Here is a 56209-nt window from a genome sequence, read left to right as displayed (position 1 = left end):
GAAGCGCCCGACCACCCGGCGCAGGCCCTCGGTGTCGGCGAGGTCCGGGACGAAACAGGCCCGCGTCCACTCGTGCTTGCGGGACTTGACGTAGTCCTTGACGATCGCCGGGCCCCGGCCGCCGAGCTCCTCGGCGGCCCGTTCCAGCTCCGTGTCGCCCGGCATGCCGCCGCCGGGGATCCAGGCGCTGTGCGGGGTCACGGCGGCGAAGGTCGCGTACCAGCCGGGCAGTTCGTGGGCGCGCCGGTAGGCGGCCGGTGGGGTGAGCAGGGTCCGGCCGCGGGCGGCGAGGGCGGCTTGCAGTGCCGTGTACGCCGTCGGCGGCAGCATCCAGCCCCGGTACCACAGCGGTCCGCCGTCCGCCGGCACCCGGCGGACGGCCTCCCGGGCGTGTCCGGCGAGCAGCGCGTCGTGGTCGACGACGGCGTGGGTGGCGCCGAGTTCGCCGGCACGGCGCGCTTCGGCCGCGTAGTGCGGGTCGGGCCGGTGCGGTCGGAGCGGGTCGGAGGGGAACAGCAGGGCGGGAGACGGCATGCGGTGCACGGTAGTCGACGGGGGCGGGACGGCGCGGCGGCCGGGGACGGCCGCGTGGATCCACTCGTTTCGGCGGTTTGGCCGAACTGTGCGTAGACCGGATAGATGCCTGAGGCATGTAGTGGGGACGGCACCACCGCCGAAACCGATGCCCAGCCGTCTGCGAGGTCCAGACATGACCGAAGCCGTGGCCTTTCCCCAGGACCGGACCTGCCCCTACCACCCGCCGGCCGCCTACGACTCCCTGCGCGGGCAACGCCCGTTGTCGCGCGTCACCCTCTGGGACGGACGCCAGGTGTGGTTCGTCACCGGACACCGGGCCGCCCGGGCCCTCCTCGCGGACCAGCGGCTGTCCACCGACTCCACCCGGGACGACTTCCCGCTGCCGACCGAACGGATCGCGAGCGTGCGCCGGCGCCGGGCCGCGCTGCTGGGCTGGGACGACCCCGAACACAACGCACAGCGGAGGCCGCTGATCCCGGGCTTCTCGCTGCGGCGCACGGAGAACCTGCGGCCGCGGATCCAGGCGACCGTCGACCGGCTCCTCGACGCGATCGAGGAGAAGGGGCCGCCGGCCGAGCTGGTCGGCGCGTTCGCCCTGCCGGTGCCGTCGATCGTCATCTGCGACCTGCTCGGCGTGCCGTACGAGGACCACGACTTCTTCGAGGAGCAGTCCCGCCGGCTGCTGCGCGGCCCCACCGGCGCGGACACCGAGGACGCCCTCGAACGCCTGGAGGGATACCTGGGTGACCTGATCGACCGCAAGAGGGCCGAACCCGGCGAGGGGGTGCTCGACGACCTGGTGGCGCGGGGCCGCGAGGACGGCGGGCCCGACCGCCGGGAGCTGGTGGAGCTGGCGACCATCCTGCTGGTCGCGGGGCACGAGACCACGGCCAACATGATCTCCCTGGGAACGTACACGCTGCTGCGCCATCCCGAGCGCCTCGCGGAGCTGCGGGCCGATCCGGCCCTGCTGCCCACGGCGGTGGAGGAGCTGCTGCGCTTCCTGTCGATCGCGGACGGCATGCTGAGGGTGGCGCGCGAGGACGTCGAGGTCGGTGATGTGGTGATCCGGGCGGGCGAGGGCGTCGTCTTCGCCACGTCCGTCATCAACCGGGACGACGAGGTCTACGCCGATCCGGACACGCTCGACTGGGCGCGGCCCGCGCGGCACCACGTGGCGTTCGGCTTCGGGATCCACCAGTGCCTGGGGCAGAACCTGGCGCGCGCGGAGCTGGAGATCGCGCTGGGGACGCTGCTGCGCAGGCTGCCCGGGCTGCGACTCGCCGCGCCCGCGGAGGACATCCCCTTCAAGCCCGGGGACACGATCCAGGGCATGCTCGAACTCCCCGTCACCTGGTGAGAGGAAACCGGCCGATGCGCATCTCCCTCGACACGGACGTCTGTATCGGCGCCGGGCAGTGCGCCCTGGTCGCGCCCGACGTCTTCGCGCAGGACGACGACGGCTTCGGCACCGTCCTCCCCGGCCGCGAAGACGGCGGGAGCGGAACGCTCGTCCGCGAGGCGGCCCGCGCCTGCCCCGTCCAGGCGATCACGCTGGACGCGTAGGCGTTGCCCGGCGCCGCGCGCCGGGGCACGATCGGGGCGTGTTCGAGGTGCTGCCCGGGGTGGGGCTCGTGCTGCCGCGCGGTGCGGGCCTGCTGCGGTTCGGCATGCCGGAGCGCGGCGCCCAGTGGGCCGTCGCGACGCTTGCGGACGTCCGCCGGACCTGGGTCTGCGGAACCGGGTGGTCCTTCTCGGCCTCGTACGAGGGCCTGGACCTGCTGGTGTGCGGGGACACGGCCGACCGCTGGGGCCGGGCCGAGCACACGGTGGACGGGCTGGCGCTCGTCCACCTCACCCGGTGCGGCGGCGACGCGGCGGCGAGAGGGCCTGCCGCCGTGCCGGTGGTGCTCGGGGACGTGGACGTGTTCGGCTACCCGGCGGGCGAGGTCCTGGACGCCCTGACGGCCTCCCCGCAGCCCAACGTGATCCTTCCGGCCGCGCCCTCACCGGCCGGCTGCCTGACGGGGATTCTGCTCTCTCCGACGGAGACGCGGCTCTCGGCCGGCTGAGGGCCGCGTTCCGGGTCGCCTTGTGTGGACCACCCCCTGACAGCTATCTTGCATTGCATGGTTCCTGGTGACGCAATGAACGAGGCGGGGGGCAGGGTTCCCAGCCAGCTCCGCAAGGGAGTGCTGGAGCACTGCGTTCTCGCGCTGCTCAGGGACGGGCCGAGATACGGCGTCGAGCTGCTCTCCGAGCTCTCCGCGGTCAGCGTGATGACCACCAGCCAGGGCACGATCTACCCCCTGCTGTCGCGACTGCGCCGCGAAGGGCTCGTCGACACCGAGCTCCGCGAATCGCCGAGCGGCCCGCCCCGCCGCTACTACACGCTCACCGCCATGGGCCGGGCGGCGCTCGCCGACTTCACCCGGGCATGGCCGCAGTTCCGGGACGCCGTCGACCACTTCCTCAACGACCCGCAGGGGGACCGCTCATGAACACCACCGACCACCCGCTCGTCACCGCGTATCTCGACGCCGTGGCGCGGGAGACCGCGCAGCTGCCCGCCGAGCGCCGCGCCGAGCTCCTCGCCGACCTCCGGGAGCACGTCGAGGTCAGCGGAGCCGTGAGCGAGCAGGAGCTCCGCACGGTCCTGGCCGATCTCGGCGAGCCCCGTACGGTGGCGGCCTCCGCACTCGCCGAGGAGCCGCTCGCCGGCAGGGCGCCCGCGGCCACCGCCCCCGACCGGCCGGCGCGCACCCGGCTGACCGTGACCCTGCTCGGCTGCGCCGGCCTGGTCTTCCTCTTCAGCGCGGTCGCCGGCTCCGTCGCCCTCGTCGCGGGCCTGGTCCTGCTGTGGGGCTCCCCGCACTGGAAGACCCGCGAGAAGGTCATCGGCACGGCCACCTCGGCCGCCGTCCCCGTCCTCCTCCTCGGCGGCGCCCTCCTTCTGGCGGCCCCGCGGATCGGCCCGATGGAGCTGCTGCTCCTCGGCCTGTTCTCGCTCGTCGTGCCGGTGCTCGGCGCCGTGGCCCTGCTGCGTGCCCTGCGACGGTGACGCGGTGACGGACGCCCGGCCCCGCGCGCGGGCGAACGACTACGACGGCTTCGCCGAGGCGTACGCGGCGCACACCGAGAACAACCTCGTCAACGCCCACTACGAGCGGCCCGCGATGCTGGCCCTCGCCGGGGACGTGGCAGGGCGCCGCGTCCTGGACGCCGGCTGCGGCGCGGGCCCGCTGTCCGCGGCGCTGCGCGAGCGCGGCGCGGTCGTCACGGGCATCGACGCCAGCGCCGCGATGGTGGCGCTGGCCAGGCGGCGGCTCGGTGCGGACGCGGACCTGCACGTGGGCGATCTGGCCGAGCCGCTGCCGTTCGCCGACGGCGCGTTCGACGACGTGGTCGCATCGCTGGTGCTGCACTACCTGGAGGACTGGGGCCCGGCGCTGGGCGAGCTGCGGCGCGTGCTCCGGCCCGGCGGCCGCCTGATCGCGTCGGTGGAGCACCCCTTCGTGGCCTACACCTTCCAGGATCCCCGGCCCGACTACTTCGCGACCACCCACTACGGCTTCGACTGGGACTTCGGCGGGCGGTCCGCCCCGATGAGGTTCTGGCGCATGCCGCTGCACGCGATGACGGACGCCTTCGCCGACGCCGGGTTCCGTCTTGCGGTCATCAGCGAGCCCCGGCCCGACCCGGCCGCCCGGGAGCTGTTCCCCGACGGGTTCCGGGACCTCGCGACCCGGCCCTGCTTCCTGTTCTTCGTCCTCGACGTACCGCGGGAGGCCCCGGCCGCGGACGCGTAGGCGCCGACCGTACGCGCCGACCGTACGCGCCGAGCCCCCGGGAGTCTTCTCCCGGGGGCTCGGCGTGCGTCGGGCGGGCGGCCCGTGAGGCGGTCTAGAAGGTCAGGTTCCAGGCGTCGACGCGGCCCGTGTCCTGGGAGGCGATGTCCTGGACGCGGAGCTTCCAGGTGCCGTTCGCCGTCTCGGCGGAGGCGTTGACCGCGTAGGTCTTGGCGACGTCGTCGGCGCTGTCGCTGTTGGCGAAGTCCTCCAGCGGGTAGACCGTGCCGTCCGGGGCGACGAGGGAGATCACCAGGTCACCGCGGTAGGTGTGCTTGATGTCGACGCCGACCTTGAGCGTCGCGGGGGCGTTGCCGGCGACGCCGGAGACGGTGATGGGGCTCTCGACCGTCGCGTTGTCGACGATGGTGACGTCCGCGAGGTTCTCGAAGTACGGGCCGGTGGGCGGCGGGGTCGCGCCGCCGACCGCCTTGAGCGCGTCGACCTGGCCCTCGCCGAAGAAGCCGTTCTTGGCCGTGGTGCCCGTGCAGCGGCTGTCGGAGGGGCAGGCCCTGTCGGTGGCCTGCGTCGCCAGGGCGTTGCGGATGTCGGCCGGCGTGTAGGACGGGTTCACGCTCGCGAGGAGGGCGGCGACACCGGCGACGTGCGGGGAGGCCATCGACGTACCGCTCATGGAGCCGTACTTGCCGCCCGGCAGGGTCGAGTAGACGCCGCTGGCGCCGTCGCCGCCCGGGGCGGTGATGTCGATGATGCCGTTGCCGAAGTTGGAGTACGAGGCCTTCGCGCCGCCGTTGGCCTGCGCGGAGACCGTCACCACGCCCGGCAGCTCGGTCGGGATGTCGATGCAGGCGTTGGTGAGGGTGCGGGTGACCGGGGTCGAGTCGTTGGGGCTCTCGGTGTCGGTCGTCTTGTTGGCCAGGTCGTAGTTGGCGTTGCCGGCCGCGGCGACCTGGAGCGAGCCCTTGGACTCGGCGTAGGCCTGGGCCCGGCGGACGCCCTCGATGATGGCGGCCTGGTCGACGTTGTCCGGGCAGTTGAACTGCCAGGGGTCGGTGTAATAGCTGTTGTTGGTGACCTTGAAGCCGTGGTCACCCGCCCACATGAACCCGCAGATGGTGTTCTCCGCGAAGAACAGGCTGGTGGTGGGCTCGGCGATGCGCACGGAGGAGATCTTCACTCCGGGAGCGACGCCGATGACGCCCTTGCCGTTCTTCGCGGCGGCGATGGTGCCGGCGACGTGGGTGCCGTGGGTGCCGACGTCGCGCCAGGCGCCGGCGCGCGTGTCGGCCTTGCCGTAGGCGCAGGAGACGGAGTCCGCGGCGTTGAAGTTGGGGGCGATGTCCTGGTGCCGGTCGTCGACGCCGGTGTCCAGGACGCCGACCTTGACCGCGGCGGAGCCGGTGGTGACGGCCCATGCCTGGTCGGCCTTGATCTGGGTCATGTCCCAGCGGTTGGTCTCGTTCAGCGTCGTCGTGGACTGCGACGGGTTCGCCGGCAGCGCCGGGTTGTACGCGTCGGCCGGGACGTCGGAGGTGCGGGTCGCGCCGACCTGCTGCACCCCGGCGACGCCGCGCATGGTGGCGGCGAAGGAGGCGGAGGTCGAGTGGGCGACGACGACGCCGATGGCGTCGTAGGCGGCGAAGACGGTGCCGCCGTTGGAGGTGACGGCCGTGCGGACGGCCGTGGTGTCACCGGGCGTCGTGATGACCAGGTACGCGCGCGTACCGGCGGCCCAGGCGGCCGTGGCGGCCTGCGCGCCGGCCGCGGACTTCGCCGGCGCCTGCGCGGCCGGGGCGGTGCGGGCCTCCTTGGCCGCCTTCTCCACGGGCAGGACCTGCGCCTGCGCGGGGGCGGTGAGGGCGACGGTGGCGCCGACGACGACGGCGGCCGCGACCGGCAGTCTCAGCCGGCTCGATATGTGGGAAAACAATGCGTCCTCCGATGGCCCGGAGGAGCTGGTGGCACCGGCCGGGCCCTGTGATGTGTGGGGTGGACGCAAGATCCCAGGACGCCGCTACCGGAGGGAAGGATTCTGCCCGCCATATCCCTTTCCGTTACCCATTGTTGATCTGACGGCACGCCACGTCGGGGACGAACGAGGTCAGGCGGGACATTCCCCTGCCACGGCCTTGACGGGCCGTCAGGTCGGCGTCGGCGCGTCCCTCCTCCGGCGGGAGCGGATGAGGGGACGGCGATGAGGAGCGCCCCCGCGGCGGCGAGCAGGAGGCGTCGGGACCAGGGGCAACACCCGGCCGTCGGCCTCCTGCCCCGTACCGCCACCGCACCGCACCGCACCGCACAGCACCGCACCCGCCGAGTGCGCCGCCACGGCGGGCCGCGGCCCGCCGCGCGCCGGTCAGCCGGCCGTCGACTCGGTCGCCGACGCGGCCTGCGACTCGGCCTCGGCCAGTTCCCTCAGTGCCGCCGCCACCGCCTCCTCGGAGGCCGGGAGCAGCGGGAGCCGTACGTCCGGGGTGGGAATGCGGCCCCGGGCGTGCAGGACTCCCTTGACGACGGCCGGGTTGGGTTCGGCGAACAGGCGCGTCGAGAGGCGGGCGAGGCGGTGTCCGAGGGCGCGGGCGCGGGAGGTGTCGCCCGCGCGCCAGGCGTCGGCGAGCGCGGCGAAGCGGTCGGTGGCCAGGTGCGCGGAGGCGAGGATGCCGCCGGAGGCGCCGAGGGCGAGCAGCGGCGAGACGAAGGCGTCGTCGCCCGCCATGTCGTCGGTGCTCGTGGTGTGCGGTTCGGCCCCGCTGGAGCGGCTCGCCGCGGCCCGGCTGAGCCGGACGGGCATGGTGCGGGCCGGACTCGTCCTCGTCTCCGGCGCGTTCGGGGCGACGGCGGTGCTGCGGGAGCTGCCGGGTGTCGCGGCGGCCGCGGTCTTCACGGTGCTGCTCACGCTCGGCCAGATGCTGGTGCTGCCGGCGACCCGGGCGCTGCTGCCGAACCTCGTCGACGAGCGTCGCCTCGGCCTCTTCACCGGCGCCCTGGCCTCCCTGTCCGGCCTCGCGGTCCTCGCGGCCGGCGCACCGGTCGGAGCGTTGCTCGACCTCGGCGGTGCGGTGCCGTGGCTGGTCCTCGGGGCGGTGCCGCTGCTCGCGCTGGGGTGCGTCCCGCGCGGAGGGGAACGAGGAGAGCGTGGTGCTGGGAGTGGTGCCGCTGCTGCCGCCGGCGTTCGTTCCGCACCGAGCAGGACGAACGGAGCGGAGCGGGGGAGGCACGGCGGCCGGGGTCAGGGCGCATGACCGAGACGTCAGGCACCCCCCGCCTCTGCCACCACTTCCTCCTCCGGCTCCGGCTCCGGCTCGGAGCGGGTCGCGGACCGCTTCGTCCGACGCCGCCGTCGACGCGTGGCGGGCCGGGCAGCAGGCCCCGTGGGGACGACTGCGGTACACCGTCGCCGAGGCCGATCTGGCCCGGCACCTCGGCGGGGCGGGAACCGGCTCCCTGCGGGTCCTCGACCTCGGCGGCGGGGACGGCGGTGACGCGGCCGGGCAGGCTTTCCGTACGCGCCCTAGAGAAGATCCGGTGCGGTGAAGAGTTCCCGGATCCAGTGGGCGCTCGCCTCGTGGCAGTCCGTGGCCGGGGTGCCGGGGAAGAGGCGGAACCAGGAGACCGCGCGGCCGACGGCGGCCAGGCGGACGGCGAGGGTCGCGGCGCGGCGGAGTTCCGGGAGGGTGGGGCCCAGGTCGTTCCAGGGCTCCAGGTACGCGTCGCGGACGCGGATCATGGTGTCGGGGCCGTAGCGGTCGCGGACGGCGCGGGCGGGGACGAGGAGGCTCGCGAAGGGGTGGGCGACGGCGGCGTCGCCCCAGTCGAAGAAGGTGAAGCGGCCGGGGCCCGAGGCGAGGAGCTGGGCGTCGTGCAGGTCGCAGTGGTCGAGCGAGTCGGGGACGCCGACGGCGTCGAGTTCCGCGCACCAGTCGAGCAGGCGGGGGCGGTGCGCGCGCAGGGAGCGGCGGTCGGCCGGGTCCAGGGTGGGGTTGCTCTCGACGAGGTCGTCGAAGATGCCCGGCAGGTGTCCGGTGCGGGCACTGGGGACGCCGAGGGCCGTCATGCGGTCCGTGTACGGGGTGAGGGCGCGCTGCATGCGCGCGTACTGGCCGACCGCCGCCGGCCAGTTGGCCGGTCCGGCGTCGCCGGTGTCGAGGACGTGCCGGAACAGCGGTCCGCCGTCGGGGAGCAGGGACCAGCCGCGGTCGGCGTCGACCGCCAGCGGGGTCAGGACGTGCTCGGGAACCCATCGCGCGAGTGCGTGTCCGAGGCCCGCCTCGAAGGCGTTGCTCGGCGCGCCGGCCTTGAACCAGGCTGCGTCGCGCTCGCCCGGGCCGGTCGGGAAGCGGATGATGACCGACCAGGGGCGCACCCGTACCTCTCGGACGCCGGTGGCGCGCAGGCCGTGGCGGGCGAGCTGCCGCTCGGCCCAGTCGAGGGCGGCCTCGCGCCAGGCGGCTTCCTCCCAGGGGGTGACCGCGTGGGCGAACCGCCCCCGGTCGACCGTCGTCGTCGGTGTGTCGCTTCCCATCCGGCGATTCCACCACCGGGGGCGGAGACGCCGCATCCGAAATAGTTCCGGTGCGGAGAAGTCCGGCGGGGACCCTCCCCTCCGGGAGGATCCCCGCCGGGGGATGCGACCTCTACGGATCAGTCGCGGTCGGCGGCCTTCGCGGCCTCCTCCGCGCGCTTCTCCTTGATGCGGGCGGCCTCCTTGCGGACCTCGGCCTGGGTGGCGCGCTCCTTCTGCAGCCACTCCGGGTTCTCGTCCTTGAGGGCTTCGATCTGCTCGGTGGTCAGGGCCTCCGTGACGCCGCCGCGGGCGAGTCCGGAGATGGAGATGCCCAGCTTGGCCGCCACGACGGGCCGGGGGTGCGGGCCGTTGCGGCGGAGCTCGCGCAGCCACTCCGGCGGATCGGTCTGGAGCGCGTTGAGCTCGGAGCGGGAGACGACACCCTCGCGGAACTCGGCGGGGGTGGCATCGAGGTACACGCCCAGCTTCTTGGCCGCGGTGGCGGGCTTCATCGTCTGGGCGGTCTGGTGCTGCGTCATACCGACAAGAATATCGGTCGGGTGCGCCCCCGCCGACCACGGCCGGTAATCTGGGCTGGTGACAGGCTCGGACGCAAGCTCCTCCCCCAGTGCCCCCGCTCCCTCCGCTCCCCCGGCGGTGTCCTTCCGGCTGGCGTACGTGCCGGGGGTGACGCCCTCGAAGTGGGTGCGGATCTGGCAGGAGCGCCTGCCGGACGTGCCGCTGGAGCTGGTCCAGGTGGAGGCGGCCGAGGCGGCGGGGCTGCTGCGCGGGCGCGGCGCCGACGCCGCGTTCCTGCGGCTTCCGGTGGACCGTACGGAGCTGAGCGCCATCCCCCTGTACACGGAGACGACCGTCGTCGTCGTCCCGAAGGACCACCTGGTCGCGGCGGCGGAGGAGGTCACCGTCGAGGACATCGCGGACGACATCGTGCTGCATCCGCTCGACGACACCCTGGACTGGGAGGCGCCGCCGGGCCGTCCCGCCTTCGAGCGGCCGGCGACGACGGCCGACGCGATCGAGCTGGTCGCGGCCGGGATCGGGCTTCTGGTGGTGCCGCAGTCCCTGGCCCGGCTGTACCACCGCAAGGACCTCACGTACCGGACGCTGACCGGGACGCCGCAGTCGCAGGTGGCGCTGTCGTGGCCGGAGGACGCGACCACCGATCTGGTGGAGGACTTCATCGGGATCGTGCGGGGGCGCACCGTGAACAGCTCGCGGGGCCGCCGCTCCGACGAGCAGGCGTCGAAGACGGACAGGGCCGCGAAGGCGGCGAAGAACGCCAAGGGTGCCGGGAGCGGCCGCTCGGAGAAGCCGAAGCAGGGCCAGAAGCCCTCGGGCTCCGGCGCCCGCCGCCGGTCCGGCGGCGGGGGCGCGGCCCCCCGGGGCGGGCGGTCCGGCAAGCCGCGCCGCCGTTCCTAGGCCGGTCCGCCGAGCCCCACCCGACCGGTGACGCGGCTCCGCGCGGCCTGCGCGGCCTGATCGGCCAGGGCGGTGCCGTCCGTCCCTCGTTCACCCCTTCCCGCGCCGACTGCGGCCGACGCCGTGCACTCATGTGTCGCGGTGCCGGGCGGGCTCCTGGCGGGCAGGTGCTTCGCCGCCGAGGTCCTGGCCGTGGTCCGTCCTTTCGCCCTCTGCCGCACGGAGCCCTGTGGGCTCGCGCGGCCACTGCCGTCCGTGGCCGTCGACGCACGGGACGTCCCGGAGCGGGGGCACCGCCCGGCGGCGCTGCTCTCCCACCGCTGAGCCCACGGGGTCCTGCGGGCGGCGGCCGGGCGGGCCGGTGGCGCCGCCCGCCCGGCGCGGCCCTCGGGGCGGCCCGGTTCGGCTCGGCGCCGGTTCTCGTACGGCCCTCCGCTCCTGGGCCCCGGTTCTCGTGCGGCCCTCCGCTCGTGAGCCCGGTTCTCGTACGGCCCTCCGCTCGTGAGCCCGGTTCTCGTACGGCCCTCCGCTCGGGCCCGGTTCTCGTGGACGGCCCGGTCCGCTCAGCTCAGGAGCGTGGGGGCCGCCCTGTCCAGGACGTGCGCGATGCGGGTCCAGGTCTCCTCGTCCCGGGGCACGGGGGGCAGGGTTTCGCCCTCGCCGGTTCCCCAGGCCCGGGCGAGCGCCACCGGTGCGGCGCCGGTGACCGCGGCGGCGGCGAGGGCGGCGGCGCCGAGGGCGACGAGTTCGGTCGCGGCGGGCACCACGAGGGGGCGGCCGGAGAGGCGCCGTACGGTCCCGGTCCACGCGCGCCCCCGGGCACCGCCGCCGATGAGGCGCAGCGGCCGGTCGCGTACGGCCTGGTCGGCGGGGTCGAGCCCGCAGGCGGTGAGGAGTTCGTCGAGCGCGCGCAGCACGGTGAAGACGGCGCCCTCGTAGGCGGCGCCGAGCAGCGCGCGCGGTGTGCTGGAGTGCCGCAGTCCGGTGAGCAGTCCGGTGGCGTGGGGCAGGTCGGGGGTGCGTTCGCCGTCGAGGTACGGCAGGAGCACGAGGCCGTCGCCGGGTGCGGCGTCCTCGCGGTCGAGGCCGAGGAGGGTGGCGATCCGGTCGACGGCGAGGGTGCAGTTGAGGGTGCAGCCGAGTGGGAGGTAGCCGCCGTCGGCGGCGGCGAATCCGGAGAGACCGGGGCTCGCGGGGCGGGTGCGGGTGGCGGCGAAGACGGTGCCGGAGGTGCCGAGGCTGACCACCGGGTGGTCGAGGAGTCCGTCGCCGCCCGCGGCGCCGCCGAGGCCGAGGCCGACGGCCGCCGCCATGTTGTCGCCGGTGCCGACGGCGACGGCGATGCCGGGCGGGAGGCCGAGGGCGTCGGCGGCGGTGCGGGTGAGAGAGCCGGCGCGGGTGGCGGCGCTGGGCGCGACGGCCGGGAGCTGGGCGGGGTCGAGGCCGAGGAGGGCGAGCAGTTCGGGGTCGTAGGCGCCGTGCGCGGTGTCGTACCAGCAGGTGCCGGAGGCGTCGCCGGGGTCGGTGACGGCGATGCCGGCGAGCCGTTCGGTGAGGAAGTCGTGCGGGAGCCGGACGGCGGCGGTGCGGTCGGCGGTGGCGGGTTCGTGGGCGCGCAGCCACTGCCATTTCGCGGCGGTCATCGCGGCGACGGGGACGGAGCCGGTGCGGGCGAGCCAGGCGCCTGGGCCGCCGAGGGCGGTGGTGAGGGCGGCGGCCTCGGGTGCGGAGCGGGTGTCGTTCCAGAGCAGGGCCGGGCGCAGCGGGCGGCCGTCGGCGCCGAGGGCGACCAGACCGTGCTGTTGTCCCGCGACGGCGATGCCGGTGACGGCGGCGGACGGGACGGCGGCCTGCTTCAGGGCGTCGGCCACGGCCAGGGCGAGGGCGCCCCACCAGTTCTCGGGGTCGGTCTCGCGGGCGCCGGACTCGCCGGTGACGGTGTGCGGGGCACGGCCGAGGGCGAGCAGCGTGCCGTCCTCCGCGTCGACGACGGCGGCCTTGGTGGACTGGGTGGAGCTGTCGACGCCGATGACCACGGGACGCTGGGGCATGGGCCACCTCTCGTTCGCCGGGTGCGGGCTGGCGCCCGACGGCTCCCCGGCGGTATTAGTTATCTCAGAAAACAAATCTGGCGGCCAGCCTCGCGAAGGAGCCGGACATGCCGCAGAACCTCCTCCCCACTCCCGACGACCGCTTCACCTTCGGCCTGTGGACGGTCGGATGGCAGGGTCGCGATCCCTTCGGGGACGCCACCCGGCCGGCCCTCGACCCGGTCGAGTCGGTCGAACGGCTCGCCGCGCTCGGCGCGTACGGCGTCACCTTCCACGATGACGACCTCATTCCGTTCGGAGCGGAGGAGAGCGAGCGCGATACGGCCGTCAAGCGTTTCCGGGCCGCCCTGGACCGCACCGGCCTGAAGGTGCCGATGGCCACCACCAACCTGTTCACGCACCCGGTCTTCAAGGACGGCGCCTTCACCGCCAACGACCGGGACGTGCGCCGCTTCGCGCTGCGCAAGACGATCCGCAACATCGACCTGGCCGTCGAGCTGGGCGCCTCGGTGTACGTCGCCTGGGGCGGCCGGGAGGGCGCCGAGTCGGGCGCCGCCAAGGACGTCCGGGTCGCGCTGGACCGCATGAAGGAGGCCTTCGACCTGCTCGGCGAGTACGTCACCGGGCAGGGGTACGAGCTGCGCTTCGCGATCGAGCCCAAGCCCAACGAGCCGCGCGGTGACATCCTGCTGCCGACCGTCGGGCACGCGCTGGCCTTCATCGAGCGCCTGGAGCGGCCCGAGCTCGTGGGCGTCAACCCGGAGACGGGCCACGAGCAGATGGCCGGGCTCAACTTCCCGCACGGCATCGCGCAGGCGCTGTGGGCGGGCAAGCTCTTCCACATCGACCTCAACGGCCAGTCCGGCATCAAGTACGACCAGGACTTCCGGTTCGGCGCGGGCGATCTGCGGCAGGCGTTCTGGCTGGTCGACCTCCTGGAGACGGCCGGCTACGAGGGCCCGCGCCACTTCGACTTCAAGCCGGTGCGCACGGACGGCTTCGACGGGGTGTGGGAGTCGGCGAAGAACTGCATGCGCAACTACCTGATCCTCAAGGAGCGGGCGGCCGCCTTCCGGGCCGACCCCGAGGTCGTCGCCGCCCTGGCCGCCTCCCGCCTGGACGAACTGGCCCTCCCGACGGCCGCCGACGGGCTCGCGGGGCTGCTCGCCGACCCGACCGCGTACGAGACCTTCGACGCGCGGGCGGCGGCGGAGCGCTCGATGGCGTTCGAGCGGCTGGACCAGCTGGCCCTGGAGCATCTGCTCGGGGTGCGCTGACCGTCCCCTTCCCCAGGTCACGGCGACCCCGTCGGCACCCGGCCGGCGGGGTCGCGCCGCGTCCACGACAGCAAGCGCTTTCCCTTCCTCGTGCGCGAAGCATTGACGACGCCCCGACACCCCTCTAGCTTCATCGGCGTTGCACTTCGTACGTCATATATGAGACGCGATACGCGAGATCTGAGAGTGCGTCATGGCCTTCGCCGCCCCCAGCCCCATCCCCTCCCGCACCCAGTTCGTCCTGGAGGCGATCAAACACGACATCCTCACCGGCGGCCTCAGTCCCGGACAGGCGCTGGTGGAGACCGAACTCGCCGCCCGTTTCGGCGTGTCGAAGACCCCGGTGCGCGAGGCGCTGAAGACCCTCGCCGGGAGCGGGCTCGTGGTGCTGAACCAGTACAAGGGCGTCACGGTCCGGATGGTCGACGCCGACATGGCCCGCGAGGTCTACGACGTGCGCCTGCTGCTCGAACCGGAGGCGGTCCGCAGGACGGTGGCGGCCGGCGCGCCCCTGGAGGCGGCCCGCGAGGCGCTGCGCCGGGCGGCCCTCGCCGGTGACACGGCCGAACGCTCCCTCGCCAACCGGGAGTTCCACCGGGCCCTCTACCTCCCCTGCGGCAATCCGCTGCTCGGCCGGATGCTCGACGAGGTCCGCGACCAGGCGGCCCTGGTGTCCACGGTGGCGTGGGCGGCCGTTCCCTCCTGGGAGCGGGAGGCCGCCGAGCACGAGGAGATCCTGCGCCTCGCCGCCGCCGGGGACGTCGAGGGGGCCGGACGGGCCGTCCACGACCACATCGCCTCGTTCGTGGCCCGCGCCTTCCCCCGCTCCGAGGAGTCCGAGTGACCGTGCCGTTCGACGACCTGCGGGCCGCGCTCGCCGACGTGGTCGCCATCCCCGTGACCCCGTTCGCCGCCGACGGCGGCCTCGACACCGGCACCCACCGGGCGCTGCTGCGCCGGATGCTGGACGCGGGGGTGCGCACCCTGACCCCGAACGGGAACACGGGCGAGTTCTACGCCCTCACCCCCGAAGAGCGCCGCCGCGTCACCGAGCTGACCGTCGAGGAGGCCGCCGGACGGGCCGCCGTCCTGGTCGGTGTCGGCCACGACCTGCCGACCGCCGTCGAGACCGCGCGGCACGCCCGCGCGGCGGGCGCCGGGATGCTGATGGTGCATCAGCCGGTGCATCCGTACGTCTCGGCATCCGGCTGGGTGGACTACCACCGGGCCATCGCGGAGTCCGTGCCGGAGCTCGGGATCGTGCCGTACGTGCGCACCCCCCGGCTGAGCGGGGTCCGGCTCGCCGAGCTCGCCGACGCCTGTCCGAACGTGATCGGCGTGAAGTACGCCGTGCCGGACGCGGCGCGCTTCGCCGGCTTCGCGCGGGACGCGGGCCTGGAGCGGTTCGTGTGGGTGGCGGGGCTGGCCGAGCCGTACGCCCCCTCCTATTTCGCGGGTGGCGCGACCGGCTTCACCTCCGGCCTGGTCAACGTCGCACCGACCCTCTCCCTGGAGATGCTGCACGCCCTGCGCGCCGGCGACTACCCGGCGGCCATGAAGGTGTGGGCCCGGATCCGCCGCTTCGAGGAGCTGCGGGCGGCGGACGGCAGCGCCGACAACGTCACGGTCGTCAAGGAGGCGCTGGCCTCGCTCGGTCTGTGCCGGCGCGACACCCGGCCGCCGAGCCGCCGGCTGCCGGAGGCCGCCCGGGCCGAGGTCGCCCGGATAGCCGTCGGGTGGCCGGTATGAGCGCCGGTGCGGGACGGCGTCCCGAGGAGCTGCGCAGCCACCAGTGGTACGGCACGGAGGGCTTGCGGTCCTTCAGTCACCGGGCGCGGACCCGGCAGCTGGGCTACCTGCCCGAGGAGCACCTGGGCAAGCCGGTGATCGCGGTGCTCAACACCTGGTCGGACATCAACCCGTGCCATGTCCATCTGCGCGACCGCGCGCAGGCGGTGAAGCGGGGGGTGTGGCAGGCGGGCGGCTTCCCGCTGGAGTTCCCGGTGTCGACGCTGTCGGAGACCTTCCAGAAGCCGACGCCGATGCTCTACCGCAATCTCCTCGCCCTGGAGACCGAGGAGCTGCTGCGCTCGTACCCGGTCGACGGGGCCGTGCTGATGGGCGGTTGCGACAAGTCGACTCCGGCGCTGCTCATGGGCGCGGCGTCGGTCGACCTGCCGGCGGTGTTCGTGCCGGCGGGTCCCATGCTGCCGGGGCACTGGCGCGGGGAGACCCTCGGTTCCGGCACGGACATGTGGAAGTACTGGGACGAGAAGCGGGCCGGGCGGATCGGCGACTGCGAGATGGCCGAGCTGGAGAACGGACTCGCCCGCTCCCCCGGCCACTGCATGACCATGGGCACGGCCTCCACGCTGACGGCCGCGGCGGAGACGCTCGGCGTCACCGCGCCGGGCGCGTCGTCGATCCCCGCGGTGGACTCCGGGCACGACCGGATGGCGGCCGCCTCGGGCATGCGGATCGTGGAGCTGGTGCGCCGGGACGTGCGGCTGTCGCGGATCCTGACCCGGGAGGCGTACGAGGACGCGGTCGCCGCGGTGCTCGCGCTGGGCGGCTCGACGAACGCCGTGATCCATCTGATCGCGATGGCGGGGCGCTCCGGAGTGCGCCTCACGCTCGACGACTTCGACCGGATCGCGCGCACGGTGCCGGTGCTGGCGAACCTGCGGCCGGGCGGCCGGTTCCTGATGGAGGACTTCCACTTCGCCGGCGGCCTGCCGGGGTTCCTGTCGCGGCTGACGCACGTGCTGCACCTGGACCGGCCCACGGTCGCGCACGCGACGCTGCGGGAGCAGCTGGCGGGCGCGCTGGTCCACGACGAGGAGGTGATCCGGCCCCGGGAGCGGCCGCTGGCGGCCGAGGGCGGGCTCGCGGTGCTGCGCGGCAACCTGTGCCCGGACGGGGCGGTGATCAAGCACATCGCGATGGAGCAGCGGCTGCTGAAGCACACCGGTCCTGCCGTCGTCTTCGACGACTACCGCACGATGCAGCGGACCATCGACGACCCCGCGCTCGGCATCACCCCCGACCACGTCCTCGTGCTGCGCGGCGCCGGACCCAAGGGCGGTCCGGGCATGCCGGAGTACGGGATGCTGCCGATCCCCGCGTACCTGCTGGAGCAGGGGGTGAAGGACATGGTGCGGATCTCCGACGCCCGGATGAGCGGCACGAGTTACGGCGCGTGCGTGCTGCACGTGGCGCCCGAGTCGTACGTCGGCGGGCCGCTCGCCCTGGTCCGCACCGGGGACACGATCACCCTGGACGTCCCCGGCCGCTCGCTGCACCTGGACGTGGACGAGGCGGAGCTGGCCCGCCGCAGGGCGGAGTGGACGCCGCCGCCCGCGCGCTACGAACGGGGCTACGGCGCCCTGTACAGCGAGCAGATCACCCAGGCGGACACGGGCTGCGACTTCGCGTTCCTGGCCCGGCCGGGGGTCACGCCCGACCCGTACGCGGGCTGAGCCTCCGTACCGCCCCCACCCGGACCGGCGGCGGGGTCGCCGCCCCAGGCCCCGCCGCCCCGCACCCCCGGTCCGGCACGCCGGTCCGGCACTCCGTCCCGCCTGTCCGAGATTCCGAACGTCGTCCGCGAAGCGCTTCACCCTCGCGTCGCACCACGCACCAGAACGGAGCCGCGTCATGGCCGCAGCTGTGACCCCATCGCCCCGGGCGGTGCGCCCGCCCGGGCGCCGCCGCCCCAAGGGCCCCCCGCGCCGACTGCCGTATCTGCTGATCGCGCCCGCAGGGCTGCTGATGCTGGGCTTCATCGCGTATCCCGTGCTCAGCGTCTTTTTTTACAGCCTCCAGCACTACAACCCCACCAAACCGTGGCGGAACGGCTTCGCGGGGCTCGCGAACTTCACCGAGCTGTTCACCGAGGACCCGCACTTCTGGGGGACGCTGGTCTTCAGCCTCAAGTGGGTCGTGGTCGAGGTGTCGCTCCAGCTGCTCTTCGGCCTGGCCCTCGCGCTGATCGTGAACCAGACCTTCGTGGGGCGGGCGCTCGGCCGGGCGCTGGTGTTCTCGCCCTGGGCCGTGTCCGGGGTGCTGACCTCCGCGATCTGGGTGCTCCTCTACAACTCCCAGACCGGCATCACCCGTTACCTCGCGGACGCGGGCATCGGCTCGTACGGCACGTCGTGGCTGTCCGACACGGCCACCGTCTTCCCGGCCGCGATCGTGGCCGACCTGTGGCGCGGGGTGCCGTTCTTCGCGATCCTCATCCTCGCCGACCTGCAGTCGATCCCCAGGGACCTGTACGAGGCGGCCGAGGTCGACGGGGCGAGCCGGCTGCGGCAGTTCCTCCACATCACGCTGCCGCACCTGAGGGACGCCATCGTGCTGTCCACGCTGCTGCGGGCGGTGTGGGAGTTCAACAACGTGGACCTGCTGTACACGCTGACCGGCGGCGGGCCCGCGGGCGAGACCACCACCCTGCCGCTGTACATCGCCCACACCAGCGTGGACGCCCATGACTTCGGCTACGCCTCCGCCCTGACCACGGTGGCGTTCGTGATCCTGCTCTTCTGCTCGACGGTGTACCTGCGCCTGAGCAAGTTCGGAGGCGAGAACCGATGACCGTCCTCGACCGGATCGAGGTCCGGGCCGAAGCGGCCGCCCCGCCCGGCACGCCCCGCGACCGCGAGCGGCGCCGGGCCTGGGACGAGGTGCCCCGCTGGCAGATCTACCTTCCGCTCGGCGCGTACCTCCTCTTCACCCTGGTCCCCTTCTACTGGATCCTGCTCTTCGCGCTGCGCCCGGCCGGCTCCACCTCGCTCGTGCCGTGGCCGATGACGACGGCCCACTTCGAGAAGGTGTGGACCGAGCGCGGCTTCGCCACCTACTTCGAGAACAGCGTGTACATCGGCATCGCCACCCTCGTGTTGACGACGGTGGTGGCCCTGGCCGGCGGATACGCCCTCGCGCGCTTCGAGTTCCGGCTCAAGAAGGGGTTCATGCTGGCGCTGCTGTGTTCGCAGTTCGTGCCGGGCGCGCTGCTGCTGGTGCCGCTGTTCCAGATCTTCGCCGGTCTGCGGATGATCAACTCCTTCGGCAGCGTGATCATCGCGGAGACCGTCTTCCAGCTGCCGCTGTCGATGATCCTCATCAGCGGCTTCATCCGGAACGTACCGTACTCCCTGGAGGAGGCCGCCTGGGTCGACGGCTGCGGACGGTTCCGGGCCTTTCGCATCGTGGTGCTGCCGCTGCTGCGGCCCGGCCTGGTCGCGGTCGGCTCCTTCGCCTTCGTCCACGCCTGGAACCACTTCCTCTTCGCCCTGATGTTCCTCGGCAACCAGGAGAAGCAGACCATCCCGGTCGGCCTCAACACCCTGATGGGCGCGGACAGCGTCGACCTCGGCGCGCTCGCGGCGGGCGGGGTGATCGCCGCCGTACCGGTGGTGATCGTCTTCGCCTTCATCCAGAAGTGGCTGGTCACCGGCTTCAGCGCGGGGGCGGTGAAGGGATGAGCCCGACCAGCCCGGACATCCCGAACACCCCGGCCGGACCGGCCGGCCGGGCCGGCACGCCCGTGCCCGTGGTCCTCGCGGGGGCCCGCGGCCACGGCCGCTGGCACCTGACGGAGCTGCGCCGTCTCGAAGGGGCGGGGCTCGTCCGGCTCGCCGGGGTCTGCGAGCTGCGCCCGCTGGACGCCACCGAGCTGGCCGGTTTCGGCGCGCCCCCCGCGCAGTCGGCGGACCTGGACGCGCTGCTCGCCGCCACCGGCGCGCGGATCGCGATCGTCTGCACCCCCATCGCCACCCACGCCGAGCTCGCGCTCGTGGCCGCCCGGCGCGGGGTCCATCTGCTCCTGGAGAAGCCGCCGGCGCCCTCGTACGCGGAGTTCCGGCGGATGACGGACGGCGTCGCGGCGGCCGGGGTGGCCTGCCAGGTCGGTTTCCAGTCCCTCGGCTCGCACGCCGTGCCCGCGATCCGGGACCTGATCGCCGACGGGGCGATCGGCGAGCTGCTCGGGGTCGGCGGGGCCGGGGCGTGGGTGCGCGACGAGGCGTACTTCCGGCGGTCGCCGTGGGCGGGACGGCGGCGGCTCGACGGCGCCGACGTCGTCGACGGGGCCCTGACCAACCCGCTGGCCCACGCCGTCGCCACCGCGCTCGCGCTGGCGGGCGCCCCGCGCGCCGAGGACGTCGTCCACATCGAGACGGAGTTGTCCCGGGCGCACGCCATCGAGTCCGACGACACCTCCTGCGTCCGGATCGTGACGGCGGCGGGTCCGCAGGTGACGGTCGCGGCGACGCTGTGCGCGGAGACGGCCGCCGAGCCGTACGTGGTGGTGCACGGCAGCCGGGGGCGGATCACGTTCTGGTACAAGCGGGACCGGGTGCTGCTCCAGCGGGCCGGGCACGGCCCGGTGGAGACCCCGCACGGCCGGACCGGGCTCCTGGAGAACCTGGTCGCGCACGTGACGGCCGGCGAGCCGCTGCTGGTGCCGCCGGAGGCGACGGGCGCGTTCATGCGGGTGGTGGAGGCGGTGCGGTGCGCTCCGGACCCGGCGGAACTGCCGGAGGAGTTCTGGCTGACGGTGCGGGGCGAGGGCGGGCCGCGGCGGACGGTGCCCGGGATCGGACGGCTCGTCGACGAGAGCGCCGAGACGCTGAGGCTGTTCTCCGAGCTGGGCGCGCCCTGGGCGCGGCGGGCGCGGGAGGTGGTCCGGTGACCGCGCCCGACGTCGTGGAACTGCGCTGCGCGGGGCGGACGGTGGCCTCGTACACGACCCGGCCCGGCCTGTCGGCCCGCCACTCCCCCCGCCCGTATCTGCACCCGGTGACGACGCCGGCGGGGGTGCCGGTCAGCGAGCTGATGCCCGCCGACCACCCGCACCACCTGGGGGTGTCGGTGGCGGTGCCCGATGCGGCCGGGCACAACTTCTGGGGCGGGCGGACCTTCGTCCGCGGCCGGGGGCCGACCGAGCTCGCCAACCACGGCACCCAGCGGCACGAGGGCTTCGCCCGGCTCGCGCCGGACGGTTTCACCGAGCTGCTCAGCTGGACGGCCGCGGGCGCAGTCGTCCTCCGGGAGGAACGCGTCCTCGGAGTGCGGGCGCTGAGCGCCACGGCCTGGGCCCTCGACCTCCGCTTCGCGCTGACCGACGCGTCGGGGACGGGGCTGTCGATCGGGAGCCCCGCGACCAACGGACGGCCGGGCGCCGCGTACGGAGGGTTCTTCTGGCGCGCCCCCAAGGAGGCGGCAACGCCCGCGGTGTTCGGGGCGGCCGGGGACGGCGAGGCCGCCGTGCACGCACGGCGCGGCGACTGGGTCGCGCTGGCCGGGGAGGGCTGGACGCTGGTGTTCGCCGGGGCGGACGAGGAGACCCGGCGCGATCCGTGGTTCGTCCGCGCCGCCGAGTATCCGGGCGTCGGCTCCTCCCTCGCCCACGACCGGCGACTCGACGTCCCCGCCGGCGGCACGGTGGTACGGCGGGTGGTCACCGTGGTGGCCGACGGCCGGCTCGACCGGGCGGCCGCCGCGGCCCTCGTCCGCGAGGCGGTGGCGTCGTGATCCCCCCGTACGGGCAGCCCGGACCGCCGACCGGGGACCTGGGCGACGGGACCTACCGCAACCCGGTGCTCGCCGCCGACTGGTCCGACCCCGACGTCCTCCGGGCCGGTGACGACTTCTATCTGACCGCCTCCAGCTTCGGACGCGCGCCCGGTCTGCCGCTGCTGCACTTCCGCGACCTCGTCAACTGGACGCTGGTCGGGCACGCGCTCGACCGGCTGCGGCCGGAGGCGGCGTTCGCCGCGCCCCGGCACGACGCCGGGGTGTGGGCGCCGTCGCTGCGCCACCACGACGGGCGGTTCTGGATCTTCTGGGGCGATCCCGACCACGGGATCCAGCAGGTCAACGCCCCCTCCGTCCGCGGTCCGTGGAGCGAGCCGCACCTGGTGAAGGCGGGGCGGGGCCTGATCGACGCGTGCCCGCTGTGGGACGAGGAGACCGGCGAGGCGTATCTGGTGCACGCCTGGGCCAGGTCCCGCGCGGGCTTCAACAACCGGCTGACCGGACACCGGATGAGCCCGGACGGCACCCGGCTCCTGGACGCGGGCACGACGCTCGTCGACGCCGACCGGATCCCCGGCTGGTTCACCCTGGAGGGGCCCAAGCTGTACCGGCACAACGGCTGGTTCTGGATCCTCGCGCCGGCCGGAGGGGTGGCCACGGGGTGGCAGGGGGCCTTCCGCTCGCGGTCGTTCTTCGGCCCGTACGAGGAGCGGGTGGTGCTGGCCCAGGGCGACACCCCGGTCAACGGCCCCCACCAGGGCGGCTGGGTGCGCACGGGCCGGGGCGAGGACTGGTTCGTGCACTTCCAGCAGCGCGGGGCGCACGGACGGGTGGTGCACCTCCAGCCGATGCGCTGGGACGCCGACGGCTGGCCGGTGCTCGGCCGCGACGGAAGCCCGGTCCTGGTGCATCCGAAACCGGACCTGCCGGCCCAGCCGCCGTCCGCGCCCGCGTGCGACGACCGGTTCCCGGGCGGGCGGTTCGGGCGCCAGTGGCAGTGGACGGCCAACCCGGCGGAGGGCTTGACCGTCGGGCACGCGGGCGACGGGCTGCGCCTGACCTGCGGGCGCGGCGAACTCCTGGACGATCTGCGGGCCCTGCCGCAGATCCTCACCCAGCGGATGCCGGCCCGCGCCTGCGCCGTGGAGGTGGGGCTCGCCCTGGACGCCCGGGCGACGGCGCCCGGGGCGAGGGCCGGGCTCGTGGTCCTCGGCGACGCCTACAGCTGGATCGGGCTGGCCCGTGAGGGCGACGGCCCGGTGCGGCTCGTGCACCGGTTCGCCCCGGCCGGCGCCGGCCGGGAACGGGACGCGGCGCCGTCGCTGCCCGCGCCCGGCGGCCGGGCCCTGCTGCGGATCGAACTGACCGCCGACGCCCGCTGCCGCTTCGCGGCCGACTCGGGCGGGGGATTCGTTCCGCTCGGTCAGGAGTTCGCCGCGACGCCCTGGCGGTGGGTCGGGGCGCTGCTCGGCCTGTTCGCCGCGGCGCCGCCCGGCTCGGGGCACGCCGGGACGGCCGAGTTCACCGCGTTCCGCATCACCCCTTAGGCCCGCATCAGCTCCCGGCACCACCTCCACCCGCGATCCCCCGCACGACCCGAGAGAAGAGAGCCGACGATGAACGTCTTCCCTGGCGGACGGCACAGAGCCGCCTGCGCCCTCGCCCTGACCACCGTGCTCGCGCTGACCGTCTCCGCCTGCGGCGACGACGGCAGCGGCGCCGCCGGCGACAAGGGCGGCGAGGGCTCGGGCAAGGGCGAGATCACCTTCTGGGACAACAACGGCGGTGTCCGCACCGACATCTGGAAGGAGATCATCGCCGACTTCGAGAAGGCGCACCCCGGCATCACGGTCACGTACGTCGGGATCGCCTCCAAGGAGGTCCAGTCCAAGTACGACACGGCCATCCAGGGCGGCGGCCTGCCCGACGTCGGCGGCGTCGGGGCGGCCATGCTGGCCGGGATCGCCGCGCAGAACGCCCTGGAACCCCTCGACGCGCGGCTCGAGGCGAGCCCGCTCAAGGGGAAGCTCAACGAGGGCATGGTCGAGAACGTGAGGTCGGCCGGCGGCCAGGGGAAGCTGTTCACCGTCCCCACCTCCGCCAACAACGGCGTCCTCTACTACCGCACCGACCTGTTCCGGGCGGCCGGCCTGAAGGAGCCGTCCACCTGGTCGGCGTTCCACACCGCGGCCGAGAGGCTGACGGACCGGCAGAGGAACCGCTTCGGCTACACGATCCGCGGCGGCGCCGGGTCCGTCGCCCAGGCCCTGGACGCCATGTACGGCCAGAGCGGCATCACCAGCTTCTGGAAGGGCGACAGGACCACCGTCAACGACCCGGCGAACGTGGCGGCCCTGGAGAGGTACGCCGGGCTGTTCAAGCGGACGACCCCCGCGGCCGACGTCAACAACGACTTCACCAAGATGGTCGCGCAGTGGGACAGCGGCGAGATCGGCATGCTCAACCACAACCTGGGCTCCTACCAGGACCACGTGAAGGCGCTCGGCACCGGGAAGTTCCGGGGCATCCCCAACCCGACCAAGGACGACGGCACCCGCGTCCAGGTGTCCAACCCGGTCGACGGCCTCGGCCTGTTCTCGTCCAGCAGGAACAAGGCGGCGGCCTGGAAGTTCATCGAGTACGCCGCCTCCCACGAGGCCAACAGCAAGTGGAACAGGTCGGCCGGCGCGATCCCGTCGAACACCGAGGCCGCGAAGGACGCCTGGATCCAGGAGTCCGAGCCGACCCGGCTGGCCGCCGAGGCCCTCTTCAGCGGCCGGACCAGGATCGTCCAGCTGCCTTACCACCTGCCGGACTGGAACACCATCTCGAAGGCCGGCAACGAGCCCGCCTTCCAGAAGGTGCTGCTCGGCACGATGTCCGCGAAGGACTTCCTCGACAGCCTCGCCGAGCAGCTGAACGAGGCCCAGGCCGAGTGGAAGAGCCTGGGCCGGTGACCGTGACCCGCCGCGGTCTGCTGGCGGCCGGGGCGGGCCTCGCGCTCGCCCCGGCCGGGGCAGCGACCGCCGTCGCAGCCCCGAGGGGGACCCGTATGCGCACCCTGTACCTCGTGGGCGACTCCACCGCCGCCCAGAAGTACGCCGACGCCGCGCCCGAGACCGGCTGGGGCACGGCCCTGCCGTTCTTCCTGCACCGGGACGTCGCGGTGGCCAACCACGCCGTCAACGGCCGCAGCACGAAGAGCTTCCTCGCCGAGGGGCGGCTCGGCCCGGTCCTCGGGGCCGTACGGCCCGGGGACGTGCTGATCGTCCAGTTCGGCCACAACGACCAGAAGACCGCGGACCCGGCGCGCGGCACCGACCCGTGGACGACGTACCAGGAGAACCTGCGGGTCTTCGTGACCGGCGCCCGCGAGCGCGGGGCGCTGCCGGTGCTCGCGACCTCGGTGGAGCGGCGCCGGTTCGACGCCGCCGGGACGGCGCAGCGCACCCTCGGGGAGTACCCGGCGGCGATGCGGGCGGTGGCGCGGGAGGACGACGTGCCGCTGCTCGACGTGGCGGCGCTGTCCCTGGCGCTGTGGCAGGAGCTGGGGCCCGAGGCGACGAAGACGTACTTCAACTGGACGCCGGCCGAGCAGGACGACACGCACTTCAACCCGCCGGGTGCGATCGAGGTGGCCCGGCTGGTCGCGGGCGAGCTGCTGCGCACCGGGGTGCTGGCGCCGCGCGAGACGCGCCGGCTGGACGGGGTGGTACCCGCCGGGTGGATCACCTGGCCCGATTCGGAGGAGAGCTGAGCATGGGTCACGAGCGGAGCGTGCGGGGAGCGCGGCACGGCGGGAAGGCGTGGGCGGCGGGAGCGCTCGCGCTGGCGGCGGCGATCGCCGGCCCGGTGCCCGCCGCCCAGGCGGGGCCTGCGGAGCAGGCGGGGCAGGCGGGGCTGTCGGCGTCGTCCCCCGAGCGGGCCGTGCTCGGCGCGGGGGACGGCTGGGCCTCGGAGGGCACCGGGACGACCGGTGGCTCCGCGGCCGTCGCGTCCCGGGTCTTCACGGTCACGACCTGGGAGGAGCTGCGGGCGGCGCTCGCCGTTCCGGGCGGCGAGCCGAGGATCGTCCGGGTGGTGGGCACGCTGGACGCGACGGCCGGGGGCTGCTCGGCGTTCGAGGAGCCCGGCTACGACTTCGGCGCCTACCTCGCCGCGTACGACCCGAAGGTGTGGGGGTACGACAGGGAGGTCAGCGGCCCGCAGGAAGAGCTGCGGGCGGCGTCGGCGGCCCGCCAGGGCCGGGCGATCAAGGTGAAGGTGCCCGCCCACACCACCGTCGTCGGAGTCGGGCGGTCCGCCGGGATCACCGGCGGCAGCCTGCAGATCACCGGCGTGGACAACGTGATCGTCCGCAACCTCACCCTGGAGAGCCCGCTGGACTGCTTCCCGCAGTGGGACCCGACGGACGGGGCGACGGGGGCGTGGAACTCCGAGTACGACAGCATGGTCGTGTACGGCTCCACGCACGTGTGGATCGACCACAACACGTTCACCGACGGCGCCCGTCCGGACTCCTCCCTGCCGTCGTACTACGGGGAGCTGTACCAGCAGCACGACGGCGAACTGGACGTCGTGCGGGGCGCCGACCTGGTGACGGCCTCGTGGAACGTGTTCGCCGACCACGACAAGACGCTGATGATCGGCAACAGCGACGGCGCGGGCGCCACGGACCGCGGGAAGCTGCGGGTCACCCTGCACCACAACCTCTTCCGGAACGTGGTCGAGCGGGCGCCGCGGGTCCGGTTCGGCAAGGTCGACGCGTACAACAACCACTTCGTGGTGCCGCATGCCGCGTACGCGTACTCGTTCGGCATCGGACAGGAGTCCCAGCTGGTCGCGGAGAAGAACGCGTTCACGCTCGCCGGGGGCGTCCCGGCCGGGAGGATCCTCAAGAAGTGGAAGGACGCCCCCGTCACCACGTCCGGGAACCTCGTCAACGGGCGGGCGGTCGATCTGCTCGCCGTGCACAACGCCGAGTTCCCCGGCGAGGTGCTGCGCGCGGACGCCGGCTGGACGCCCGTGCTGCGCGCCCGGGTCGACCGGCCGCAGGCGCTGCCGGGTCTGATCGGCCACCGCGCGGGCGCGGGCCGTTCCCCGCGCTGAGCCCTGCCCGCTCCCGTACGGCCGGTGCGGCGCCGTCCGCCTCCCGTGGCGGCGGCGTTCGCGGGCGGCGTTCCGCGCGGCCGGTGGCGCGCCGCCGCTCTGTCGGGCGGCCCGCGCCGGTCCTTCCCCCGCTTGCCTCCACTCCCCTCTGCCCTTCCCTCTCGCGAGGAGCCTCCTCATGCCTTCGTTCAGCCGTCGTGCCCTGCTCGCCTCCGGCGCGGGCGCGGCTCTCGCCCTCGCCGGGTCCGCCGGTGCGCACGCGCGGGAACGCCGCCGTCCCTTCGGCCGGTTCGGCTCGCCCTCGGCTCGGCTCACCCCGCGCACGCTGTACGTGCACCCGGGCGGCCTCGGCGACCACCGCTCGGTCCAGGCGGCGGTGTCGGCCGCGGGGGGCGCCGGGTGGACACTGGTCCTGGCGCCCGGCAGGTACCGCGAGACCGTCGCGGTGAGCCGGGAGCGTACGGACATGACGTGGATCGGGGCGAGCGAGAACGCCCGGGACGTCGTGGTGGTCTACGACAACGCGGCCGGCACGCTCCGTCCCGACGGGACGCCGTACGGGACGACCGGCTCGGCGACCACCAGCGTGCAGGCCGACGGCTTCAGCGCCCACTGGGTGACCTTCGCCAACGACTTCCTGCGCGGCGACCTGCCCGGGACCAGCGGGACGCAGGCGGTGGCGCTGAAGGTGCAGGGCGACCGGTCGGCGTTCCGCCACTGCCGCTTCCTGGGCCACCAGGACACCCTGTACGCCGACTCCATGGCGTTGTCCCACGTCGCCCGGCAGCATTTCGCGCACTGCCACGTCGAGGGCGACGTCGACTTCGTCTTCGGCCGGGCGACCGCGGTCTTCGAGCACTGCCGGTTCCACACGCTGCCGCGGGAGGACCGGACGGACTCCCCGCTGGGCTTCGTCTTCGCGCCGTCGACCGCCCGGGCCACCCCGTACGGCTTCCTGGCGTCGCGCTGCCGGGTGACCGGCGAGGCTCCGGACGGCTTCTACAAGCTGGCGCGGCCGTGGGTGCCGGGTTCGGACCCGACGGCCCGGCCGTCCCTGGTCGTCCGCGACAGCGTGCTCGGGCCGGGGATCGACGCGCTCGCCCCGTACGCGAACATGCGCGAGGCGCACCCGTGGCAGCGGCAGCGGTTCGCGGAGTACCGCAACACCGGTCCCGGCGCGGAGGTGCTGGTCCCGGAGAACCGGCCCCAGCTGACGGCCGGGCAGGCCGCGGCGGCGACCCGGTCGGCGTATCTGGGCGGCTGGGACCCGCACGGCACGCCCGGCGCCTGACCGCCCGGCGGGCGGGCCGTCGGTCAGCCGGCGAAGGGCGTGGCCGGCAGTCCCTCTCCCATGCCGGGCAGCACCAGCAGGGAGCCGGCGAGCGGTTCGGGGTCGGCCAGGCCGGTGCGGGCGGTCGTGACGTACAGGTCGCGCAGTCCGGGGCCGCCGAAGGCGCAGGCGGTCGGCCGGCGCACGGGCAGCGGGACGGTGCGGTCGAGGGTGCCGGCCGGGGTGTAGCGGTGGAGCCGGCCGCCGTCCCACAGGGCGACCCAGACGCAGCCGTCGGCGTCCACGGCGAGGCCGTCGGGGAAGCCCGCGTCCGGTGCGACGGTCGCGAAGGGGCGGCGTTCGACGACGCGGCCGTCCTCGACCCGCAGGGTGTCGACGCGTCGGGTCGGGCTGTCGACGTAGTACGCGAGGCGGCGGTCGGGGCTCCAGCCGATGCCGTTGCTGACGGCCACGCCCGTCAGGAGCGGGGTGGCGGTGCCGTCGGGGCCGAGGCGGACGAGGTCGCCGCCGCCCTCGCGCTCGTCGTAGCGCATGGTTCCGGCCCAGAGGCTGCCGTCGGGGGCGACGGCGGCGTCGTTGCCGCGGCGGCCGGGCACGGGATGGTGACGCAGCCAGGTGAAGGTGCCGTCGGGGTCGTAGCGGCCGACGCCGTCCCTGAGGTTGACGACGAGTCCGCCGCCGGCGCGGGGTTTCGCGGCGCCGACGTGCTGGCCGACGTCCGTCGCGCGGTCGGCGCCGGTCGCCGGGTCGTAGTGGTGGACGCGGGAGCCGAGGATGTCGACCCAGATCAGGCGGGCGCCGGCCGCGTCCCAGGTGGGGCCCTCGCCGAGGGCTGCGTCGGTCCGCACGGCGACCTCGGCGGCCGGCGGCGTCATCGCGGGGCCGTCCGGTGGCCGAGGCGCAGGGACAGGTCGGCGGCGCCCCGGGCGGCGAGTTCGGCGAGCTCGGTCTCGCGCTCCTCGCTCCAGCGGATCACCGGCACGGAGATGGACAGGGCGGCGACGACCCGCCCGGAGCCGTCCCGTACGGGTGCGGCGACGCAGGAGACGTCCGGGTTGGACTCGCGGTGTTCGGTGGCGGTGCCCCGGGCGCGAATGGCGGCGAGTTCGGCGCGCAGGGCGGCGGGGTCGGTGATGCTGTCCGGAGTCATGGCGGTGAGTTCGCGGCCGTCGATGCGGGCGTCGAGTTCGGCCTCGGGCAGGGAGGCGAGCAGCATCTTGCCGACGGAGGTGCAGTGGGCGGGCAGGCGGCGGCCGGCGGCGGAGACCATGCGGACGGCGTGGGTGGAGTCGACCTTGGCGATGTAGATGACGTCCAGGTCCTCCAGGACGGCGACGTGGACGGTCTCGTCGCACGTGTCGGCGGTCTCCTGGGCGACGCGCCGTCCTTCGGCGGCGAGGTCGAGCTGTTCGGAGAAGCGGCTGCCGAGCTGGTGGGTGCGCACGCCGAGGCGGTAGCGGCCGGGCTGCTCGGGCACGGCGGTCAGGTAGTGACGGGCCGCGAGGGTGGTGAGCAGTTCGTGCGTGGTGGTGCGCGGGAGCCCGAGTTTGCGGGTGATCTCCGGGGCGGAGAGGGTGTCGTCGCTCTGCAGGAACAGTTCGAGAATGTCGAATGCCCTGGTCACCGCCGGTACGAGACGCCCCATGGCCGTCCACCCCGCCCCTCTGTCGTTCGATATCCCGACCATCGGTCGGTATGACGAACTCAGGCTAGCCAGACGGCGGTTCGCGGGCAATGGCCGCGCGCACCATTGACACCCCCGGAACGGCTGCGTACGGTCGCGCCACCATTTCGAACGCGTGACGATATCTCGAACATATCGCATCGCTCGACCATCGGGGAGCATCTGCCGTGCGCATCACGGGAATCACCACCCATGTCGTCGGAACGCCCTGGAGGAACCTCACCTATGTCCTCGTCCACACGGACGAGGGCCTGACCGGGGTCGGCGAGACCCGCATGCTCGGCCACACCGACGCGCTGATCGGCTATCTGCGCGAGGCCGAGGCCAACCACATCGCCGGCTCCGACCCGTTCGCGGTCGAGGACCTGGTCCGGCGGATGAAGTACGGCGACTACGGCCGGGCCGGCGAGATCGTCATGTCCGGCATCGCCGTGATCGAGACGGCCTGCTGGGACATCAAGGGCAAGGCCCTCGGCGTGCCGGTGTGGCAGCTGCTCGGCGGCCGGGTGACGGACCGGGTCAAGGCCTACGCCAACGGCTGGTACACCACCGAGCGCACCCCGGAGGCGTACCACAAGGCGGCCCAGGAGGTGGTCGCGCGCGGCTACCGGGCCCTGAAGATCGACCCGTTCGGCAACGGCCACCTCGAACTGGACGCCGAGCGCTCGCGGTACGCGGTCTCCCTCATCGAGGCGGTCCGTGACGCGATCGGCCCGGACACCGAGCTGATGCTGGAGATGCACGGGCGCTTCTCCCCCGCCACGGCGGTGCGGCTCGCCCGCGAGCTGGCCCCCTTCCGGCCGGCCTGGCTGGAGGAGCCGGTCCCGCCGGAGAACCTCAAGGCGCTGAAGAAGGTCGCCGACAAGGTGGACCTGCCGATCGCGACCGGTGAACGCATCCACGACCGGATCGAGTTCCGTGAACTCTTCGAGTCCCAGGCGGCGGACGTCATCCAGCCGGACCTCGGGCACATCGGCGGCATCCTGGAGACCCGCAAGCTCGCCGCCACCGCCGAGACCCACTACGTGATGGTCGCCCCGCACAACGTGGGCGGTTCCGTGCTCACCGCCGCCTCCCTCCAACTGGCGGCCTGCACCCCGAACTTCAAGATCCTGGAGCACTTCAACGACTTCGCCGACGCGGAGATCACCGGGATCGTGCGCGGGGCGCCCCGGGTCGACCCGGAGACCGGCTGCTTCGAGATCTCGCACGCGCCGGGCCTCGGCGTCGAGCTGGACGTGGACGCCGCCGCGGAGTTCCCGCAGCAGCGGGCCCGCTTCGACCTGTGGGCCGAGGGCTGGGAGCGGAGGGCACCGAAATGAGCGGCGCCCTCCGAGCGCCCGGGCCCACGGAACCGGTGCCGGCACCGGACTCGGCCTCGACTCCGGCACCGGCGCCGGCCGTGAGCCGCGCGGTCCTCGTCCCCGAGCCCGGGGTCCACCGGCTGGTGCGGCGTGCGGTGCCCCGGCCCGGCCCCGGTGAGGTGCGGCTGCGGGTGGCCGCCGCCGGGATCTGCCTGAGCGACCGCGAGCTGTACGAGGGCCACCGCGCACCCGGTTACGTCCGCTATCCCGTCGTGCCCGGCCACGAGTGGTCGGGCACCGTCGAGGCGGTGGGCCCCGGTGGTGACCCGGCGCTCGTCGGCCGCGGGGCCGTCGCCGAGGGCTTCCGCAGCTGCGGTGACTGCGAGCGGTGCCGCGGCGGGGAGACCAGCCTGTGCACCGGCGGTTACGCGGAGACCGGGTTCACCGAGCCCGGTGCCTTCGCCGACCACGTGGTCGTCCCGGCCCGGCTGCTGCACCTCCTGCCCGACGGGGCCGACCTGCGGGCCGCCGCGCTGCTCGAACCGGCCGCCGTGGTCACCGCCGCCGTACGGGCCGGGCGGCCCCGCCCCGGTGAGCGGATCGCCGTCGTCGGCGCCGGCACCCTCGGTCTGCTCGCCGTCCAGCTGCTCGCCGCCTCCTCGCCCGCCGCGCTGACCGTGGTCGAACCCCGGGCGGCCCGCGGTGAGCGGGCCCTCGCACAGGGCGCGACCGGCGTGCTGGCCCCGGGGGAAGCGGAGGCGGCGGCACACGGCCGCTTCGACCTGGTGGTGGAGACGGCCGGCGCGCCGACCACGGCGGCGTCCTCGTGCCTGCTCGCCCGCAGGGGCGGCCGGGTGGTGCTCACCGGGATGTTCACCGAGGGGGCGGTGGGCATCGATCCCGTCCACCTCTCGGTCAGCCAGCTCGAGGTGCGCAGCGTCTTCGGGGCGTCCTCCGCGGACTGGGCCGGGGCGGTGGCCGCCTTCGGCGAGGGCGTGCTCGATCCGGGGGCGCTGATCAGCCACGAATTCCCGCTGGAGCGGTTCGCGGAGGCCCTCGCCCTGGTGGGCGGCGGGGATCCGGGGACCGGCAAGGTGCTGCTGCGCCCCTGAGGGGGCGGGGCCGGTCGCGTACGACCGTGTGGCGTGCCCGCCCGCGTACACCGCTCTCCAGCCGCGTGCCACCTGCAGCCGTGTGCCGCCGTGTGCCGCGTACGGCCGTGTGCCGTGGGCGGCTTCCTCGCCGCCCTCACATGCGAACGACGTCCGATATATCGAACAGAAGGGTCCTGCCGTGACCGCTCTGCCCGCACCACCCCGCCGGCCCGGCGCCGCCGCGCTCGCCCGGATCGGCCACCCCGTCCCCGCCGCCGAGGCCGCCGACACCTCCCCGCACGCCTTCCCCGACGGCGGGACCTGGCGCACGGAGATCCCGTCCGTCGAAGGCCCCGAGGCGCTCACCGAGGTCCTCAAGGAGAGCACCCGGCTCGACGTGCCGGTGCACCGGATCAGCCAGGGCAGCGGCGTGTGGATGCTCACCGACGACGAGATCACCGAGATGGTCGAGGCGTGCGCCGAACGCTCCGTCGAACTCTGCCTGTTCACGGGGCCGCGCGGCACCTGGGACATCGGTGCCGCCACCCGCACCGACTCCGGCGGCGCGGGACTGCGGGCCCGCGGCCACGACGCCCTCGCCGGGTGCGTGGAGGACGCCGTCCGCGCCACGGAACTCGGCGTGCGGTGCCTGCTGGTCGCCGACGAGGGCGTGCTGTGGACCCTGCACCGGCTGCGGACCGCTGGAGTGCTGCCCGCCGACACCACGTTCAAGGTGTCGGCGCTGATCGGCCCGGTCAACCCCGCCTCGTACGCGCTGTACGAGCGGCTCGGCGCCGACTCGCTCAACGTGCCCTCCGACCTCTCGCTCGCCCACCTCACGGAGATCCGGCGGGCCAGCCGCGCACCGATGGACCTCTACGTGGAGGCGCCGGACGACCTCGGCGGCTACGTCCGCATGTACGAGACGGCCGAACTGATCCGGCGCGGGGCGCCGCTCTATCTGAAGTTCGGCCTGAGCAGGGCGGCCGGCATCTACCCCTACGGCGCCCATCTGCGCGAACACGCCCTCGCCACCGCCCGCGAGCGGGTGCGGCGCGGGCGGCTCGTCCTCGATCTGCTGGCCCGGCACGGCGCCGCCGGCGGCATGTCGCCGCTCGGCTCCCGGCTGCCCGGCGAGCTCCGCCGCTTCCCCGCGACCGAAGGGAACTGATCCATGCGCACCCGCACGCTGCGCGCCGCCGCGGCCGCCGCCCTGTTCACCACGCTGCTCGCCGGCTGCGGCCAGGAGGCCCGGGGCGGCAGCCGCTACCAGTCCGACAAGGGCAAGGGAGGCACCATCGGCCTCGCCATGCCGACCAAGGCGTCCGAGCGCTGGATCGCCGACGGCGAGAACATGGCGGAGCAGTTCCGCAAGGCCGGCTACCAGACCGACCTGCAGTACGGCGACGACAAGGTCGAGAACCAGATCGCCCAGATCGAGAACATGATCACCAAGGGCCGGCGGCTCCTGGTCGTCGCCGCGATCGACGGGTCGGCCCTGACCGACGTGCTCCGGCGCGCCCACGACGCCGGCATCCCCGTGATCTCCTACGACCGGCTCATCATGGGCACCGAGCACGTCGACTACTACGCCTCCTTCGACAACGAGCGGGTCGGTGAGCTCCAGGCCCGCTACATCGTCGACAAGCTGAGGCTCGGCGCCCCGGCGAGGACCGGCGGCAAGCCGTACGACATCGAGCTGTTCGCCGGCTCCCCGGACGACAACAACACCCGCTACTTCTGGAACGGCGCCATGAAGGTGCTCCAGCCGTATCTCGCGAGCGGTCAGCTCGTCGTCCGCAGCGGGCAGACCCGGATGAACCAGGCGACCACCCTGCGCTGGGACGGCGGCACCGCGCAGCGCCGGATGGACGACCTGATCAGCAAGAACTACGGCGCCGAGAGCGTCGACGCGGTCCTCTCCCCCTACGACGGGATGTCGATCGGCATCATCTCCGCGCTCCGCAGCGCCGGTTACGGCACGCCGGGGCAGCCGCTTCCGGTGGTCACCGGACAGGACGCCGAGCTCGCCTCGGTGAAGTCGATCATGCGCGGGGAGCAGACCCAGACCGTCTTCAAGGACACCCGGAAACTCGCCGCGCGGGCGGTGGCCATGGGCGACGCGGTGCTCGACGGCCGCAAGCCCGAGGTCAACAACGTGAAGGACTACGACAACGGGAAGAAGACCGTCCCGGCGTACCTCCTCGACCCGGTCAGCATCGACCGGACCAACACGCAGCTCCTGGTCCGCGAGGGCTACTTCACCGCGGACCAGCTCTCATGAGCCGGCCGCCGGTGCTTCAGATGCGGTCGATCACCAAGACCTTCCCCGGTGTGAAGGCCCTGGACGGGGTGGAGCTGACGGTGCGTCCCGGCGAGGTCCACGCCCTGTGCGGGGAGAACGGCGCGGGCAAGTCCACGCTGATGAAGGTGCTCAGCGGAGTCCATCCGCACGGCTCCTACGAGGGCGAGATCCTCTTCGAGGGCAGGCCCCTCGCGCTGCGCGGCATCCGCGACGGCGAACGCCACGGCATCGTGATCATCCACCAGGAGCTGGCGCTCGTCCCGCACCTGTCCATCGCCGAGAACCTCTTCCTCGGCAACGAGCGCGCCCGGCGCGGGGTCGTCGACTGGCCGGCGACCATGCGGGAGGCCGTCCGGCTGATGAGGCGCGTCGGGCTGCGCGAGCACCCCGGCACGCCCGTGTCGGAACTCGGCGTCGGGGCCCAGCAGCTGGTGGAGATCGCGAAGGCGCTCGCCAAGGAGGTGAAGCTGCTCATCCTCGACGAGCCGACCGCGGCGCTCAACGACGCCGACAGCGCCGCCCTGCTCGGTCTCGTCCTGGAGCTGCGCGCCCAGGGCATCGCCTGTGTCGTCATCTCGCACAAGCTGGGCGAGATCCGGCGCGTCGCCGACACGGTGACCGTGCTCCGCGACGGGCGGACGGTCGAGACGCTCACCGTCCGGGCCACGCCCGACGCCGATCCGGACGTCTCCGAGGACCGGATCATCCGGGGCATGGTGGGGCGCGCCCTCGACCGGCGCTTCCCCGAGCGGACTCCGTACGCGGGCGCGGACGCGGGGCGGGAGGCGCTGCGGGTGCGCGGCTGGACGGTCCGCCACCCCCTCGACCGGCGGCGCACGGTCGTCGACGACGTGTCGCTGACGGTGGGCCGTGGCGAGATCGTGGGGATCGCGGGGCTGATGGGGGCGGGCCGCACGGAGCTCGCGATGTCGCTGTTCGGGCGCTCCTACGGCCGTTACGTGGCCGGCACGGTGGCGGTCGACGGCCGGGAGGCGAACACGGCGAGCGTCCCGGAGGCGATCGCGGCGGGGCTCGCCTACGTGACGGAGGACCGCAAGCGGTACGGCCTGAACCTGGTCGACACGGTCCACCGCAACATCTCGCTGGCCTCGCTGCACCGGATGACGCGGCGCGGGGCCGTGGACGAGCACCAGGAGCGCAGGGTCGCCGAGGACTTCCGCACCGGTCTGAACATCAAGACGCCGACGGTCCTCGAGGAGGTCGGCCGGCTCTCCGGCGGCAACCAGCAGAAGGTGGTCCTCGGGCGGTGGATCCACGCCGACCCGAAGGTGCTGATCCTCGACGAGCCGACCCGCGGGGTCGACGTCGGCGCCAAGTACGAGATCTACACGGTGATCGACCGGCTCGCCGCCGAGGGGCGGGCGGTGCTGCTCATCTCCTCGGAGCTGCCCGAGCTCCTCGGGATGTGCGACCGGATCTACACGATGGCCGAGGGCCGGCTGACCGCCGAGGTCGCCCGCGCCGAGGCCACCCAGGAAACCCTGATGCGCCACATGACCCTGAGCGGAAGCTGAGGCCCCGACATGACGACCACCATCCCTTCCGCGCAGGACGCCCCCGCCGGGCGGCCGGACCGCCCGTCGGCGGGCGCGCTGCTCGTCGCCGGGCTGCGGGCGAACATGCGCCAGTACGGCATGCTCGTGGCGCTCGCCTTCCTCGTCGTGCTGTTCCAGATATGGACCGACGGGACGCTGCTGCTGCCGAACAACGTCTCCAACCTGATCCAGCAGAACAGCTACATCCTCATCCTCGCCATGGGCATGATGATCGTGATCGTGGCCGGTCACATCGATCTGTCCGTGGGGTCGCTGGCCGCGTTCGTCGGGGCGCTCGCCGCGGTCCTCATGGTCCGCCACGACGTGCCCTGGCTGCTCGCCCTGCTCCTCTCCCTGCTCGTCGGGGCGGCGGCGGGCGCCTGGCAGGGCTATTTCATCGCGTATCTCGGCATTCCGTCGTTCATCGTGACGCTGGCCGGCATGCTGCTCTTCCGCGGTCTCACCCAGATCTTCCTGGAGGGCCGTTCGCTCGCCCCGTTCCCCGAGGGCTTCCAGAACCTGGCCAAGGGCTTCCTGCCCGAGACGGGCCCGTACACGCAGTACCACAACCCCACGCTGCTGCTCGGTCTCGCCGTGGTGGTGACGCTGCTGGTGCGCGAGGCCCGGGACCGGCGGCGGCGGGCGGAGTACGAGCTCGACCCGCTGCCGACCGGCCTGTGGGTGCTCAAGTGCGTGGCGATCACGGCGGCCGTCGTCGCCTTCACCCTCACCCTCGCGAGCTTCCACGGCGTGCCCGTGGTGCTGCTCGTGATGGGCGTGCTGCTGGTGGGCCTCGGCTACGCGATGAACCACACGGTCATCGGCCGGCACGTGTACGCGCTGGGCGGCAACAAGGCGGCGGCGAAGCTGTCGGGCGTGAAGGACCGCCGGGTCACGTTCCTGGTGTTCGTGAACATGGGGGTGCTCGCGGCGCTCGCCGGCTGCGTCTACGCGGCCCGGCTGAACGCCGGCACGCCGCAGGCCGGCCTCACCTTCGAACTGGAGGCGATCGCCGCCGCGTTCATCGGCGGGGCGTCGATGAGCGGCGGCATCGGCAAGGTGACCGGTGCGGTCATCGGCGGTCTGGTGCTCGGCGTCCTCAACAACGGCATGTCGCTGGTCGGCGTCGGCACCGACTACCAGCAGGTCATCAAGGGCCTGGTGCTGCTCGCGGCGGTCGGCTTCGACGTCTGGAACAAGCGCCGGGCGGGCCGTTAGGGCTCCTCGCGGGGCCAGGCCCCGCGGCCCACGAGGTCGAGGACGAGGGCGGCGATGTTCCAGGCGTCGTCCTCGCCCCGGTGGTGGCGGCCCTCCAGGGGCAGCCCGGCGGTCTTCAAGGCGCCCGCCATGCCGGGGCGCTTCCGCAGCCCGTACGCCTCGGTGAACACGGCCTTGGCGTTGGTGTGGCCGCGCTCGGCGGGGCGGCCGAACGGGTAGGGCGCCCCGGTGGCCCGGCACTGCGCCTCGAACTGCTTGCGGTCGTAGTCGCCCCAGCTCGCCCAGGGGCGCCGCCGGGCGTCGTACTCGTCGGCGAGGATCCGGACGGCCTCGGCGAAGGTGACGCCCCGCGCGACGTCGGCCGGGGTGAGGCCGGTGAGTTCGGTACAGAAGGCGCTGACCTCGGAACGGGCGGGCCGCACCAGGATCCCGTGCCGGGAGACGCGGCGCCGGGCCGCGAGGTCGACGACGGTGAGGCCGATCTCGATGATCTCGCTCACCGCGCCGGGCGGGGGCTGCCCGTCCCAGCAGGTGGCCTCGACGTCGATGACGTTCATCAGGGCGGGTCCGCTGTCCATGGCGGAAGGCTAGGGACACCGGTGGGCCGGGGGCATCCGAATTTCCCCGGACACGGCATGTCCTCCGCCTCGTTCGGCTCCGGGGAGGTCACCGCGCGGCTCGACGGGGACGTCGTACGGGTCCGCTTGCGCGTCACCGACACCGGCGCGGTCGCCTCCGACGAGGTGGCACCGGTGTACGCGCGCGCCGTCGCCCCTTTTCGCGCCCCCCCACGGGGAGCTTGTCCCCGCGGGTCGCGATCCCCGGCTGAGGCCCGCGGGACGCGGAACGGTCCAGGGCCCGCCCCTTTCGGCGCCGGGCCCCCTCCCGTCCTGCGCGCACCCGCCGGTGGGGGTCCCGGCCGGATCGTGGAGGATCACCCCATGACCCCTACCAGCAGACGTACCGTCCTCGCCTCCGTGGCCGCCGTGGCCGCGGGCCTGCCCACCCTGAACGCCCTCGTCGGTGACGGGGCGGCGGTCGCGGCGGCGGCCGACACGTACAAGACCAACAGCGACCTGTACACCAAGGCCGCCGCCAGGGAGGGCATCGACTGGATGCGCCGCTTCCGCATCGGCGCACCGGTCACGCTGACCGACAACACCAAGGCGTCGAGCCACGCGGTCACCAGCACCGCCGTCCTCGCCCCGCACGGCGGCGGCATCGAGGCGGGCACGAGCGAGCTGTGCATGGCCATCGCGGGCTACCGGCCCTTCGACGCCGACACCGACCCGTCGGCCGCGGCGCTGCCGGGCGAGACGCAGCGCGACTACTGGATGTTCGAGGCGCTGCAGAACTCCGGGACGCAGCACGTCACGTCGACCAACTGCGACGATCCGGCCGCGCTCGCCGTGTGCGCGAACAACCTGTACGCCGTCTCCCTCCACGGCTTCGCCGAGGACGTGCAGAAGAAGGTGGTCATCGGCGGGCGGGACACCCGGCTCCGGCGCAACCTGGCGGCGGCGTTCGCCGCATCGGGTCTGACCACGACCGGGAACGTGACCGTGGTCGTCGCCGGCGCCGACGACCCGCTCAACGGAGACGACCCCGCCAACATCGTCAACCGCACCCGCACCGGCGCCGGCGCCCAGCTGGAGATCTCCACCGCCCTGCGCGCCGCCATGTTCGGCAACTTCTCCGGCGCCGCCAACCGGCGGGCCACCGCCGGTGTGCCGAGCGCCGGCAACCCGGACGCCGCCGCCTACTGGAACGGCTTCGTCACGAGTGTGCGCCGGGCCGTGATGGAGCACGAGCTGGGCAGGGACCCGCTCTACCGGGCCTCCTGATCCGAGCGGCCGGTTCCACCACGCCGGAGGCGCGGCTCTCCGGCCGCCCCTTCGGCGTGGTGGGCCAGGCGCACGCCGATGACGCCGGTGGCCGGGGAGAAGTGATCGGGCGTGATCAGGCCGGGTCGAGGGTGTCGCCCCGGGTGCGGACCTGCCTGGCGGAGACGTCGGCGGTGAACCGGTCGGCGCGCGCCGAGGCCGCGGACCTCGGCGTAGGAGGCGTGGACGCCCTCCTCATCAGCCGGATGCCGTCGGTGAACGTCATCGTGGTGGTCGTTGTCGAGGCGCGAAGCCACCGTGCGCGGTGGCCCGGCGGCCCGAGGCGTCCGTGGCCGTCACGGTGTACGTGTCGGATTCGGCGGCCCGCTCGCCCTCGGCGTGGTCGTACTGGGCGGCGAACACGTGCCGGCCGGCCGGGGCGGTGCGGCCCGCCTTGAGGGTCCAGCGGTAGACGAGGGCCCCGTCCGCCTCCCGTACGGAGACGGTGAAGTCCTCGGGCGGCAGGGTGCGCCAGTGGCCGGTGGAGGCGACGCCGCCGGTCTGGGCGACGCGCAGTTCGACGGTGAGCGCGGTCAGCGGCGCCGGGACGGTCAGCGTGAGGTCGCTCTGGGCCCAGTAGCGGTTGCTGCCGGGGTCGATGACACCCGTGACGGTGAGCGGCAGGGGCGTCGGGGCGGGCGGGGCTCCGGTGGTGGCCGCGGTGGAAGGGGTGCCGGTAATGGCGGGTGCGGTGCCGGTGGGTGGTGCGGTTCCTGTGGAGGGTGCCGTTCCGGTGGGAGCCGTTCCGGTGGCGGGGGCGGTCGCCGTGGCGGACGTGCTTCCCGTGGCGGCGGGAACGGCCGGGCCGGGCGGGCCGTCGGGGCCGGGCAGCACCGGCACCACCAGGGCTGCGGCGGCCACGACGGCGACGACGGCGAGGGCCGCCCCGGCCGCCCGGAGCCAGGGCGCGGGCCGGGCGGCGGGGGCCGCCGGGCGGGCCGCGAGGCCCCGCTCGACCCGGGCGAGCATCCGGGCCCGGTCGGGCACGTGGGCGGCGGCGGCCTCCCGCAGCTCGGCGCGGAGCGGCTCGTCGCAGCCCGCGGTCTCGTCGTGGTCCCTCTCGGGCAGGTCCATCAGGCCCTCCTTCCGGCCAGTTCGGAGGCGGCCCCGGGGCCGAGCAGTCGCTGGAGCTCGGCCATGCCCTTGGAGGTCTGGCTCTTGACCGTGCCGACGGAGATGCCGAGCGCCCGGGCGGTGTCGCGTTCCGACAGGTCGAAGGCATGGCGCAGCACCACGCAGGCGCGCTTGCGGAAGGGCAGGGCGCGCAGCGCGGCCCGTACGTCGAGGACGGCGGGCACGTCGGGGTCGTCCTTGTGCTCGGCGCGCCGGTCCCAGAACAGGGCGATCCGGCGCCGTTCGCGCACGGCGCCACGGATGCGGCTGCGGACGAGGTGGGCGACGACGCCCCGGGCGTAGGCGAGGGGGCGGTCCGCGCCGCGCACCCGGTCCCAGCGGTGCCACAGGGCGACCATGGCGTCGGCGGCGAGGTCGTCGGCGGCCTCGGGCTCACCGCTCAGCAGGTGGGCGAAGCGGGCGAGTTCGGCGTAGTGGCGCTCGAAGAAGGCGCGGAACTCGGCCTCGTCCTCGCCCCTCACCGCGCCGGCGCGGCGGTGGGCGCCGGGCCCGTGCTGCCTCGGTCGTCGACCTCGGGGGCGAGCAGGACGGTGCCGGGCGGCTCCTGTCCGCCGAGCTGGGCGACGAGCCGTTCCACGGCGCGGCGGCCCATCTCCTGGGCGGGGACGCCGATGGAGGTGAGCGGTGCGGACGCCTGGGCGGCGGACTGTCCGGCGCAGACGGCGAAGAGGGAGACGTCCTCGGGGACGGCGCGGCCGTCGCGGCGGAGCACGGTGAGGAGGGGTTCGACGGCGGCCTCGTTCCGGACGACGAGGGCGGTGGTGGCGGGGCGTTCCTCGAAGACGCGGGTCAGCATGGCGGCGACGGCGGCGTGGCCGGCGGCGGTGGGCCGGTGGAGCAGGCCGGCACCGTGCGCGGCGGCGGCCGTGCGCAGGCCGCGCAGGGTGCGTTCGGCGGAGCCGGTGCCGCGGGCGCAGACGGCGGGGGGTTCGCCGAGGACCGCGATCTGCCGGTGTCCGAGCGCGGCGAGGTGGTCCACGCACCGGGCCCCGGCGGCTTCGAAGTCGAGGTCCACGCAGCTGAGTCCGGAGGTGTCGGCGGGCCGCCCGATGAGGACGGAGGGTCGTTCGGCGGCCTTGAGGGAGGGCAGGCGGGGGTCGTCGAGTCCGACGTCGGTCACGATGAACGCGTCGGCGAGGGCGCTGCCGTCGACGCGGCGGATCGCCTCGGGCCCCTCCTCCCCGGTGAGCAGCAGGACGTCGTAACCGTGGGCGCGGGCCGTGGTGGTGACGGCCGTCGCGATCTCCATGAGGACGGGCGCGTGGATGCCGGTCCGCAGCGGCATCATCAGGGCGAGGACGTCGGTCCGGCTGCTCGCCAGGGCCCGGGCGCCGGCGTGCGGGCGGTAGCCGAGCTGTTCGATGCCGTGCTGGATGCGCTCGCGGGTGGCAGCGGAGGTGGACCGCTTGCCGCTCAGCACATGGCTGACGGTGCCGGCCGCGACTCCGGCGTGGCGGGCGACGTCCGCGAGGGTGACCACGCTCTTCTCCGCCCCGTTTCCGCGAGATCCCGTCAAGTGGTGGTGTGGCGCTTCGTGTTGCTTCGCCTTGCTCTGTTCCGGGGTCCGTCGGTGAAGCGCTTCGACAGTGTGCGCGGCGCCGACCCTACCCCTCCGGCCGGAAGACCGGAAGACGGGGCCCGGCCCGGGACGACGGCCTGCCGAGCGGGCCGGGGCCGCACCGGATGCGCGGGCCGCGCCGCACCTCGCCGGGTCTGCACGGGGCATCGCAGGGCCGCATCGTTCCTCGCGGGGCCGCGCCGCACCTCGCCGGAGACCTGGGCCTTCCTTCCGGAGATCATGAGCCGCTCCGCCCACGGCACAGGGCCGGGCGGGCCCCCGCAGGGGTCCGCCCGGCCGTGTCGTACGCGGGTCCGCTTCTCTTCGCGGGGCGGCGGTTATTCGAGCAGCTCCGCGTACGAGCCCATGGCCAGGGCGATGTCCGCCTGGGCCCAGAAGCGGTGGTAGGTGAAGACGGGGGCGGCGCCGCCCGCCAGATAGGCCTCGATCTTCGGCCAGGCCGGGTCGTCCGCGTAGAAGGAGCGGATCGAGGCGAAGGTGGACGAGGAGTTCACGGTGTCGCCGTTGGGCATGGTGCCGGTCCAGCCGCCGGGGACGTACACGGGGTCGTCGAAGCGGTTGTAGTCGGCGCGGGTCTCCGGGACCGCGATGCCCAGCGGGTCCTGGTGGTGGGTCCACATGCCGTCGAGCAGGGCCTTGGCGACCCGCTTGGCCTCCGCGTGGCCGGACCTGGCCGCGTAGTAGGTCAGGGTCTTGGCGTAGGCGGCGGCCACGCCGACGTCGTCGGTGTAGTCGGCGACGGTGACGTGCAGCCCCTTGTTGGCGCCGGGGTTCGCGGCGTTCCAGGTGTCGGGCGCGCCGGACCACTGGAGGGTGGAGGGCACGCGGTAGGTGCCGTCGGGGTTGACCGTCGTCTTCGACAGGGCCCAGGCGACCCACTTGTCGAGCACGGCCTTGGCGGCGGTGTCACCGGTCTGCTGGTAGTACTCGGCGACGCGCTCCATCGACCATGCCTGGAAGCCGAACCACTGGTTGGACGGCGGGTCGTGGTAGACCGGCTTCTCGTCGTAGTACATGCCGTAGAAGGTGGGCGTGCCGGCCGGCGGGGTGGCGTAGCGGCCCTGCCAGCTGTTGGTGGCGCCGCCCGCGATGGCGCCCTCGTCGGACTGCAGCCAGCGGTAGAACTCCAGCTGCCGCTTGAGGCTGGTGCTCCAGTCGGCGGCACCGGTGGCGGACTTGGGCTTCAGCGGGGCGTACGAGCTGAGCGCGTAGGCGGCCAGCGGGTTCTGGTAGCCGCCGTGCGCGTGGCTGGAGCCGATCCGCCACGCCCAGCCGGACGAGGTGTCGGTGGCGCCGCCCCAGGCGTAGTACCAGGACATCAGGTAGTGGGCGCTGTTCTTGCCGGTGCCGGCCGGGCAGGCGGTCGGCCCGACGCAGTCCCCGACCTTCTTGAAGTACTTGTCGAACATGGCGTAACGCAGGTAGTCGCCCATCTTGGCGGCCTTGCCGACGGTCGTGGCGACCTGGGCGCCCTTGCCCTGCTGCTTGGCCCAGACGTCGGCCCAGTAGGCGGCCTGGACGGCGCGGGCGTCGGCGTCGGGGGCGTTGGTGAACTTCCACTGCTTGGCGTAGGAGCTGTCGCCGGTGAACAGGTCGAGGAAGCCGTTCCTGCCGCCGTAGGAGAAGTTGTCGCAGGTCGGGTGGGTGACGGTCTCCCAGACGGACTCCTGGGGGCCGCGCTGGAAGGTGTTGACGTACGAGGGTCCGGTCGCCGTCGGCCCGGCGGAGCACTTCCCCGGCTCGTTGCCGAAGCCGTAGACGTTGTCGACGTCCTGGATCCAGTGCATGCCGTAGATGTCGTCGGTGCCGTACGCGCTCTTCAGCTCGGCGGCGAGCGGGTCGGAGCCGGAGGTCGCCGACGGCTCCAGCTTCGCCGGGTACTGGGACGGCAGGTCCCACTCGGGCGCGTAGGTGGCCGGCTTGCCGGGAGCGTAGAAGGAGTTGGTGGGCTGGTCCGCGTGCGTGGGGATCATGTACTTCTCGAGGGTGTCCCACGCGCCGTTGAACTTCGACCAGTCACCGGTGATCTTCCCGTACATCGCCTGGAGCCAGACGAGGTAGCTGTACGCCTCCGAGGTCGTCTCGTGGCCGTGGTCGGGAGCCTCGACGATCAGGGTCTCGACGGAGTGGTACGGGATGCCCTCGGGCGAGAAGTAGCCGTTGGCCGGGTTGGTGATCTTCCCGTGGAGGTCGAGGAAGCGGGCGTCGTACGTGGAGTTCGCGGCCAGCTGGGTGACGGTGACCTCGGCCTTGGCGTGGCCGGGGGCGGTCGCGGTGAAGACGGCCGTGCCGGTGCCGGTGGCGGCGGCGCTGACGGTCACCTTCTGGGCGGTGTTCCAGTTCGCCGGGGTGAAGGTGAGGCCGGCCGGGCTCGCGGTGAGGCCGGTGACGCCCGAGGTGCGGGCGACGTTCACGGTGACGTCCGCCGCGGGCCGGGTGGAGAGCTTCAGCTCGAAGGTGCCGGTGCCGCCCTGGCGTACGGCGAGCTGGGCGGGGGTGGCGACGAGCGCGGGGCCGGCGGCGACGGTGATGCCCACGGGCGGCGATTCTCCCCTGGCTCCGAGGGAGTCGTACGCCGCGGCGTAGAGCGAGTGGGCGCCGGCGGGCAGGGAGGTGACGCCGAGCGTGTAGGGGGCGGTGGTGTCGGTGCCGAGCAGGGTCGTGTCGCTGTAGAACTCGACCTTCTCGATCGCGGCGCCGTCGGCGGCGGCCGCGGTGGCCGCGAGCGGGACCGGGTCGCCCTCGGTGTGGACGGCGCCGGGCGCGGGGCTGGTGAGGACGGTGACGGGTGCCTGGTGGGCACCGGTGCAGGGGGTGCCGTTGACCGAGAAGGAGTTCGGCGCCGTGTTCGTGCCCGTGTAGGAGAACTGGGCGCCGGTGGTGACGGCGGCGCCCGCTGCGACGGTGTGGTTCCAGCCGGCGGCGGTGACGGTGACGGTCTTCCCGGACTGGGTCCAGGTGCCGTTCCAGCCGTTGGTCAGCTTCTGGTCACCGGCGTAGGCGTAGCTGAGGGTCCAGCCGTCGAGGGCGGTGGTGGCGCGGTTGGTGAGGGTGAGCTCGGCGGTGAAGCCGGAGCCCCAGTCGTTGGTCCGGTAGTCGACGCTGCACTGGACGCCGGCGGCCTGGGCCGCCGGTCCGGCGGCGAGTTGTCCGGCGGGCAGGGCGAGTACGGCGGTGAGCGCGGCCAGGAATCCGCGTGCTCTTCGCGGTCGTGATCGTGGCGGCATGGGGTGGTTCTCCTCGCGGCTCGGGAGACGGGGGCGGTGCGCGGAGGGGGCACGGTCAAGCTCTGAACCAGTGGGAGCGCTCCCACTGTGCAGACCCGAGGAGACCCCGTCAAGACGCGCGAAGAGTCGAAGGCAATCGCCCGCGAATTTGGACGACTCCTCTTTTCCTTGGCGGCGGTTGCCGCTACGGTCTGCCGGACCAGTGGGAGCGAATCGTCCAGTCGGCACGCCGTCACCGGCGTGCCCTCGCTGTGAGGACTCGCTCATGCGACCTGCCCCACGTCTGCCTGCGCCGCTCGCGGGAGCGACGCTCACCACGGCGAGCACTGCTCGCGTCGTCACCGGTACGGCCCCGGGAGCCGCGGCCGCACCCGTTCGCACGGCGGAGTGCTCGTACGTGCCGGCACGACACCCCTCGCCCCGGTAGCCGCCCACGTGCCCGTGCCCACGGGCGAGAGCGGTGAGACACCCGCGGCACCCGCGTTCATCGACCGCGTCACGAAGCGGTCCGACGACCGCGGCCCTTCCCACCTCGGCCGGACCCGGAACACCCGGAGCACCCGGAACCACACCTCCGGTCACGCGCTGATCAGTTCCTGCGACGGCACTCCCCGCACATTCGCCATCGGGCCGCGCGACCACCTGCGCGCCCTCATCCCCTGGAAGGAACTCCCACTCCATGAGCCGCACGAAGAACCGCACCGCCCTGCTGGCGGCGCTCGGCCTGATCGCCGCCACCGGCGCCACGGCCACCGCGCTCGGCACCGCCACCGCGGGCGCCGCCGCGGCGGGCTGCAAGGTCGACTACCAGATCGCCAACCAGTGGAACACCGGCTTCACCGCCAACGTCACCGTCACCAACCTCGGCGACCCGGTCAACGCCTGGACGCTGGGCTGGTCCTACGCCGGTGACCAGAAGGTCGGCCAGGGCTGGAACGCCACGCTCGCCCAGTCCGGCGCCGCCGTGACCGCGAAGAACCTGTCGTACAACGGCGCGCTCGCGACCGGTGGTTCGACCTCCTTCGGTTTCAACGCCACCTACAGCGGCACCAACGCCGTCCCGGCGAGCTTCACGCTCAACGGCGTGACCTGCACCGGTTCGGTGCCGCCCACCACGCCACCGACGACACCGCCGACCACTCCCCCGACGACCCCGCCGCCGGCCGGCACCAAGGCCGACAACCCCTACGCCGGCGCCAAGGTGTACGTGAACCCCGAGTGGTCCGCCCACGCGGCCGCCGAACCCGGCGGCACCAAGGTGTCGAACCAGCCCACCGGTGTCTGGCTGGACCGGATCGCCGCCATCAACGGCGTCAACGGCGGCATGGGCCTGCGCGCCCACCTCGACGAGGCCCTGAGGCAGAAGGGGTCCGGCGAGCTCGTCGTCCAGTTCGTCATCTACAACCTGCCCGGCCGCGACTGCGCCGCGCTCGCCTCCAACGGCGAGCTCGGACCGACGGAGATCGACCGCTACAAGAGCGAGTACATCGACCCGATCGCGGCGATCCTCGCCGACCCGAAGTACGCGGGCCTGCGGATCGTCACGACGGTCGAGATCGACTCGCTGCCGAACCTCGTCACCAACGTCGCCGGACGGCCGACCGAGACGGCGAACTGCAACACGATGAAGGAGAACGGCAACTACATCAAGGGCGTGGGCTACGCGCTCGGCAAGCTGGGCGCGATCCCGAACGTCTACAACTACGTCGACGCGGGCCACCACGGCTGGCTGGGCTGGGACTCCAACTTCGGTCCCTCCGCCGAGCTGTTCAAGCAGGCCGCGACCGCCGAGGGTTCGACGGTCGCCCACGTCCACGGTTTCATCGTGAACACGGCGAACTACAGCGCCACCGTCGAACCGCACTTCTCCGTCACGGACACCGTCAACGGCACCACGGTGCGCCAGTCGAAGTGGGTGGACTGGAACCAGTACGTCGACGAGCAGTCGTACGCCCAGGCCATGCGGAACAAGCTGGTCTCGCTCGGCTTCGACAGCAGGATCGGCATGCTGATCGACACCTCCCGCAACGGGTGGGGCGGCGCCAACCGGCCGGCCGGCCCGGCGGCGAAGACCTCCGTCGACGCCTACGTCGAGGGCAGCCGCATCGACCGACGCATCAACCCCGGCAACTGGTGCAACCAGGCCGGCGCGGGCCTCGGCGAACGTCCCCAGGCGGCCCCCGCCGCGGGCATCGACGCGTACGTCTGGATGAAGCCCCCGGGCGAGTCCGACGGCGCGAGCAAGGAGATCCCGAACGACGAGGGCAAGGGCTTCGACCGCATGTGCGACCCGACGTACACCGGCAACCCCCGCAACGGCAACAGCATGTCCGGCGCCCTCCCGGACGCACCGCTGTCCGGCAAGTGGTTCTCGGCCCAGTTCCAGGAGCTCCTGAAGAACGCCCACCCGGCGCTCTGAGCCCTGCCTGATCCGGCCGTCCTCGCGGGCCGGTGCCCGTGGGCACCGGCCCGCGTCCGCCGTGCCGGGGGACGTACGGTCGACCCATGACACAGCACGCGGACACCCTGCGCTACCGGCTCGCCCGGCCCGAGGACCACGAGGCGATCGCACGGCTCGACGGCTCGTTCACGACCGACCACGTCTACGAGGTGACGGCCGCCGAGGACGGTTTCACGATTCGCCCGGTGCCGGTGGACCCGCCCCTGCTCAAGGTCTTCCCCGAGGACGACGACGAGGACGAGGAGGAGGACGGCGAGCCCGGTCCGCGCCGGACGGTGGTCGCCGTCGACGGGGACACCGTCGCCGGGTTCGTGACGTTCTCCTTCGAGCGCTGGAACGCCCGCCTCACCCTTCGCGACATCGAGGTCGCGCCCGCCTGGCGGGGCAGGGGCGTGGGCCGGGCCCTGATGGAGCACGCCGTCGGCTTCGGGCGGGAGTGCGGCGCCGGCCACGCCTGGCTGGAGGTCAGCAACGTCAACGCACCCGCCGTGCGCGCCTACCTCCGGTGGGGCTTCGCCTTCTGCGGCCTGGACACCTCGCTCTACGACGGTACGGAGTCGGCCGGCGAGCAGGCGCTGTTCATGGCCCGCCGGCTGGGCTGAACCGGCCCACGGGCCGGCCCCTGCTCACCCCGCTCCCGCCCTCAGGACGACTCCCGCACCACCAGCTCCGTCGGCAGTACCCGTCGCGGGCGCTCCCCGGCCGTCGCGGAGGGCTCCGCCAGCTCCCGCAGCAGCATCCGGGCCATGGTGCGGCCCATCTCCTCGATGGGCTGGCGGACGCTGGTGAGCGGCGGGTCCATCAGGCGGGCGACGGCCGAGTCGTCGACGCCGACGAGGGCGACGTCCTCGGGCACCCGGCGGCCGGCCTCGCGCAGGACACCGCGGGCACCGGCGGCCATGACGTCGGAGGCGGCGAAGACGGCGTCCAGGTCCGGGGCTCGCCCGAGCAGCTCGCGCATCGCGCGGCGGCCGCCCTCCTCGGTGAAGTCGCCGGTGGCGACGAGGAGTTCGTCGTCCTCGAGGCCGGCCGCCGCGATGCCCTCCCGGTAGCCGTCGAGGCGGGCCCGGGCCACGTACATGTCGAGGGGTCCGGTGACGGTCGCGATCCTGCGGCGGCCCCGGCCGGCGAGGTGGGCGACGGCGGCGCGCCCGGCGCCCCGGTTGTCGGAGTCGACGTAGGCGGCGGACTCGTCGGCGGTGCGCCGCCCGTTCAGGACGAGCGGCAGGCCGAGTTCGCGGACCAGGTCGGGCAGCGGGTCGTCGGCGTGGACGGAGGCGAGCAGGACGCCGTCGACGCGCTGGGCGGCGAGGTACTGCTCGAAGCGCTGCCGCTCCCGCTCGGTGCGGACCAGGGTGAGCAGCAGCTGCTTGTCGGCCTCGCCGAGCTCGGCGCTCACGCCCCGGATGATGTCGAGGAAGTAGGGCTCCGCGAAGAGCCGGGCCTCGGCCTCCGGGATGACGAGGGCGATGGCGTCGGTGCGGCTCCCGGCGAGCGCGCGGGCCGCCTGGTTGGGCACGTATCCGAGCTCCTCGATGGCGCGGTGCACGGCCTCGCGGGCCTGTGCGCTCACCCGGGGCGAGCCGTTGATGACCCGGGACACGGTGCCCCGGCCGACTCCTGCCCGTGCCGCGACCTCTTCCAGCGTGGGTCTGCCACTCTGCCGTCCGTTCACGCCTCTCGTACTCCCCTCGTGCGGCCTGGCGCCCCGTGCCATGCGGCGATCAGGTCAAGATAGGCCACTGTCCGACCCCCCGAACAAGCGGTGTCCTTCGAGCACCGAAGCATGGGAGCGCTCCCACACTACTCGAATCCGGGCACGAGTCGCACCGCACCTCACCGTGCAACGAATCCGCGTTCATGTCTTGACACCTCCACCCGCGAGGCAGCAACCTTCCGGCAACGACGACGTGGGAGCGCTCCCATCAGCACCACCTTTTGGACGAGGAGAGTGGAATGCGCACTTCCAGCAGCAGACGGGTCCCGAGCCGCACCCGCCGCACCGCCTTCGCGGCGGTCGCGGCCCTGACGGCCGGCGCCGCCCTGCTCACCGGATGCGGCGGCGACGGAGGGGAGGCCGCCGAGGACGGGACGATCACGCTGCGGGTCGGGACCTTCGGTTCCTTCGGCTACGACAACAAGACCGGCGCCAAGCTCTACGCCGAGTACGAGAAGACCCACCCCAACATCAAGATCGTCGAGTCGAACGTCGCCGACGGCCAGAAGTACTGGGACACCCTGAAGCTGCGCCTCTCCCGCAACAGCGGCCTGGCCGACATCCAGGCCATCGAGGTCGGCTACATCGCCGAGGCGACCGGCTCGGCGATGGCCGACAAGTGGGTCGACCTGTCCAAGACCGGCGGCGCCGACCTGAGCTCCTTCCTCGACTGGAAGGTCAAGCAGGCCACCACCGCCGACGGCAAGGTGATCGCCCTCGGCACCGACATCGGCCCCATGGCCATCTGCTACAACAAGGACCTCTTCGCCAAGGCCAAGCTGCCCACCGACCGCACCGAGGTCGGCCGGCTGTGGTCGGGCGACTGGGGCCGGTTCCTGGAGACGGGGAAGACCTACCAGAAGAACGCGCCCGCCGGGACCTTCTTCCACGACTCCGCGAGCGGTCTGTTCAACGCCGTCGTCAACAGCGACCCCGAGCAGTACGCCGGCGCCGGCGGCGAGCTGGCCTGGGAGACCAGCCCCGGGGTGAAGAAGGCCTGGAGCACCGCCGTCGCGGCGGCGCAGGGCGGACTCACCGCCAAGCTGCGCCAGTTCGACGAGAAGGGGACCTGGAACGCCGCCTTCAAGAACTCGAAGTTCGCCACCGTCGCCTGCCCCAGCTGGATGACCGGCATCATCAAGGACCAGGCGGGCGCCGCCAACCAGGGCAAGTGGGACATCGCCGCGCCTCCGGTCGCCGGCAACTGGGGCGGTTCCTTCCTCGCCGTGCCCAAGTCCGGCAAGCACGCCAAGGAGGCCGCCGAGCTGGCCGCCTGGCTGACCGCCCCCGAGCAGCACGCCAAGGTGTTCGCGGTCAACGGCAACATCCCGTCCACCAAGGACACCCTCTCCTCGGCCGCGGTGGTGGGTGCCAAGCTGCCGTACTTCGGCGACACCCCCGTCGGACAGATCTACGCCTCCGCGGCGGCCCAGATCAAGCCGGCCCCGATCAGCCGCTGGGACGGCCAGGTGAAGACCTTCCTCACCGACAACGGCATCCTCGACATCGAGCAGCGCGGCACCGACCCGGCGAAGGCCTGGGAGAACGTCAGGAAGCTGGTCGACGACAAGATCGACCAGTAGCGGGAGGCGGTGCGGGCCCGCTCGTCGCGGCGGGCCCGCACCGCGACGCTCCCCCGCCCAACCCCGTACGCACCGACCTGGAAGGACGCCCCCGTGGCCACCTCCGTACGGGCGAGGAACGGCGGCCCCCCGTCGCCCGACGCACCGCCCTCCCGTTCCCCCCGCCCCGGCTCCGCCCGCTCCGGCGGACCGTCCGCCCGGCGCAGCAGGCTCTACCGGTGGGACCTGAAGGCGACGCCGTACGCCTTCGTCGCCCCCTTCTTCCTCACCTTCGCCGCCTTCGGCCTCTTCCCCCTCCTCTACACCGGCTGGCTCTCGCTCAACCGGGTGGAGCTCGGCGGCGAACCGGAGTGGAAGGGCCTCGCGAACTACACCGACCTCGCCGACAGCGAGTTCTTCTGGAACGCGCTCCTCAACACCTTCACCATCGGCGTCATCTCGACCGTCCCGCAGCTGCTCATGGCCCTGGGCCTGGCCCATCTGCTCAACTACAAGCTGCGCGGGCGGGGGTTCTTCCGGGTCGCGGTCCTCGCCCCCTACGCCACCTCCATCGCGGCGGCGACCCTGGTCTTCGCGCAGCTGTTCAACACCGACTACGGGCTGATCAACTCGGCCCTGGGCGTGGTCGGTTTCGACCCGGTCGACTGGGAGTCCTCCACCTGGCCGGCGCAGATCGCGATCTCGGTGATCGTGACCTGGCGGTGGACCGGCTACAACGCGCTGATCTACCTGGCCGCGATGCAGGCCGTGCCGAACGACCTGTACGAGGCGGCGGCGCTCGACGGCGCCTCGCGCTGGCGCCAGTTCCTGAGCGTCACGATCCCCTCCATCCGTCCCACCATCCTGTTCACGGTCATCGTCTCCACCATCGGCGCCACCCAGCTGTTCGGCGAGCCGATGCTCTACGGCGGCAGCGTGGGCATCTCCGGCGGCAGCGGCAACCAGTTCCAGACGCTCAGCCTGCTCATGTACGAGAAGGGCTGGGTCACCGGCGCGCTCGGCCAGGCATCCGCCATCGCCTGGGTGATGCTGCTGCTCCTGCTCCTGATCGGCGGGATCCAGGCGCTCGTCGCCCGCACCGACCGCAAGAAGCTGGGGGGCTGAACCCGTGCGCACCCGATTCCGGCAGAAGGCCGGCCGGCAGCACCACGCCGGACCCCTCACCTACGTCCTGCTCGGCCTCGCCGCGCTGGCCTCGCTCTTCCCGCTCTACTGGAACCTCGTCGCCGCCTCGCACACCGGCGAGCGGGTGGTCACGGCCCCGGCGCCGCTGCTGCCCGGACCCCGGCTGTTCGACAACCTCACCTTCGCCTGGAACCAGGTCGACATGGGCGAGGCCCTGGTCAACACCACGGTCGTGGCCTCGCTCGTGGCGCTGTCCACGGTCCTCTTCTCCACCCTGGCCGGCTTCGCCTTCGCCAGACTGCCGTTCAAGGGCCGCAACGTCCTGCTCACCCTGGTGGTGGCGACGATGACGATCCCGCCGCAGCTGAGCGTCATCCCGCTGTACCGGATCATCACCGACCTCGGCTGGGTCGACCAGCTCCAGTCGGTGGTCCTGCCCTCGCTGGTCGCGGCGTTCGGCGTGTTCTTCATGCGCCAGTTCCTCATCGAGGCGCTGCCCGTCGAGCTGGTGGAGGCGGCCCGGATGGACGGGGCGCACTCGCTGCGGATCGTCTGGCACGTGGTCTTCCCGGTCGCCCGGCCCGCGATGGCGGTCCTCGGCATGCTGGTCTTCGTCCAGGCGTGGAACGACTTCTTCTGGCCGTTCATCGCGCTCACCCCCGACGGCAATCCCACCCTCCAGGTGGCGCTGGCCGGCCTCGGCGCCGGCAACCACAGCGTCGACCAGGCGGTGGTGCTCACCGGGGCGCTGATCTCCACCGTGCCGCTGCTGCTGGTGTTCGCCGTGCTCGGCAAGCACATCGTCGGCGGGATCACCGCGGGCGCCGTCAAGAGCTGACGGCCCGGCCCGCCTCTCCTTCGTACCGCATCCGTCTCTCTTGCGTTGGGAGCCCTCTCCTATGACCGCGTCCGACACCCGGCCGCTCACCGCCGTCCGCCGTTTCCCCTCCGACTTCCTGTGGGGCGCGGCCACCGCCGCGTACCAGATCGAGGGCGCCGCGGCCGAGGACGGCCGGACGCCGTCCATCTGGGACACGTTCTCGCACACCCCGGGGAAGGTCTTCCAGGGGCACACGGGCGATGTCGCCGTCGACCACTACCACCGCTTCCGCGAGGACGTCCGGCTGATGTCCGAACTGGGCCTGAACGCCTACCGGTTCTCGGTGTCCTGGTCGCGGGTGCAGCCGACCGGCCGGGGGCCGGCCGTGCAGAAGGGCCTGGACTTCTACCGGCGGCTCGTCGACGAGCTGCTCGCCGCCGGGATCGAGCCGGCGCTGACCCTCTACCACTGGGACCTGCCGCAGGAACTTGAGGACGCGGGCGGCTGGCCGGAGCGGTCCACGGCCGAGCGGTTCGCCGCGTACGCGGCCCTGGTCGCCGACGCCCTGGGCGACCGCGTCACCCGCTGGACGACGCTCAACGAGCCGTGGTGCAGCGCTTTCCTGGGCTACGGCTCCGGGGTGCACGCGCCGGGCCGCACCGACCCGGTGGCGGCGCTGCGGGCCGCCCACCACCTGAACCTGGGGCACGGGCTCGCGGTGCGGGCGCTGCGCGCGGCGCTGCCGGCCGGGGCGAAGCTGGCGGTGTCGCTCAACCTGCACGAGGTGCGCCCGCTGACGCCGTCGCCGGCGGACGTGGAGGCGGCCCGCCGAATCGACACGGTCGGCAACGAGATCTGGCTCGGCCCGATGCTGGAGGGCGGCTATCCGCGCGAGCTTTTCGCCGACACAGCGCACCTGACCGACTGGGGCTTCGTGCGGGACGGTGACGAGGCGACGGTGGGACAGCCGCTGGACTGGCTGGGCATCAACTACTACACGCCCACGGTCGTCTCGCACGTCGCCGAGGGCGAGGAGAAGCCCCAGGACGACGGCCACGGCAACAGCGAGTTCTCGCCCTGGCCGGGCGCCGACGACGTCGCCTTCCACCAGGCGGACGGGGAGCGGACGGCGATGGGCTGGCCGGTGGACCCCTCGGGCCTGAAGGACCTGCTGACCCGGATCTCGGTCCGTCACCCCGGGCTGCCGCTGGTGGTCAGCGAGAACGGCGCGGCGTACGAGGACGTGGTCGCCCCGGACGGGTCGGTGCACGACCCGCAGCGCGCCGCCTATGTGCACGCGCACCTGGAGGCGCTGCACCGGGCGGTCGAGGAGGGGGCCGTGGTGCACGGCTACTTCCTGTGGTCGCTGCTGGACAACTTCGAGTGGGCGTACGGCTACGCGAAGCGGTTCGGTGCCGTGCACGTCGACTACGAGACGCTGCGGCGCACCCCGAAGTCCAGTGCCCGCTGGTACGCGCGGGTGGCGCGTTCGGGCGAGCTGCACGCGCCGGGGGCGGACGGCTGAGCAAGATCGTGGGGCGGTACGGTTTCGGGGCGGTCCGCCGACCGGGACCGTACCGTCACGGAGGGATGTACCCGAGATGTCTGTGATCCACCGGACCACCATGACGCCGACGAAGCTGGAGCTCCTTCAGGACTGGCTCCCCACCCGCCCCTGGTACCCGGCGACGGGCGGCACCCCCGTCCTGGAGAAGGCGGGCGGCTTCCGGCTCGACGACCCCGAGGGCGAGGTCGGCATCGAGTTCATGGTGGTGCGCGACGCGTCGGCCGCCGACCGGCACGGATACCTGGTGCCGCTGACGTACCGGGGCGCGCCGCTGGAGGGCGCGGAGCAGTCCCTCGTCGGCACCTCCGAGCACGGGGTCCTCGGCACGCGGTACGTGTACGACGGGACGCACGACCCGGTGCTGCTCGCCGAGCTGCGGGCGCTGCTGCGGGGCCGCGCGGAGCCGCAGGCGCAGAGCGAGTCCGACACGCCCGACCCGAAGGTGACCGCCACCGTCGAAGGGGACGAGGGGTGGGCGCCGGTGTCCGACGCGTCGGTGACCGACGGCCCGGACGGCACGGTGATCCGGTTCGGGAGCGGGGCTCCGGAGCTGCGGGTGGTCCGGGTGCTCGGGACCGGCGAGGAGCCGGCGGCGGGGGCGCGCGGCGCGGTGACGGCGTGGTGGCTCCCGGCGGAGGGCGAGGAGCGGACGGAGGCGTTCGTGGTCGTCCGCGACGCGCCCTGACGGACGGTGGGCCGGGCCGGTGGTCCCGGCCCGGTGGCGGCCGCCCGGCCCGGTCGCGTATGCCGACCCGGTCGCGTACGCAGGGCGGTCGGGCCGGAGGGCTGGAGGGCTGGAGGGCCGGTCGCGCGGTGGCGCGGTCGGGCCGGGGGCCGGCGGCCGGGCGGTCGTCAGAAGACCGAGAGGCCCGTGATGGTGGTGAACCGGTCGAGGGCGGCGACGCCGGCGACCGAGTTGCCGCGCTCGTCCAGGCCGGGGCTCCACACGCACAGCGTGCAGCGGCCCGGGACCACGGCGATGATGCCGCCGCCGACCCCGCTCTTGCCGGGCAGCCCGACCCGGTAGGCGAAGTCGCCGGCGGCGTCGTACGTGCCGCAGGTCAGCATCACGGCGTTGACCTGCTTGGCCTGGCTGCGGCTCAGCAGCCGCGAGCCGTCGGCGCGGATGCCGTGCCGGGCGAGGAAGCCGGTGGCGAGGGCCAGGTCGGCGCAGGACGCCTCGATGGAGCACTGGCGGAAGTACTCGCGCAGCAGGGTCGGCACCGGGTTGGCGATGTTGTCGTAGCTCGCCATGAAGTGGGCGAGCGCGGCGTTGCGGTCGCCGTGGGCGGTCTCGGAGGCGGCGACGTCCCGGTCGAAGTCGAGGTCCTGGTTGCCGCTCTCGGCCCGCAGGAAGTCCAGCAGGACGCCGGAGGCGTCGCCGGTCATCCGGTGCAGCTGGTCGGTGACGACGAGCGCGCCCGCGTTGATGAACGGGTTGCGCGGGATGCCGTTCTCGTACTCCAGCTGGACCAGGGAGTTGAACGGGTTGCCGGAGGGCTCGCGGCCGACGTGCTCCCACAGCGCCTCGCCCTTGCGGGCCAGGGCGAGGGCGAGCGTGAAGACCTTGGTGACGGACTGGGTGGAGAAGGGGTGCTGCCAGTCGCCCACGCCGTACACGGTCCCGTCCAGCTCGGCCACGGCCATCCCGAAACGGGTGGGATCGGCGGAGGCCAGCGCCGGGATGTAGTCGGCGGACCGGCCGCGCGCGGTGAGGCCGGCGATCTCCTCGGCGATGCGTTCGAGGACGGGTTCGAAGGTCAACAGCATGGAACCATCTTGCGCTGGCCGTGGGCCGACCGTGCGGGCACCCCCTGAGTGGCGTCGGCAGGGCGTCGGGGCGAGGGTGGCTGGAGGAGACGTCCGGGATGCGGGGATGCGATGTACGGAACAGAGCAGATGTACGAGAGCGGGAGTGAGGTGAGCCGGGTGCCGCTGACCGCGGATGAGCCGGGCGCGCCCTGCTGGCTGAGTCTGGCGGTGCGTGACCTCGGCGCGGCGGAGGAGTTCTACGGGGCCGTGCTCGGCTGGACCTTCCGGCACGGTCCGCTGGGGCACGGCTTCTCGGTGGGCGAACTGGACGGGGTGCCGGTGGGCGGCATCGGCGAGGTGGCCGTCCGGATGGCCATGCCGGTCGCCTGGACGCCGTACTTCGCCGTGGCCGACGCGGACGAGGCGGTGGCCCGCATCCGCGAGCGCAGCGGCACGGTCGGCGTGGGTCCGGTGGCGTTCCCGCCGCGCGGCCGGGCGGCGCTGGCCACCGATCCCGAGGGCGCGGCGTTCGGCGTGTGGGAGGGCCGGGTGTCCTCCCGCTGGCGGCTCGGCGAGCACCACGCGCCCGCGTGGCTGGAACTGCACACGCGCAACGCCTTCGACGCGGCCGTCTTCTACGGGG

General features: G+C 73.5%; 52 protein-coding genes (2 of these 52 cut by a window edge). 36 read left to right on the top strand and 16 right to left on the bottom strand.

Going from position 1 to position 56209, the window contains the following annotated elements; genetic code table 11:
* A protein-coding gene (locus ABD954_RS32730; protein ID WP_345491598.1) for an ATP-grasp domain-containing protein crosses the window boundary here: on the bottom strand, nt 1–534 show its 5' portion. 432 nt of this gene lie to the left of the window's left edge; only the first 534 of its 966 coding nucleotides appear in the window; the start codon lies at nt 532–534; its stop codon lies beyond the left edge, outside the window.
* A 175-nt stretch (nt 535–709) separates the two neighbouring features.
* Between ABD954_RS32730 and ABD954_RS32725 the strand changes: the two genes are divergently transcribed.
* The 6 genes from ABD954_RS32725 to ABD954_RS32700 are packed head-to-tail and all read left to right on the top strand — an operon-like array spanning nt 710 to nt 4346.
* Entirely contained in the window at nt 710–1897 is a 1188-nt protein-coding gene (locus tag ABD954_RS32725; protein WP_345491596.1) for a cytochrome P450, read from the top strand.
* A gap of 14 nt (nt 1898–1911) precedes the next feature.
* The gene (locus tag ABD954_RS32720; protein WP_345491594.1) at nt 1912–2103 is read left to right on the top strand and encodes a ferredoxin; all 192 of its coding nucleotides are present in this window, start codon (nt 1912–1914) and stop codon (nt 2101–2103) included.
* Between the two features lie 38 nt (nt 2104–2141).
* On the top strand, nt 2142–2609 hold the full coding sequence (locus ABD954_RS32715; RefSeq protein WP_345491592.1) for a hypothetical protein: 468 nt from the start codon (nt 2142–2144) through the stop codon (nt 2607–2609).
* 57 nt (nt 2610–2666) lie between these two features.
* Entirely contained in the window at nt 2667–3038 is a 372-nt protein-coding gene (locus ABD954_RS32710; protein ID WP_345491590.1) for a PadR family transcriptional regulator, read from the top strand.
* Nucleotides 3035–3598: an HAAS signaling domain-containing protein gene (locus ABD954_RS32705; RefSeq protein ID WP_345491588.1), complete on the top strand. Its 564-nt coding sequence runs from the start codon at nt 3035–3037 to the stop codon at nt 3596–3598. Before ABD954_RS32710 ends, ABD954_RS32705 begins: the two co-directional genes overlap by 4 nt.
* Nucleotides 3599–3602: 4 nt before the next feature.
* Nucleotides 3603–4346 (top strand): class I SAM-dependent methyltransferase, encoded by a 744-nt coding sequence (locus ABD954_RS32700; protein ID WP_345491586.1) that lies wholly within the window; start codon nt 3603–3605, stop codon nt 4344–4346.
* A 94-nt stretch (nt 4347–4440) separates the two neighbouring features.
* Here ABD954_RS32700 and ABD954_RS32695 read toward each other — a convergent pair whose 3' ends face one another.
* Together ABD954_RS32695 and ABD954_RS32690 are read right to left on the bottom strand one after the other, a co-directional pair.
* Nucleotides 4441–6246 (bottom strand): S8 family serine peptidase, encoded by a 1806-nt coding sequence (locus ABD954_RS32695; protein WP_425584118.1) that lies wholly within the window; start codon nt 6244–6246, stop codon nt 4441–4443.
* Nucleotides 6247–6702: 456 nt separating this feature from the next.
* Nucleotides 6703–7062 (bottom strand): dihydrodipicolinate synthase family protein, encoded by a 360-nt coding sequence (locus tag ABD954_RS32690; RefSeq protein ID WP_425584092.1) that lies wholly within the window; start codon nt 7060–7062, stop codon nt 6703–6705.
* Here ABD954_RS32690 and ABD954_RS32685 point away from each other — a divergent pair.
* Nucleotides 7061–7588 carry an MFS transporter gene (locus ABD954_RS32685; RefSeq protein WP_345491582.1) on the top strand — a complete coding sequence of 176 codons (528 nt, stop codon included), beginning with the start codon at nt 7061–7063 and terminating at the stop codon, nt 7586–7588. The genes ABD954_RS32690 and ABD954_RS32685 overlap by 2 nt on opposite strands.
* Nucleotides 7589–7857: 269 nt before the next feature.
* On the opposite strand, the gene ABD954_RS32680 is transcribed toward ABD954_RS32685, so the two are convergent.
* Nucleotides 7858–8868: an aminoglycoside phosphotransferase family protein gene (locus ABD954_RS32680; protein WP_345491580.1), complete on the bottom strand. Its 1011-nt coding sequence runs from the start codon at nt 8866–8868 to the stop codon at nt 7858–7860.
* A 119-nt stretch (nt 8869–8987) separates the two neighbouring features.
* On the bottom strand, nt 8988–9389 hold the full coding sequence (locus ABD954_RS32675) for a DUF5997 family protein (RefSeq protein WP_345491578.1): 402 nt from the start codon (nt 9387–9389) through the stop codon (nt 8988–8990).
* 58 nt (nt 9390–9447) lie between these two features.
* Between ABD954_RS32675 and ABD954_RS32670 the strand changes: the two genes are divergently transcribed.
* Nucleotides 9448–10290: a LysR family substrate-binding domain-containing protein gene (locus tag ABD954_RS32670; RefSeq protein ID WP_425584091.1), complete on the top strand. Its 843-nt coding sequence runs from the start codon at nt 9448–9450 to the stop codon at nt 10288–10290.
* Nucleotides 10291–10853: 563 nt separating this feature from the next.
* Here the strand turns inward: ABD954_RS32670 and xylB are convergent.
* Entirely contained in the window at nt 10854–12341 is a 1488-nt protein-coding gene (gene xylB / locus ABD954_RS32665) for a xylulokinase (protein WP_345491576.1), read from the bottom strand.
* Between the two features lie 107 nt (nt 12342–12448).
* On the opposite strand from xylB, the gene xylA reads away from it, so the two are divergent.
* The 13 genes from xylA to ABD954_RS32600 all read left to right on the top strand — a co-directional run bounded on the left by xylA (nt 12449) and on the right by ABD954_RS32600 (nt 27557).
* A complete protein-coding gene (xylA, locus tag ABD954_RS32660) occupies nt 12449–13618 on the top strand; it encodes a xylose isomerase (protein ID WP_345491574.1) in 1170 nt (389 codons plus the stop codon).
* A 193-nt stretch (nt 13619–13811) separates the two neighbouring features.
* Nucleotides 13812–14462 carry a GntR family transcriptional regulator gene (locus tag ABD954_RS32655; RefSeq protein ID WP_345491572.1) on the top strand — a complete coding sequence of 217 codons (651 nt, stop codon included), beginning with the start codon at nt 13812–13814 and terminating at the stop codon, nt 14460–14462.
* Nucleotides 14459–15367, top strand: a complete 909-nt coding sequence (locus tag ABD954_RS32650; RefSeq protein ID WP_345491571.1) for a dihydrodipicolinate synthase family protein — start codon at nt 14459–14461, stop codon at nt 15365–15367. The genes ABD954_RS32655 and ABD954_RS32650 overlap by 4 nt, the downstream gene beginning before the upstream one ends.
* Nucleotides 15364–17097, top strand: a complete 1734-nt coding sequence (araD, locus tag ABD954_RS32645) for an L-arabinonate dehydratase (protein ID WP_345491569.1) — start codon at nt 15364–15366, stop codon at nt 17095–17097. Before ABD954_RS32650 ends, araD begins: the two co-directional genes overlap by 4 nt.
* Before the next feature lie 178 nt (nt 17098–17275).
* Nucleotides 17276–18214: a carbohydrate ABC transporter permease gene (locus ABD954_RS32640; RefSeq protein ID WP_345491567.1), complete on the top strand. Its 939-nt coding sequence runs from the start codon at nt 17276–17278 to the stop codon at nt 18212–18214.
* Nucleotides 18211–19104, top strand: coding sequence for a carbohydrate ABC transporter permease (locus tag ABD954_RS32635; RefSeq protein WP_345491565.1), 894 nt, complete (start codon nt 18211–18213; stop codon nt 19102–19104). Before ABD954_RS32640 ends, ABD954_RS32635 begins: the two co-directional genes overlap by 4 nt.
* Complete coding sequence (locus tag ABD954_RS32630; RefSeq protein WP_345491564.1) at nt 19101–20312, top strand: Gfo/Idh/MocA family protein; 1212 nt, start codon at nt 19101–19103, stop codon at nt 20310–20312. Before ABD954_RS32635 ends, ABD954_RS32630 begins: the two co-directional genes overlap by 4 nt.
* Nucleotides 20309–21154, top strand: a complete 846-nt coding sequence (locus tag ABD954_RS32625) for a DUF6807 domain-containing protein (protein WP_345491562.1) — start codon at nt 20309–20311, stop codon at nt 21152–21154. Before ABD954_RS32630 ends, ABD954_RS32625 begins: the two co-directional genes overlap by 4 nt.
* Nucleotides 21151–22704 (top strand): glycoside hydrolase family 43 protein, encoded by a 1554-nt coding sequence (locus tag ABD954_RS32620; RefSeq protein WP_345491560.1) that lies wholly within the window; start codon nt 21151–21153, stop codon nt 22702–22704. The genes ABD954_RS32625 and ABD954_RS32620 overlap by 4 nt, the downstream gene beginning before the upstream one ends.
* A 69-nt stretch (nt 22705–22773) precedes the next feature.
* Complete coding sequence (locus ABD954_RS32615) at nt 22774–24114, top strand: ABC transporter substrate-binding protein (protein WP_345491558.1); 1341 nt, start codon at nt 22774–22776, stop codon at nt 24112–24114.
* The gene (locus ABD954_RS32610) at nt 24111–24914 is read left to right on the top strand and encodes a rhamnogalacturonan acetylesterase (RefSeq protein ID WP_345491556.1); all 804 of its coding nucleotides are present in this window, start codon (nt 24111–24113) and stop codon (nt 24912–24914) included. The genes ABD954_RS32615 and ABD954_RS32610 overlap by 4 nt, the downstream gene beginning before the upstream one ends.
* Nucleotides 24915–24916: 2 nt before the next feature.
* Nucleotides 24917–26266, top strand: coding sequence for a pectate lyase family protein (locus tag ABD954_RS32605; protein WP_345491554.1), 1350 nt, complete (start codon nt 24917–24919; stop codon nt 26264–26266).
* Between the two features lie 178 nt (nt 26267–26444).
* Complete coding sequence (locus ABD954_RS32600) at nt 26445–27557, top strand: pectinesterase family protein (RefSeq protein ID WP_345491552.1); 1113 nt, start codon at nt 26445–26447, stop codon at nt 27555–27557.
* 23 nt (nt 27558–27580) lie between these two features.
* On the opposite strand, the gene ABD954_RS32595 is transcribed toward ABD954_RS32600, so the two are convergent.
* Complete coding sequence (locus ABD954_RS32595) at nt 27581–28432, bottom strand: SMP-30/gluconolactonase/LRE family protein (RefSeq protein WP_345491550.1); 852 nt, start codon at nt 28430–28432, stop codon at nt 27581–27583.
* On the bottom strand, nt 28429–29202 hold the full coding sequence (locus ABD954_RS32590) for an IclR family transcriptional regulator (protein WP_345491548.1): 774 nt from the start codon (nt 29200–29202) through the stop codon (nt 28429–28431). Before ABD954_RS32590 ends, ABD954_RS32595 begins: the two co-directional genes overlap by 4 nt.
* 206 nt (nt 29203–29408) lie before the next feature.
* Here ABD954_RS32590 and ABD954_RS32585 point away from each other — a divergent pair, with 206 nt between their 5' ends.
* The 6 genes from ABD954_RS32585 to mmsB all read left to right on the top strand — a co-directional run bounded on the left by ABD954_RS32585 (nt 29409) and on the right by mmsB (nt 36718).
* Nucleotides 29409–30563, top strand: a complete 1155-nt coding sequence (locus tag ABD954_RS32585) for a mandelate racemase/muconate lactonizing enzyme family protein (RefSeq protein ID WP_345491546.1) — start codon at nt 29409–29411, stop codon at nt 30561–30563.
* 80 nt (nt 30564–30643) lie between these two features.
* On the top strand, nt 30644–31657 hold the full coding sequence (locus ABD954_RS32580; protein ID WP_345491544.1) for a zinc-dependent alcohol dehydrogenase: 1014 nt from the start codon (nt 30644–30646) through the stop codon (nt 31655–31657).
* A 181-nt stretch (nt 31658–31838) separates the two neighbouring features.
* A complete protein-coding gene (locus ABD954_RS32575; protein WP_345491542.1) occupies nt 31839–32810 on the top strand; it encodes a hypothetical protein in 972 nt (323 codons plus the stop codon).
* A 3-nt stretch (nt 32811–32813) separates the two neighbouring features.
* Nucleotides 32814–33923 (top strand): multiple monosaccharide ABC transporter substrate-binding protein, encoded by a 1110-nt coding sequence (gene chvE, locus ABD954_RS32570; protein WP_345491540.1) that lies wholly within the window; start codon nt 32814–32816, stop codon nt 33921–33923.
* Nucleotides 33920–35479 (top strand): multiple monosaccharide ABC transporter ATP-binding protein, encoded by a 1560-nt coding sequence (gene mmsA / locus ABD954_RS32565; RefSeq protein ID WP_345491538.1) that lies wholly within the window; start codon nt 33920–33922, stop codon nt 35477–35479. The genes chvE and mmsA overlap by 4 nt, the downstream gene beginning before the upstream one ends.
* A gap of 9 nt (nt 35480–35488) precedes the next feature.
* On the top strand, nt 35489–36718 hold the full coding sequence (gene mmsB / locus ABD954_RS32560; protein ID WP_345491536.1) for a multiple monosaccharide ABC transporter permease: 1230 nt from the start codon (nt 35489–35491) through the stop codon (nt 36716–36718).
* Here the strand turns inward: mmsB and ABD954_RS32555 are convergent.
* A complete protein-coding gene (locus ABD954_RS32555) occupies nt 36715–37296 on the bottom strand; it encodes a 3'-5' exonuclease (protein WP_345491535.1) in 582 nt (193 codons plus the stop codon). The genes mmsB and ABD954_RS32555 overlap by 4 nt on opposite strands.
* A gap of 363 nt (nt 37297–37659) precedes the next feature.
* Here ABD954_RS32555 and ABD954_RS32550 point away from each other — a divergent pair, with 363 nt between their 5' ends.
* Nucleotides 37660–38562, top strand: coding sequence for a poly-gamma-glutamate hydrolase family protein (locus tag ABD954_RS32550; RefSeq protein ID WP_345491533.1), 903 nt, complete (start codon nt 37660–37662; stop codon nt 38560–38562).
* Nucleotides 38563–38677: 115 nt separating this feature from the next.
* On the opposite strand, the gene ABD954_RS32545 is transcribed toward ABD954_RS32550, so the two are convergent.
* The 5 genes from ABD954_RS32545 to ABD954_RS32525 form a co-directional block, all read right to left on the bottom strand.
* Nucleotides 38678–38827: a hypothetical protein gene (locus ABD954_RS32545; RefSeq protein WP_345491531.1), complete on the bottom strand. Its 150-nt coding sequence runs from the start codon at nt 38825–38827 to the stop codon at nt 38678–38680.
* Complete coding sequence (locus ABD954_RS32540) at nt 38824–39675, bottom strand: hypothetical protein (protein ID WP_345491529.1); 852 nt, start codon at nt 39673–39675, stop codon at nt 38824–38826. Before ABD954_RS32540 ends, ABD954_RS32545 begins: the two co-directional genes overlap by 4 nt.
* Nucleotides 39675–40196, bottom strand: coding sequence for a SigE family RNA polymerase sigma factor (locus tag ABD954_RS32535; protein WP_345491527.1), 522 nt, complete (start codon nt 40194–40196; stop codon nt 39675–39677). Before ABD954_RS32535 ends, ABD954_RS32540 begins: the two co-directional genes overlap by 1 nt.
* A complete protein-coding gene (locus tag ABD954_RS32530) occupies nt 40193–41215 on the bottom strand; it encodes a LacI family DNA-binding transcriptional regulator (RefSeq protein ID WP_345491525.1) in 1023 nt (340 codons plus the stop codon). Before ABD954_RS32530 ends, ABD954_RS32535 begins: the two co-directional genes overlap by 4 nt.
* 416 nt (nt 41216–41631) lie before the next feature.
* Nucleotides 41632–44541 (bottom strand): glycoside hydrolase family 48 protein, encoded by a 2910-nt coding sequence (locus ABD954_RS32525; protein ID WP_345491523.1) that lies wholly within the window; start codon nt 44539–44541, stop codon nt 41632–41634.
* 679 nt (nt 44542–45220) lie between these two features.
* Here ABD954_RS32525 and ABD954_RS32520 point away from each other — a divergent pair.
* Nucleotides 45221–46960 carry a glycoside hydrolase family 6 protein gene (locus ABD954_RS32520; protein ID WP_345491521.1) on the top strand — a complete coding sequence of 580 codons (1740 nt, stop codon included), beginning with the start codon at nt 45221–45223 and terminating at the stop codon, nt 46958–46960.
* An 86-nt stretch (nt 46961–47046) separates the two neighbouring features.
* Nucleotides 47047–47604 carry a GNAT family N-acetyltransferase gene (locus ABD954_RS32515; protein WP_345491519.1) on the top strand — a complete coding sequence of 186 codons (558 nt, stop codon included), beginning with the start codon at nt 47047–47049 and terminating at the stop codon, nt 47602–47604.
* 41 nt (nt 47605–47645) lie between these two features.
* On the opposite strand, the gene ABD954_RS32510 is transcribed toward ABD954_RS32515, so the two are convergent.
* Nucleotides 47646–48677 (bottom strand): LacI family DNA-binding transcriptional regulator, encoded by a 1032-nt coding sequence (locus tag ABD954_RS32510; RefSeq protein WP_425584088.1) that lies wholly within the window; start codon nt 48675–48677, stop codon nt 47646–47648.
* 281 nt (nt 48678–48958) lie between these two features.
* Here ABD954_RS32510 and ABD954_RS32505 point away from each other — a divergent pair, with 281 nt between their 5' ends.
* The 5 genes from ABD954_RS32505 (at nt 48959) to ABD954_RS32485 (ending at nt 54499) form a co-directional block, all read left to right on the top strand.
* Nucleotides 48959–50302: an ABC transporter substrate-binding protein gene (locus ABD954_RS32505; RefSeq protein WP_345491515.1), complete on the top strand. Its 1344-nt coding sequence runs from the start codon at nt 48959–48961 to the stop codon at nt 50300–50302.
* Between the two features lie 93 nt (nt 50303–50395).
* The gene (locus ABD954_RS32500) at nt 50396–51406 is read left to right on the top strand and encodes a carbohydrate ABC transporter permease (protein ID WP_345491513.1); all 1011 of its coding nucleotides are present in this window, start codon (nt 50396–50398) and stop codon (nt 51404–51406) included.
* 4 nt (nt 51407–51410) lie between these two features.
* On the top strand, nt 51411–52265 hold the full coding sequence (locus ABD954_RS32495) for a carbohydrate ABC transporter permease (protein ID WP_345491511.1): 855 nt from the start codon (nt 51411–51413) through the stop codon (nt 52263–52265).
* Nucleotides 52266–52326: 61 nt separating this feature from the next.
* Complete coding sequence (locus ABD954_RS32490; protein WP_345491509.1) at nt 52327–53772, top strand: GH1 family beta-glucosidase; 1446 nt, start codon at nt 52327–52329, stop codon at nt 53770–53772.
* Between the two features lie 76 nt (nt 53773–53848).
* Entirely contained in the window at nt 53849–54499 is a 651-nt protein-coding gene (locus ABD954_RS32485) for a maltokinase N-terminal cap-like domain-containing protein (protein ID WP_345491507.1), read from the top strand.
* 167 nt (nt 54500–54666) lie between these two features.
* On the opposite strand, the gene ABD954_RS32480 is transcribed toward ABD954_RS32485, so the two are convergent.
* A complete protein-coding gene (locus tag ABD954_RS32480) occupies nt 54667–55584 on the bottom strand; it encodes a glutaminase (RefSeq protein ID WP_345491505.1) in 918 nt (305 codons plus the stop codon).
* 111 nt (nt 55585–55695) lie between these two features.
* Between ABD954_RS32480 and ABD954_RS32475 the strand changes: the two genes are divergently transcribed.
* Nucleotides 55696–56209: the 5' portion of a VOC family protein gene (locus tag ABD954_RS32475; RefSeq protein WP_345491503.1), read on the top strand. 335 nt of this gene lie beyond the right edge of the window; the window shows 514 of its 849 coding nt (coding positions 1–514); it begins with the start codon at nt 55696–55698; its stop codon lies off the right edge, out of view.

Source organism: Streptomyces roseoviridis (genome assembly GCF_039535235.1).
GTDB classification, from domain to species: domain Bacteria; phylum Actinomycetota; class Actinomycetes; order Streptomycetales; family Streptomycetaceae; genus Streptomyces; species Streptomyces roseoviridis.
This window is presented reverse-complemented; position numbering and strand designations above follow the sequence as displayed.

What these genes read in the sequence shown, in the direction of transcription:
- ABD954_RS32595 (WP_345491550.1), bottom strand. Translation starts at nt 28,432, where the DNA reads ATGACGCCGCCGGCCGCCGAGGTCGCCGTGCGGACCGACGCAGCCCTC.
- ABD954_RS32605 (WP_345491554.1), top strand. Translation starts at nt 24,917, where the DNA reads ATGGGTCACGAGCGGAGCGTGCGGGGAGCGCGGCACGGCGGGAAGGCG.
- ABD954_RS32640 (WP_345491567.1), top strand. Translation starts at nt 17,276, where the DNA reads ATGGCCGCAGCTGTGACCCCATCGCCCCGGGCGGTGCGCCCGCCCGGG.
- ABD954_RS32490 (WP_345491509.1), top strand. Translation starts at nt 52,327, where the DNA reads ATGACCGCGTCCGACACCCGGCCGCTCACCGCCGTCCGCCGTTTCCCC.
- ABD954_RS32505 (WP_345491515.1), top strand. Translation starts at nt 48,959, where the DNA reads ATGCGCACTTCCAGCAGCAGACGGGTCCCGAGCCGCACCCGCCGCACC.
- ABD954_RS32520 (WP_345491521.1), top strand. Translation starts at nt 45,221, where the DNA reads ATGAGCCGCACGAAGAACCGCACCGCCCTGCTGGCGGCGCTCGGCCTG.
- ABD954_RS32680 (WP_345491580.1), bottom strand. Translation starts at nt 8,868, where the DNA reads ATGGGAAGCGACACACCGACGACGACGGTCGACCGGGGGCGGTTCGCC.
- ABD954_RS32545 (WP_345491531.1), bottom strand. Translation starts at nt 38,827, where the DNA reads ATGACGTTCACCGACGGCATCCGGCTGATGAGGAGGGCGTCCACGCCT.
- ABD954_RS32485 (WP_345491507.1), top strand. Translation starts at nt 53,849, where the DNA reads ATGTCTGTGATCCACCGGACCACCATGACGCCGACGAAGCTGGAGCTC.
- araD (WP_345491569.1), top strand. Translation starts at nt 15,364, where the DNA reads ATGAGCGCCGGTGCGGGACGGCGTCCCGAGGAGCTGCGCAGCCACCAG.
- ABD954_RS32720 (WP_345491594.1), top strand. Translation starts at nt 1,912, where the DNA reads ATGCGCATCTCCCTCGACACGGACGTCTGTATCGGCGCCGGGCAGTGC.
- ABD954_RS32600 (WP_345491552.1), top strand. Translation starts at nt 26,445, where the DNA reads ATGCCTTCGTTCAGCCGTCGTGCCCTGCTCGCCTCCGGCGCGGGCGCG.
- ABD954_RS32705 (WP_345491588.1), top strand. Translation starts at nt 3,035, where the DNA reads ATGAACACCACCGACCACCCGCTCGTCACCGCGTATCTCGACGCCGTG.
- mmsA (WP_345491538.1), top strand. Translation starts at nt 33,920, where the DNA reads ATGAGCCGGCCGCCGGTGCTTCAGATGCGGTCGATCACCAAGACCTTC.
- mmsB (WP_345491536.1), top strand. Translation starts at nt 35,489, where the DNA reads ATGACGACCACCATCCCTTCCGCGCAGGACGCCCCCGCCGGGCGGCCG.
- ABD954_RS32550 (WP_345491533.1), top strand. Translation starts at nt 37,660, where the DNA reads ATGACCCCTACCAGCAGACGTACCGTCCTCGCCTCCGTGGCCGCCGTG.
- xylA (WP_345491574.1), top strand. Translation starts at nt 12,449, where the DNA reads ATGCCGCAGAACCTCCTCCCCACTCCCGACGACCGCTTCACCTTCGGC.
- ABD954_RS32515 (WP_345491519.1), top strand. Translation starts at nt 47,047, where the DNA reads ATGACACAGCACGCGGACACCCTGCGCTACCGGCTCGCCCGGCCCGAG.
- ABD954_RS32685 (WP_345491582.1), top strand. Translation starts at nt 7,061, where the DNA reads ATGTCGTCGGTGCTCGTGGTGTGCGGTTCGGCCCCGCTGGAGCGGCTC.
- ABD954_RS32525 (WP_345491523.1), bottom strand. Translation starts at nt 44,541, where the DNA reads ATGCCGCCACGATCACGACCGCGAAGAGCACGCGGATTCCTGGCCGCG.
- xylB (WP_345491576.1), bottom strand. Translation starts at nt 12,341, where the DNA reads ATGCCCCAGCGTCCCGTGGTCATCGGCGTCGACAGCTCCACCCAGTCC.
- ABD954_RS32555 (WP_345491535.1), bottom strand. Translation starts at nt 37,296, where the DNA reads ATGGACAGCGGACCCGCCCTGATGAACGTCATCGACGTCGAGGCCACC.
- ABD954_RS32615 (WP_345491558.1), top strand. Translation starts at nt 22,774, where the DNA reads ATGAACGTCTTCCCTGGCGGACGGCACAGAGCCGCCTGCGCCCTCGCC.
- ABD954_RS32630 (WP_345491564.1), top strand. Translation starts at nt 19,101, where the DNA reads ATGAGCCCGACCAGCCCGGACATCCCGAACACCCCGGCCGGACCGGCC.
- ABD954_RS32540 (WP_345491529.1), bottom strand. Translation starts at nt 39,675, where the DNA reads ATGGACCTGCCCGAGAGGGACCACGACGAGACCGCGGGCTGCGACGAG.
- ABD954_RS32655 (WP_345491572.1), top strand. Translation starts at nt 13,812, where the DNA reads ATGGCCTTCGCCGCCCCCAGCCCCATCCCCTCCCGCACCCAGTTCGTC.
- ABD954_RS32675 (WP_345491578.1), bottom strand. Translation starts at nt 9,389, where the DNA reads ATGACGCAGCACCAGACCGCCCAGACGATGAAGCCCGCCACCGCGGCC.
- ABD954_RS32480 (WP_345491505.1), bottom strand. Translation starts at nt 55,584, where the DNA reads ATGCTGTTGACCTTCGAACCCGTCCTCGAACGCATCGCCGAGGAGATC.
- ABD954_RS32590 (WP_345491548.1), bottom strand. Translation starts at nt 29,202, where the DNA reads ATGGGGCGTCTCGTACCGGCGGTGACCAGGGCATTCGACATTCTCGAA.
- ABD954_RS32725 (WP_345491596.1), top strand. Translation starts at nt 710, where the DNA reads ATGACCGAAGCCGTGGCCTTTCCCCAGGACCGGACCTGCCCCTACCAC.
- ABD954_RS32710 (WP_345491590.1), top strand. Translation starts at nt 2,667, where the DNA reads ATGGTTCCTGGTGACGCAATGAACGAGGCGGGGGGCAGGGTTCCCAGC.
- ABD954_RS32635 (WP_345491565.1), top strand. Translation starts at nt 18,211, where the DNA reads ATGACCGTCCTCGACCGGATCGAGGTCCGGGCCGAAGCGGCCGCCCCG.
- ABD954_RS32690 (WP_425584092.1), bottom strand. Translation starts at nt 7,062, where the DNA reads ATGGCGGGCGACGACGCCTTCGTCTCGCCGCTGCTCGCCCTCGGCGCC.
- chvE (WP_345491540.1), top strand. Translation starts at nt 32,814, where the DNA reads ATGCGCACCCGCACGCTGCGCGCCGCCGCGGCCGCCGCCCTGTTCACC.